The following is a 41,966-nucleotide window of genomic DNA, read 5'->3' on the forward strand; positions in this document are numbered from 1 at the left end:
GCTTTCAGTGCGTCAGACCATTTTGCAAAACATTGGTATCACGGTTTGTGTTGGCATGGCGCCGACTAAAACCCTGTCAAAATTGGCAAACCATGCCGCAAAGAAATGGCATAAGGCAGGCGGTGTGGTCGATTTAACGGATAAAACCCGACAACGAAAACTCATGGCACTTCTGCCTGTTGGCGAAGTGTGGGGGATTGGCAGTAAACTCTCAGCAAGGCTCAACAAACTTGGTATTCACACTGTCCTGGATTTGGCTGATGCCAGCCCCTCTTTTATCAAGCAGCAATGCTCTGTGGTTGAATCGCGTATCGTCGCAGAGCTTAATGGCGAGTCGTGTCTGGCGTTAGAGCAAGTGACACCCACCAAAAAACAAATTATCAGCTCCCGCGCCTTTGGCGAGCGCATCACTTCAAAAGATTTGATGCACGAAGCAATAGCCGAATACATCAGCAGAGCTTGCCAAAAGCTGCGTAAAGAAAAGCAACAAGCCAAGCAATTAACGGTGTTTATACGTACCAGTCCGTTTAGCGACCGGCAACGAGACCCATACTATGCCAATAGCATCACCACGGCCTTGACTCATCCCTCGGCTGACACGCGGGATTTTTTGTCAGTAGCAACGAAGCTGCTCGATAAAATCTGGAAAGACGGATACCGCTACGCCAAGGCCGGTGTCATGCTTGCTGATTTTTATGATGAAGGCGTATATCAGGTCGATTTATTTGAGCCTGCGCCTCCTGCCTATCAGAGCAAAGCGCTGATGACGGTGATTGATACCATCAATGTCAAAACGGGCAGCAAGGTCTGGTTTGCAAGCCAAGGCGCATCACAGGCATGGAGTATGAAGCGTGCGATGTTATCGCCGCAATACACAACGAAATGGACGGATTTACCGGTAGCCAAGTAAGTTCTATAAAATCACACATAATTGATTTAAGGCATAATTGCGCATAGTATTTCGGTTGAGGGTCCTGGCATATCACTGCAACCTGCAGACCACCAGGAACATGGGAATGGCCGGTCGATTTGATTGGCCTTTTTCTTTATCAAACTATGCCTACCGAGCTAATCAAAGCAAGACGCTTGTTCTTTTTTTACATAAGGGATGCCATGAGTTATACCGTTGAAATTACCAAGGACAACCTTATCCCAATTCCTGATACGCTCTGTGCTGAGCTAGGATTTACCGTTGGGGATATACTGGTTTGTGCGATGGATAAAGATCGTGCTGAAATCAGCATGAAAAAGCATAGCGACCAAACACTAACTGACGAACAGATCTCTGCTGCAGGAAATTTAACGCGTTTGGTAAGCATTGAAGCTGCCAAGTGATTGCGGATGCAAGGCACTCCCTGTGAGTATTATTAGGTAACTAGATGACAATCAACACAGCTATAAAAAACGATCAAGAATATGAAGCTGCATTAGAAGCCATTGAGCAACTGCTTGAAGCTGAGCCTGGAACGCCTAATGGTGAAAAGTTTGAGGAGTTGGCCAAAATGATCACAGAGTATGATGATATTCATCACAAGCTCAACGAGTAATCCAGTGCCAAGTTGCTCTTTGAATCGTCACTAAGTGCCATTAAGAGACATTCACTTAGCTCTTACAACAACTTTGGCCTTCTTGAATTGGTGGGCATTTCACTGTTCCATAAGAGCAGTATACACAACAATCGCCCTTCAAAGGCTTTAGGAGAACTTTGCAAGATTCACATTCATAATACCACTGGCAAGCGTTGGTTGACATTTCTTCGGTTTTACTGAAACCGCACTCAGGGCAAGTAATGGTAGAATTTAACTCTATACCTCGCATGTTTGCTCCTTCAAAGGTTTAACAATGTCCAATACGGACATTACAATCATCAAACAAATACCCGCATAGAACAAATAAGTGCTCCAGTCATATTGCCATAGTGGATAGAGGGTTAACAAAACAGCTATAGGCCCAATAACTCCAAGAGTACCTCTCGTATGATTTTGGTTTTTATACCAGTTATACAAATTTACCAACAACGCCAAAGTTGCAAATATAGGTAACAAGGTATTTACAGCAATCCCCTCAAAGTGAGAGAGAAAGCCTAATCCCAATGCTGATGCTAATGAACCGAGAGCAGGGAAACACCCCGTACAACTGAGGGCTGCAAGCCAAACACCACCTGAGCCAACTTTATCTAAAATCTTATTAATCATTTTTAACGTCTAACATTATTTGAATGACTTGAGTGTAAACTCCGTAGATAGGTACGGAGTCAATGCTATTTTAGCGAATCGATTATTGGGCAGTGAGATTGGTCGTTATTGTTGCGGCATGAATTAGTCATTTCTTTTATGACGACTTCTAAGCGTTGAAGGTCAGCTATCTTACTTTGAATTAAGCTCAGTTTCTGCAAACCTAGAGATTCAACTTTGGCACAATCGCCATCCATTGACATCAAAGACGCTACTTCCTTTAGAGTAAAGCCAAGTGCTTTAGCCTTACAAATGAATTGTAATTGCTTGGTGATTGAGTCGTCATACACACGATAACCATTTTGAGGTTTTTGAGGTTGTTTTATCAAGCCTTCTCGCTCATAAAAGCGTATAGTTTCTACGCCTAAACCAAGTTCTTTAGCCAACTTGCCTATTGTTTTCATCGTATAACCACAAAATCAGCCTACTTCATGACATTAGTATATCAATACGATGTAAAATTTCTCGAACTAATAATGACCGCTTCTCGCTCTTAGCTGACTGTTAAAGTAAGTATAATTTTTTATAACGATGTGTCAGGTCTGAGCTAGTACACTTCATATAACACCGATATTAGAAAATTGAAAAAGGCTGCCTGAGCAGCCTTTGGGGTCAGCGGGCCTTATTAGACTGCGACAACACAGATGCAGCCAAAGACTTGGTTTGCTCACTGTACTTGTCACTCTTCATAACAGAAGAAGCCTTAGACTCCATCTCCACACCGGTCTGGTGTGTAGTTTTTGTCTGACTAAGTACCGAACCGGCCAGCGACTTTTGAATCTGTGAGGCATTCTTGTCGGATAAAATAGATGATGCTTGTGAAGCTAACTTTGATGACGATTGTTTACTGTTAGTCATGATAATAATCTCGAAATATAGTGTTTAATATGCCGGGCCTCAAATAGGCCCAGCGTTTCTACTGATGTTAAACCGTTTCTATAGGCACAAGGATCGGCCAAGCCTTGAGGCCATGATTTCTCGCAAAGAGCATCTGGCCAGACTTAGGATCTTTGCGATAAGGTCTAAAAATCAGTTTCATTCCTTTCGGAATTTTCACTTTGTTTTTAGAAGCCATTTGCGCACTCCTTCTAGTTCTATAGGAGGCGATGGTTGAAAGTTTTCGAGATTTCGACTACATTAGTCGTGCTTTCAAGGAAACTTCCTGAGTCCACCTCGCTTGGTTTTGGGCAACTTTCCTGCCCAAACAGTGTTGGCGCACTGTTTGGGCAATACCATACCCGCTCACGGAAATACCATCTTCCTTACTTCATTACTTCCTATAAGTCTGTTGTAAATCCTATAATCACCTGATTCTTTTCTAAATCTTCCCGCTATAACGGCAGGACTAACCATTAATTTTTTTGCAAGATTAACTACACTCTCTGGCGTAGTGAGTAATGCAAAGTATTTGTCCCATTCAGATTTCTCAGCAAGTGCTTTTAACGCCAAATCATCAGCTTCGTCTTCGTCACTATTTTTCTCCCCATCAAGGTCATCAAAATAGACTTCTTTTGAATTTTTCAAATGAAGGGAAACGTGGGCAAGCTCATGCATCAAAACAAACCAAAAATTATCCAGTCTGTCATACCGAATTGTCATTCCTATTACCGGGTTTCCGTCAACGCCCCACATCGCAGCACCATCAAGGTATGTTCTAGGGAGGTGTTCCTGAAACACTAAATGAATACCATTATTTGCAAGTTCTTCTTTAGCTAACAACGGACCTTTTTCTAAACGAGATAGTTTTAAAATCTCTCTTAAAAACGGTAAATCAATTGAATCCAAGTCGCATTTCGGTAATTTTTTATCTAGTGTCTGATGAAGTACCTTCGCCTGCCATGCTTGTAACGCCAGACCATCCATGCGCTTATTCGTTGTATGAACTGCACTTCTTAAATGAGGTGCTCCTGCTAATGAAAATGGCGTAATCTTCACCGCTTCAAACATGTCCCTAATCAACTCTTCGGCTCTCTCTTTTGCCTCTGTAACCGATTTTATCACTTTCGGGAAAAAGCCCTTTTTAAACATGGCTGCAATTGGGTAATCTTCGTAGTTCACGTTACGCTCATCCAGCTCTCGTGTCTGGTCTTGCATCAGAACTTCATAAGAAATACCCAACCCTTCATGCAGCTTCTTAATCATCGATAAACTCAGCGGTGACTTACCGTTCATTACTTCTGAAACTCGACTCTGACTTCCCAGATACTGGATTAAATCCTTTCTTGTTAACCTCTGCTGTTCCATTCTATGTTCTATAGCAGACACAGGATCTGGCAAGCCAATATCAAAATGCACTTTCTCATAGTTGGATATAAGCAAAGCCATGACGTCAATTAAGTCATCATTCGAGTCATCACCAGACGACAACAATTCGTCTAAATAGGCCGTTGCTTTTTTATACTCTTCACTATTTCTGATTATTTTAATATTCATATATCACCCGCCAGCCCCCTGTGAGTTCCATCTCTGGTTAAACCGACAATCCAACTTCGTCAATTCGTAACATGCTTTTACTAAATATGACTTTAGCAACCACTTTAACTGCCCCACGGCCAACAACAAATGTCATATTATCAGCTCCTGAGACTTCAGCCCCCTTATAATCTTTCAAAATGTCATCTACGCAGTTCCAAGTAGCATTTTTCGCGTCATCCAGCCAGCACTGCAAGGCAGTGCGTTTCTCAGCATGCCTCTTAATGAATTCTGCTAATCTGTCCTGCCTAATGACTTGCAATACAAGCTACTCCTAAGATACATATATGCATTATTGATCCATTTTTCAGATATTCCAAATTATTTTTGAAATTATTTTCCCGTAAAACCCAAATGAGTTTGAGATGGATTATGCTCAACATGCAAACCACAGCAAGCCGGTGCTGTTACCTCATTGATACTGCAAATCCTGCGACCTAATTCTCTCCATTGACTTGTACTGGATTCAGCTCAAACTAACTGTGTACAAAAACAGTTAGAATATAGGTGATTTATCATTTTAAGGGTAATGACACGTCCGCTTTTCGCTCATAGTGAAGAACGTCACATTGTGCCAATAGCCGACATCACATACTTTTGATGGCGAAACTGGTTGTAGAAGTTATACAAACAATCATTTATTGAAATGACAATTACTTAGGGTCCCCCCCTAAAGTCGCTTAGCATGTGGAACAATCAGAACAGCCACAAGAGTAGAGGGGGTATAGGAAGTATAAACCACCTTTTTGCTCCTCATCCGAAGTATCTTACCTGAAATTCCCTCACTCGTTTACCGCTCAAGCCCCAATTTTAACTGCCGGTCCAGCCTAAACCGCTCTAATAAGGTTCGATTTGGCGGTAAAATCTCTAGCCTGATAGCTCGAGAGATACAAACTGCCCCACCGCCCCGTTTAAAAGTTGGCAGTGTTGAGCAGTGTTGGATTTGGGGTCGTCAGTCAAAGAGACGACTCTGTGATGGATCGAACAGGCTGGGAGTCAGTGGCGGCGCTCGTTCTGGTGGCAGCTCACGCTGCTTGGCGGCATTCGCCTTGGCTGTTTTCTGTTTCAGATGCTTGAGAATCTGCTCAATGACCTTCGGATCTTCGATGCTGGCAATCACTTTGACGTGACCGCCGCAGTGTTCGCAGACTTCAATATCAATATTGAAGACTCGCTTGAGGCGTTGCATCCAGGTCATGGCGCGGTGGCGCTCTGCAGGACTCTTGTCACGCCAGTTAGTATCGAGACCTTCCGATTTGTCGGGCTTCTTGCCCCGCTTGGCGGGTGTTACTTGAACTCGGTGTTTGCTGTTCGGTGCAAAGACGCCGTGGAAGCGTGTGAGGTTGACTCGCGGCTTAGGTACCAACGCAGCGAGTTTGGCGATGAAGTCCAGCGGCTCGAAGATCACATGGGTGGTGCCATTGCGGTACGGAGTTTTGAGCTCGTAACGCACCTGCCCATTGGCGGTTAATGCCAGACGTTTTTCTGAAACCGCTGGCCGACTAATGTAGCGACACAAGCGCTCAAGCTTATCCCGCTGATGCGCTTCGGCCATCACACCGGCGTGTAGCGAGAAACCAGCATGGTTGGCTACTCGACTGCTTGAGTCGGCTTTATCCTCACGCCCTGGCAAGGTTTGCAGGGTGAAGACTTTGCGCCCTTGCTGGGGGCCGACGGCAATGCGATACGTAACCGAAGCACCATGTAATTGAGTCAGCGTATCGTCTTCGCCCTCTTCCAGTGTCAACCACGTATTCTCGGCATCACGCTCCAAAATCCCACGCTTTTCCATGCAGCGAGCGATGCGATGGCTGAGGGTGTGAGCGAGCGTATTCAGCTCATCGTAAGTGGGTGCCTTGACACGATGGAAGCGTTGCTTGCCATAGTCATCTTCGGCATAGACACCATCGAGAAACAGCATGTGGTAGTGGACATTGAGATTTAGCGCGGAGCCAAAGCGTTGGATAAGAGTCACTGAGCCAGTTTGTGCAGAGGCTTTGGTGTAACCGGCTTTTTTGATCAGATGAGTTGAGAGTGTACGATAGACGATACTCAAGACCTGGCCCATCAGCTGGGGATGGCGAGCCAGCAAAAAGCGTAGCTGGAAAGGAAAGCTGAGCACCCACTGGCGAATGGGCTCCTTGGGGAAGACTTCGTCTATCAGCAGCGCCGCACTCTCGGCCATCCGGCGGGCACCGCAGCTAGGGCAAAAGCCGCGTCGTTTACAGCTGAAGGCGACCAGACGCTCGTGATGACAATCCTCGCAGCGAACCCGCATGAAACCATACTCCAGACGGCCACATTGGAGGAGGTCGTTGAATTCTTGTTGGATGTAGCGAGGCAGGTGTTGACCTTGGGCTTCGAGTGAGGCTTTGAAGGCTGGGTAGTGCTGCTCAACCAGCTGGTAGAGCAGCGTCTGGTCGGGTTGGTGGCGTTCGTAACCGTTTGTTTGAGTGGGCGATTGACTCGCCGTGGCGTTCCTTGCCAGCGACATGGGTATCCTCCGCTGATACTGTGGTTATGTACAGTATCAGCGGCTTGCGTTCAGACGTCCAGTCTGGCCCTAGACATCGCTAAATGCTTAACCCGCAATAGCCCTCACGAGTTGTTATCAGCCACTACCGGTTGAGCGAGAAGGTTTTGGGTTCAGGGTGCTATTGCTCCACCAATCACAATACTGAAGCCCCAACTGTTATCAGTTGGGGCTTTTTCTTGTCTGTTTGCGGCGGTTGCGTTTTATCGGTAGTCGTCGAGCTCTGCACCATCCCACATAAGAGCTTAACGGTGCGATCTTCAACGCCATCACACAAAACTTTCTTTTTCACGCACAGTCAACTTATTGGATGTTTTATTAACAACCCAAAAGGAGATATTTAGCGGGCGGCCGGAAGGTGAATGCTAGGCATGATCTAACCCTCGGTCTCTGGCGTCGCGACTGCGAAATTTCGCGAGGGTTTCCGAGAAGGTGATTGCGCTTCGCAGATCTCCAGGCGCGTGGGTGCGGACGTAGTCAGCGCCATTGCCGATCGCGTGAAGTTCCGCCGCAAGGCTCGCTGGACCCAGATCCTTTACAGGAAGGCCAACGGTGGCGCCCAAGAAGGATTTCCGCGACACCGAGACCAATAGCGGAAGCCCCAACGCCGACTTCAGCTTTTGAAGGTTCGACAGCACGTGCAGCGATGTTTCCGGTGCGGGGCTCAAGAAAAATCCCATCCCCGGATCGAGGATGAGCCGGTCGGCAGCGACCCCGCTCCGTCGCAAGGCGGAAACCCGCGCCTCGAAGAACCGCACAATCTCGTCGAGCGCGTCTTCGGGTCGAAGGTGACCGGTGCGGGTGGCGATGCCATCCCGCTGCGCTGAGTGCATAACCACCAGCCTGCAGTCCGCCTCAGCAATATCGGGATAGAGCGCAGGGTCAGGAAATCCTTGGATATCGTTCAGGTAGCCCACGCCGCGCTTGAGCGCATAGCGCTGGGTTTCCGGTTGGAAGCTGTCGATTGAAACACGGTGCATCTGATCGGACAGGGCGTCTAAGAGCGGCGCAATACGTCTGATCTCATCGGCCGGCGATACAGGCCTCGCGTCCGGATGGCTGGCGGCCGGTCCGACATCCACGACGTCTGATCCGACTCGCAGCATTTCGATCGCCGCGGTGACAGCGCCGGCGGGGTCTAGCCGCCGGCTCTCATCGAAGAAGGAGTCCTCGGTGAGATTCAGAATGCCGAACACCGTCACCATGGCGTCGGCCTCCGCAGCGACTTCCACGATGGGGATCGGGCGAGCAAAAAGGCAGCAATTATGAGCCCCATACCTACAAAGCCCCACGCATCAAGCTTTTGCCCATGAAGCAACCAGGCAATGGCTGTAATTATGACGACGCCGAGTCCCGACCAGACTGCATAAGCAACACCGACAGGGATGGATTTCAGAACCAGAGAAAGAAAATAAAATGCGATGCCATAACCGATTATGACAACGGCGGAAGGGGCAAGCTTAGTAAAGCCCTCGCTAGATTTTAATGCGGATGTTGCGATTACTTCGCCAACTATTGCGATAACAAGAAAAAGCCAGCCTTTCATGATATATCTCCCAATTTGTGTAGGGCTTATTATGCACGCTTAAAAATAATAAAAGCAGACTTGACCTGATAGTTTGGCTGTGAGCAATTATGTGCTTAGTGCATCTAACGCTTGAGTTAAGCCGCGCCGCGAAGCGGCGTCGGCTTGAACGAATTGTTAGACATTATTTGCCGACTACCTTGGTGATCTCGCCTTTCACGTAGTGAACAAATTCTTCCAACTGATCTGCGCGGGAGGCCAAGCGATCTTCTTCTTGTCCAAGATAAGCCTGTCTAGCTTCAAGTATGACGGGCTGATACTGGGCCGGCAGGCGCTCCATTGCCCAGTCGGCAGCGACATCCTTCGGCGCGATTTTGCCGGTTACTGCGCTGTACCAAATGCGGGACAACGTAAGCACTACATTTCGCTCATCGCCAGCCCAGTCGGGCGGCGAGTTCCATAGCGTTAAGGTTTCATTTAGCGCCTCAAATAGATCCTGTTCAGGAACCGGATCAAAGAGTTCCTCCGCCGCTGGACCTACCAAGGCAACGCTATGTTCTCTTGCTTTTGTCAGCAAGATAGCCAGATCAATGTCGATCGTGGCTGGCTCGAAGATACCTGCAAGAATGTCATTGCGCTGCCATTCTCCAAATTGCAGTTCGCGCTTAGCTGGATAACGCCACGGAATGATGTCGTCGTGCACAACAATGGTGACTTCTACAGCGCGGAGAATCTCGCTCTCTCCAGGGGAAGCCGAAGTTTCCAAAAGGTCGTTGATCAAAGCTCGCCGCGTTGTTTCATCAAGCCTTACGGTCACCGTAACCAGCAAATCAATATCACTGTGTGGCTTCAGGCCGCCATCCACTGCGGAGCCGTACAAATGTACGGCCAGCAACGTCGGTTCGAGATGGCGCTCGATGACGCCAACTACCTCTGATAGTTGAGTCGATACTTCGGCGATCACCGCTTCCCTCATGATGTTTAACTTTGTTTTAGGGCGACTGCCCTGCTGCGTAACATCGTTGCTGCTCCATAACATCAAACATCGACCCACGGCGTAACGCGCTTGCTGCTTGGATGCCCGAGGCATAGACTGTACAAAAAAACAGTCATAACAAGCCATGAAAACCGCCACTGCGCCGTTACCACCGCTGCGTTCGGTCAAGGTTCTGGACCAGTTGCGTGAGCGCATACGCTACTTGCATTACAGCTTACCAACCGAACAGGCTTATGTCCACTGGGTTCGTGCCTTCATCCGTTTCCACGGTGTGCGTCACCCGGCAACCTTGGGCAGCAGCGAAGTCGAGGCATTTCTGTCCTGGCTGGCGAACGAGCGCAAGGTTTCGGTCTCCACGCATCGTCAGGCATTGGCGGCCTTGCTGTTCTTCTACGGCAAGGTGCTGTGCACGGATCTGCCCTGGCTTCAGGAGATCGGAAGACCTCGGCCGTCGCGGCGCTTGCCGGTGGTGCTGACCCCGGATGAAGTGGTTCGCATCCTCGGTTTTCTGGAAGGCGAGCATCGTTTGTTCGCCCAGCTTCTGTATGGAACGGGCATGCGGATCAGTGAGGGTTTGCAACTGCGGGTCAAGGATCTGGATTTCGATCACGGCACGATCATCGTGCGGGAGGGCAAGGGCTCCAAGGATCGGGCCTTGATGTTACCCGAGAGCTTGGCACCCAGCCTGCGCGAGCAGCTGTCGCGTGCACGGGCATGGTGGCTGAAGGACCAGGCCGAGGGCCGCAGCGGCGTTGCGCTTCCCGACGCCCTTGAGCGGAAGTATCCGCGCGCCGGGCATTCCTGGCCGTGGTTCTGGGTTTTTGCGCAGCACACGCATTCGACCGATCCACGGAGCGGTGTCGTGCGTCGCCATCACATGTATGACCAGACCTTTCAGCGCGCCTTCAAACGTGCCGTAGAACAAGCAGGCATCACGAAGCCCGCCACACCGCACACCCTCCGCCACTCGTTCGCGACGGCCTTGCTCCGCAGCGGTTACGACATTCGAACCGTGCAGGATCTGCTCGGCCATTCCGACGTCTCTACGACGATGATTTACACGCATGTGCTGAAAGTTGGCGGTGCCGGAGTGCGCTCACCGCTTGATGCGCTGCCGCCCCTCACTAGTGAGAGGTAGGGCAGCGCAAGTCAATCCTGGCGGATTCACTACCCCTGCGCGAAGGCCATCGGTGCCGCATCGAACGGCCGGTTGCGGAAAGTCCTCCCTGCGTCCGCTGATGGCCGGCAGCAGCCCGTCGTTGCCTGATGGATCCAACCCCTCCGCTGCTATAGTGCAGTCGGCTTCTGACGTTCAGTGCAGCCGTCTTCTGAAAACGACACTAAAACACTTGCTTAAGCGACCAGAAACCCGTACAACAATCTATGAACAGATTAGGTACCATTTCTTATGATAATTGGCTATGCCAGAGTTAGTACTCAGGACCAAAATTCAGATTTACAACTTGACGCCCTAAATGCGGCAGGTTGTGAGGAAGTATTCCATGAGTCCTTCACGGGAAAGCATCGTGATCGACCCATATTGTCGCAATGCCTGCGTACACTTCGTGCAGGCGATGTGTTAGTGGTATGGAAGCTTGACCGTTTAGCAAGGTCCCTAAAGGATTTGGTCGAGATTATCCATGATCTTCAGAAACGCAGTATTGGATTCAAATCCCTAACGGAATCAATCGATACAACCAATTCTGCCGGGAAACTTATCTTCCATATTTTTGGCGCCTTAGCCGAGTTTGAGCATTCACTTATCGTGGAAAGAACCAAAGCGGGTCTTGCCGCTGCCAGAGCCCGGGGTAGAAAAGGCGGTAGAACGCTATCGCTTAATGAGAATGATGTGAAAAAAGCGGCGGCCATGTTATCAGATCCGATGATTACAAAAGCGGAGGTGGCAAAGCACTTTAAAGTCAGTCGAACGACCTTAAATGCTGCGTTAAACAGAAACGGTTTTAAAATATGAAGTAAATCCGAAGGTACCGGGAGTTTTTGTCAATTTGCCTAGGTTGAAGTTTTAGGTGTTCAAGAAGTAGAAAAATTTAAAATTCATTTTGAGTTGCTATCGAGGTGTCAAGTTGAAGACCGATGTACTGAATAAATTGGCGATGTTTACTGAACAGTTAAATCTCATGCTTGAAGATCATGACTTAAAAGACACCAGTCGTAGAGAGTTTTACCTTGGTTTATTAGCTCATTGTGCCAGATTGTTTAGAATCATTCAGCTTAATCAGTCAGCTAAGGAATTAAATAAAATACTTAAGATTAATTCGGTAAGTATAAACCTTGGTGTGACTAATGATGATGCTGGAAAATCATTAAAAAAATGTTGGATGGAAACTTCTGCCGCTATAAAAGAATATATGGAAGTAAACCTACAGTAATTTTTCATCCTTGTTTACTGACCAGCAAGTTATTGAACACATAATGGTGCGACATTTCGATTGAATGCGAGTAAAGTGTAATTGGTTGATTGGTCACTTTTGTAAAGAATTTTCTTGGTTATTAAGGAGAACTTTACAAAAATCTTTACTTAAACCAGATTTTTTTTGCTAATGTATTGTATTTAATATATAAAAAACCAATCGCTTGCTTCAAGGTAAGCGGAACCATTTTAAGGTTGTAGACTGATTGTTGACTAAGCCCCTGCTACGGGGCTTTTTTCTGCTTGCTATTCAACACCGTCAGTGTCTATAGTCAGAGTAGTGCTCAGCAGGAAGCGCCACTATGCCACAGCATTCACATCATCATTCTCACTCACATTCGCAGCACCCGCACTCGCGGCATCAGCACGGTCATGGGTCTCATCGGCATGGCCATGGTTTAGCATCGACAGAGGATAGCGGTAGCCGGCTCGGTTGGGCGTTTTTTCTGAATCTGGGATTTACCATTATTGAGTTTATCGGCGGCTGGCTGACTAATAGCACAGCCATTATGGCTGATGCGATTCATGATCTTGGCGACAGTCTGGCGCTGGGCAGTGGCTGGCTGTTGTATAAGTTGGGTAAAAAAGCGCCCACTGCACATTACACCTACGGTTATCGCCGGCTTAGTTTATTTGGCGCCTTGTTAAATTGTTTAATTCTGATTGGTGGTTCAGTCTGGATCCTGGCAGAAGCCATTCCGCGACTCAGTGAGCCGGTGATGCCGCTGACTGAGGGCATGATGGCGCTGGCCGTGCTCGGCATAACCGTGAACGGTTTCGCCGCCTATAAACTCAGTGGCGGTAAAACCCTGAATGAGCGGGTACTGAACTGGCATTTACTGGAAGATGTGCTGGGCTGGGTTGCGGTGCTGCTGGCGGCGTTGGTGATGCAGTTTGTCGATTGGCCAATTATTGACCCGCTGTTATCGATCGCCTTTACCTTGTTTATTCTGTTTAATGTGCTGCGCAATTTACGCAGCACGGCGCGGCTGTTTTTTCAGGCGGTACCGGATACCGCCTTACTGGCGCAGATCGAACAACGTTTACTCACCCAGCCGCAGGTGCGTGAAGTGCATCATTTACATCTATGGTCGCTGGATGGTGAGCAGCATGTGCTCAGTGCGCATCTGGTAGTAGAGCTGGAAGAACTGAGCCAGTATCAGCAGTTAAAAAGCCAGGTTGAGCAGCTACTCAGCGAGTTTTCACTACTGAATACCACGATAGAAATTGAGCTGGCCACTGAAGCTTGCCGTGATCGACGGCATTAGTGTGCCCGCACTCCAACTCCCTGTTGCTGTGCCAGTAACTGGCGGAAGGTTTCGGCGGGTACCGGTTTACTAAAATAGTAACCCTGATAGTAGTTACAGCTCATTTGTTGTAGCATCGCCAGTTGCTCAGCGGTTTCAACACCTTCTGCCAGCACTTCAAACCGCAGCGTATGCCCTAACTCAATAATCGCCTTGGTAATTTGCTGATTATCCGGGTTGGTGGTCATATTGCAGATAAAACGCCGGTCTACTTTCAGGATATCCAGCGGCAGGCGCTGCAAATATGCGAGGGAGGAATAGCCGGTACCGAAATCGTCAATTGCCAATCTGACGCCGGTGGCCCGTAACTGTTGCATAGTTTCGATAACCTTGTCCTCGTCCTGCATCAGGGCGCTTTCGGTCACCTCCAGCTCCAGGAACTTAGCCGGAAAGCCGGTCTCCGCTAACAAGGTTCTAACTTGTTGTCCCAGTTCGCCGCGGCTAAATTGGTGAGCAGACACATTGACCGCCAGGCTTATGGCGGGCAGACCTTCGTCCAGCCAGGCTTTGCCTTGCACGCAGGCTTGCTGCAATACCTGGATCCCCAGAGCATGAATAAGGCCCGAGCTTTCAGCCAGTGGAATAAAAATTTCCGGGCTGACAAAGCCCAGTTCAGGATCACGCCAGCGTAGCAACAGCTCTGCACCTATTATCCTGCCTGTTGCCACCTCCAGTTGCGGCTGATAATAACAATGTAATTGCCCGGTTTTAACGGCGTTACGTAACCGGCCTTCCAAAACCAGTCGCTGTCTGGCTTGGGCGGTTAGCTGGTCACTATAATAATAATAAGTATTACGGCCTTCAGCCTTGGCTTTATAAAGAGCCGCGTCGGCACCCTGTAGCAGGGCTTCGACGTTGTCGTGATGTTGCGGAAACAGGCTGATACCAATTGAGGCAGCCGCACTAAGCTCCAAATCCGGCGGTAACATCAGGGTTTGCTGCATGGTGCGCAGCAGTTCCTGTGCAAAACGGGCGGCATCTTCCGGTTGCTCCAGATGTTCGATCAAAATAGCAAACTCATCACCGCCCAGACGGGCCAGGGTATCGGTATCGCGGCAGCAAATCCTAAGCTTCTCAGCAACTTGCTTCAGTAGCTGATCACCAACATTATGGCCGTAAGAGTCGTTGATATTCTTGAAGTTATCCAGATCCAGAATCAGTACCGCCAGTTGTAACTGCTCACGGCGAGCGACTTTCAATGCCTGTTCCAATTGATTGGCAAAGAAGTGCCGGTTCGGCAGGTGGGTCAGCGGGTCATATTGCGCCAGAAACGCCAGCTGGGCTTCCTGCTGTTTATAGGTGGTCAGGTCAATGTCGATACAGTAGATTTGCGGCTTTTTATCCGGCAAGATCACCACTGCATGCGAGGAATACACTGTGACCGGGCTGCCATCCTTGCGTTTTAATACCAGCTCTTCAGCATGGCGGGCCTCGCCGCTGCTGGCCATCTGGCTTACTGCCTCCCTGACACCTTCCTGCATTTTTTCCGGAATAATCAGATCCAGCAAATTACGGCCGATGGCTTCCTGGCTGCTGTAGCCGTACACCAGCTCACTGCCTTTATTCCAGAACAAGGTAGTACCATCTTCATCATAGCCCTGCACCGAGATCGTCGGCATGCTATCGAGCAGGGTACGAAAGCGCAGCTCACTCTCTTCCAGTTTTAGCTGCGCCAACTTCACATCCGAAATATCCTGAATAACAGACACAAAAAAAGTGTCGGAGATATCGGTGGCGGCAATTAATGACACGGACAATCTGGCCCAGATCACCTGGCCGTCCTTACGCAAATAGCGTTTTTCTAATGAGTAATGCTGACGCAGGCCACTCAAAGTTTCTTCAACCAGTGCCTGGTCACGGGCTAAATCCATCGGGTGCGTCAGCTGCTGGAAGCTCAGTTCACGTAGTTCTGCCATGCTGTAACCGAGCAGGCGACACAATTCCTGATTAACACGCAAGAACTGACCGCTTGGGCTGACATGGGCAATACCGGCGGCGGCTTTTTCAATGGTCTGGTCCAGAATATATTCGGACTTGGTAAGAGAGCGCGAAAAATGCAGGCGTTGCCTTAACAGTACCCATGCCAGTGCTGCGGTTAGCACAATATAAAAATAGCCTTTATAGCTTTGATAGCGGGACAGGGTTTGTGGATCCACAGCCAAAGACAGGAGTAATTGGTCGCTAAAGGTGATCCATAGCGCACCAAATAACAAGTAGATCAAGGCACCGAACAGAGGGTAATAGCGGAGCTTTTTGAGTTTAGCGTCCAATTGCTTCATAGCGTGTGGCGTTGTCCAGAAAGATATAGCGAACTCTTTTCTATCAAGCATAGCTGAATTTTACTAACTGTATGGAGCTCGTCACAAAAAACGGGCGTGATGCCCGTTTTAACCTCGCCGCAGACTACGACAGCATTAGAACGAATACACCAGTGTTAAAGAGGTTTGGGTATCAGTGCGCTTTTTATCAACCGGTACATCAGAGTCATTTTGTACCAAAAAGGCGGCTTTCATCTGCATGGCACCGTTGATCCGCGCGCTCAGCGCCGTTTCGGCAATGGTACGGGTATTATCATCACCGTACTCGACACTCAGCGTTTGGGTAAAGGTCGCTGATTCACTCAGCGTCCATTTATAGGATGCAGCAGCACGGGCCAATAAACCGTTCTCGGTTTCATCATTGGCACGTTTAGCGGTGTAATAACAGGGACCGATCTCAACATCCAGAGATTGCTGTTCCAGATTTAACAACCGGGTACCATAACCGGCGGCCAGTGTGGTGTAGCGGGTGTAGGCACCAAACTTGTCATCGGTGTAAGAACCCAATACAAACAGGTTATCGTGTTCTTCGGTTAGCTTGTACGCACCTTTGGCCGATACCAGGTAACGTTCGGCAGAGCGCTCTTTAACCCTGTTGCCATCGGCATCGGTTTTCTGATCTTCCTTAAAAAATGCACTCAGAATATACTGGTTGCTCCATTTACGCAGATCTTGCTTAGCATCCAGTTTACCGGTGATCGAGGTACCCTCGGTATTACCGGTAGTAGTAATAGCGCCAAGCTCTGCCGAGGTGGTCCAGACTTTCTTATCGGCAGCCTGCGCCTGAGTGGTTGCGGCCAGCGCGGCCAGCATTGCAAGAGTTAATACTTTCATACAGCTTCCTTTACGTCTTTCTTGATATGTACGTCCATTTGCGGGAATGGAATACCAATACCTTGCTCGTCGAAGGTTAATTTCACTTTTTCCAGCGTGTCCCAGTACACGCCCCAGTAGTCTTCGGTTTTTACCCAGGGCCGGACAATAATATTGACCGAGGAGTCCGCCAGCTCTGAGACCCGGATATTTGGCGCCGGTTCCGGCAATACCCGCGGATCGTCCTGAATAATCTGCTGTAGAATAGTTTTGGCTTTGCGTAAGTCCGAGTCGTAACTGATCCCGATCACCAGATCGACACGCCGGGTGCTTTCGGCAGAGAAATTGGTAATATGGCCGCCGGTAATCTTCGCATTCGGCACTATTACCCTTTTGTTGTCCGGCGTTTTCATAATGGTCTGAAAGATTTCGATCTTATCGACGGTGCCAGTAATGCCGCCGGCATCAATAAAGTCGCCTGATTTAAATGGCCGGAACAGAATAATCAGTACGCCGGAAGCAAAGTTCGCCAGCGAGCCTTGTAGCGCCAAACCAACGGCCAGACCGGCGGCACCTAAAATGGCAATAAAGGACGTGGTTTGTACCCCAATCTGTGACAGTGCCATCAAGGCTGTGGCGATCATCAGGATCGCATACAGGATACTGGACAGGAAGGAGACAACGGCTTTATCTATTTTGCGGGATAACAAGCCTTTTTCCATCAACCCAGACACACTACGGGCGATGATGCGGCCGACATAGAAAATCACAATAGCTGCGATAAGTTGTAGCAAATATCCCAGCAGTACTTCGTGGTTTTGCTGAAATAACTCGGTAATTTGCTCCATAGGTTCACTCCTGTGAAAGTGGTTCGAACCGGCATAGTATCATAAAATCTCGCCAATTTTGGCTGGCAAGTGAGCATTTGCGGCTATACTGGGGCGAGCTGCTGAAAAAAGCACTTGGTAGCCAGTGTGCTTTTTGGTTAAAATGCCGCGTCTCAGAGGTGACTGTAGCTCAGTTGGTAGAGCCCCGGATTGTGATTCCGGTTGTCGTGGGTTCGAGCCCCATCAGTCACCCCACTTTTCTGCCTGCAACCTCGCTGCGCCCCCTGCTATACTTGACTAACATTTAGTCTGTTCCTGGCAAACCATGGACTTAACTTCGTTACAGCAACAATTACAGCAACCCAAACTGGCTCCGGTTGAGCAATGGGATCCGCCTTTTTGTGGCGATTTGCCGCTTCGTATTGATAGCCAGGGCCGCTGGTGGTACCAGGATGGCGAAATTACCCGTCCGGGCCTGATTAAACTCTTTGCGTCAGTGTTAATCCGCCAGGGTGATGATTATTTTTTACAGACGCCGGCTGAGAAAGTGCGGATCCAGGTGGAGGATGCGCCCTTTATCGCAGTGAGTAGCGACTGGCAAGCCGGCCCTACTGGCCCGGAGCTGTGGCTAACCACTAATCTGCAAGACAAAGTTCCGGTCTGTGCTGACTACCCGCTGTTGTTACAGCAGCATGGCGGACAGCAACTACCTTACCTGATGCTATGGCGCGGCCTGTCGGCCCGTTTACACCGTAATCTGTACTATCAGTTGCTGGATCAGGCGCAGCTACAACAGGATGGCGCTGGTAGTCGTGCAGTACTCTACAGTGGTGGGCAACCTTATCTGCTGGCATCTTCGGATGAGCTGCCCGGGTAGCGGTTCAATGCTGTGACAGTGCGGCTTATCGCAAATTCTGGTCAGATATCGCAAGCCAATTGCGGGGCAGCCTGTCGCGTTTGATAGTGAAGCAACACTTGCCACAGGATAATAATAATGAAAACGTCACTCTCCGTGCTAACCCTTGCCTGTTTAACCGCGTTCAGCTTGGCTGATGCCGCCGCCACGACCTATATTCATGCCGGCCGCCTGATTACCGCTGAGCATACCCAACCGCTGACCGAGCACACCATCATTGTTGATGGCAATAAAATTGTTGGCGTCGAGCGTGGCTACCAAACGCCAACAGCGGGTGCCACTTTGATTGACTTACGCCAGCATACAGTGATGCCGGGGCTTATGGATATGCATACCCATTTTTCGACTCAGATGAGTGCCACCTCCTACGGTGAGGGCCAGCGCCTGAATGAGGCTGATTTTGCATTACGCGGAGCCGTGTTCGCTGAGCGTACTCTGCTGTCTGGCTTTACCACAGTACGTGAGCTTGGCGACAGTCATCAGGTGAGTGTGGCGCTACGCAAAGCCATTGCTCAGGGCTATGTCAGTGGACCGCGGATCTTCGCGGCAGGTAAATCTCTAGCCACCACCGGAGGTCATGCCGATCCGACAAATGGCCTGGCTTACTTACTGCAGGGCGATCCGGGTCCGAAGGACGGGGTAATTAATGGTGCGGACGAGGCCCGTAAAGCGGTGCGGCAGCGCTACAAAGAAGGTGCGGATCTGATCAAGGTGACGGCCACTGGCGGGGTACTGAGCGTTGCGAAGAGCGGCATGAATCCGCAATTCACCGACGAGGAGCTGGTGGCTATTGTCAGCACCGCACGCGACTACGGTTTTAAAGTGGCGGTGCATGCGCACGGCAAAGAAGGGATGCAGCGCGCCATTAAAGCCGGCGTCGATTCGATTGAGCACGGCACCTTTATGGATAAAGAAACCATGGCGCTGATGAAAAAGCATGGTACCTACTATGTGCCGACGATCAGTGCTGGCAAATGGGTGCAGCAAAAAGCAGAAATAGACGGCTTTTTCCCGGATTTGGTCCGCCCGAAAGCCGCGACTATCGGGCCCCTGATCCAGCAAACCTTTAGTGAAGCCTATAAAGCAGGTGTAAAAATTGCCTTTGGCACCGATGCCGGCGTTGGGGCGCATGGTGATAACTGGCGCGAATTTGTGTATATGACCGAAGCCGGCATGCCGGCCATGGCAGCAATTCAGTCTGCTACTATTGAAGGCGCGCGTTTACTGGGCATGGAGCAGGAGCTGGGCTCAATTAAGGTGGGTAAACTGGCCGATATTATTGCGGTGCCTGGCAATCCGTTACAGGATATTCAGCTGATGGGCCAGGTGAGTTTTGTGATGAAGGATGGTCAGATTTACAAGCAATAACGCCATTGCAGCAGGCACTAGGCCTGCTGAAACCGTGCCAGAATCAGTCGCAAATCGTCTTCGATTTGTGCTTTCAGATCTTTCTCGGCAGTCAGACGAACTTTATCCTGCTGCCGGGTCAGTTTTTTGTCCTGATCCTTGCGGGCCTGATGGGTTGGCATATCTTTAACCGTCAGATACATCTGATATATCCCGGGGTAACTGCTTACAGCATCGGGCTTATCAGCGGCCGGCCAGTGGTCCAGTAACACCCATAGCCTTAAGGCACCCTCCGAGAATTCACATTGTTGTTCCAGCATGGCGCGGCTGATCAGTACTATGCTCTCCTGCAGGTACGCTCTCTTTTCCTGCTGTTGCTGGCGGGCCTTTTGCTCAGCCAGCTGCTGCTGTTGTTTCTGTTGCTGCAGTAACCACAGCAGCTTGCCGGCATAAAATGCCAGGCCCGCGACAATCAACACTGCTGTAATCAGCAGTAATACTAACCACCAGGTCACGCCGGATCCTCATCACCTAACAAATCTTTACGCCAGTCAGTACGCTCGAAGCGACTCAGCGGATCCTCATCCTGCTCTGAAGTTGGTGTGTCTGGTTGCTCATCATCCAGCCCTAACAGCGCTAACAGTTCGCTGATGCGGGCGGTCTGGCGGTTAAAATACTTGGCATCTTTACCGGTTAACAGCTCATCGCGTTCTACCCGCTCCAGTAAGAGTTGCAGCTTAGGATCGTTTTCCAGTTGCAGCAGCTCCTGCTCAGGGCTTAGCGGTTCAGCCTTCGCCGGCTTCAGCTGTACCTTGGGTAACGGGGCTGGCGCTGTTGATGCAGGTAACAATTCCAGACTGGTTTCTGGTAGCAATGCGATAGGTTTTTTACTGCCTAAGCGCGGATCTTTCTTCTGCTTACTGCCAGCACTATCCTGACCGGTCTTGGCTTGCTGCATGCTGTTGCGGTTACCTGATTTCAGACCGGCGCCTTTTTTCTTGCTTTCATCCTTGTGCTCACGGATCTTACGGATTTCGCTGGCCGGCAAATGGCGTTGTCCGTTGTCGTTGGCCTTACGGGATTTTTTTTGACGCGTCATAGTGATCTGGATACCTGTAAAAAAGGGCGCACATTTTAACCAGCTTTGCGTAAGATCACCACATCCTTTGCAGGAAAACTTAGACTTAACTGATCGCGACGGGCTAAAAAGTTAAAGGTATCCGGGTGGAAAAAGCGGATATGGGTAGGATCCCGTTTATAGTGCCAGTTGGCAAATTGGCTAACGGCCGGATAGTGGCTGGTCATAATGGCCAGTACGCCACCGGGTTGCAGTAACCTTAACCAGCATTGCCATTCCTGCGCCGGATTGACAAAGTGCTCAATAGCCTCACTACAGCTAATAAAGTCATAGCGCCGCGTCAGCACCTCAGGGTTATTGGCAAAGAACGGGTCCCACAGCTGCATCTGATGACCGGCTTCCTGCAGCATCTGGGCTAATAACGGGCCGGGGCCACAACCAAAATCCAGCCCCTGCAGCCGGCCGGCGGGTAAAGCGGCCAATAAAGGCCCGGCCAGATGGCTTAAGAACTGTCGGTAGCCGGCATCGCTGACATCATTATTATGCAACTGATAATGTTGTTGTTCTTGTTCTGCAGTTAACAACTGGGCGCTGGGGACAAAAACAAGTGCGCATTGCTGACATTGCCGGTACTGACGCTGCGGGTCCTGGCTAAACAGGCTACTGTCCGGGTGCAGACAGAGTGGACATGGTTCCATCTAACTTTCCTAAAAAACAAAGGGCGATAAGAATAACTTATCGCCCTGTTTATTTGTGCCTAGTGGTGGACACTTCTCTCGAATCGCTCAAATCATCCTGAAGCGCAGCCAACATCGTGTTGCCAGTTATCCGTATATTGTTGTTTGCTGTCCGTGCGCGCTCTTTTCTTATTCACGACCTTCCTGGTAACTTTCGTAATCATCCTTGTGCGCCTTAGCGCCTGACACCATCCGGGCATCTTAAAACACAGCGCACCCAAGGGTGCTGATAGCTTCCTTTACCGCATGTCCCTGTTGTTGTATCGCTTTTAGCGAACGGTTTAAATTTACTCTGTTCTGCGCAGATGGCAAGTCTTTGCTGCTAAAAAATACAAAAAAAATTCGACTTTAGTCTAGGCTTTTAATATTTTCAGTAACTTATACTGTATAAAATATAGCAAAAAAGTTCCTGAAAATTGAAAATCAGGTTGATATCGTACAGTGCCTGTGAGAGATCTCGCACAGCGGAAATAAAAAACCGGCCTGACAGCCGGTTTTTTATTCAGACTTTGTTCAGCTTAGTGTAAGCCACCCAGGTATTGCGACAGTACCCGAATATCTTCATCGGTCAGCTTTTTCGCTACTTCGCGCATCATACCGTTCATATCGTTAGCGCGGGTACCGGCGCGGAATTCTTCCAGCGTGGTTTTCAGGTAATCGGCATTCTGGAAACCGATACGTGGGAAGCCCGCCAAGCTGGTACCGGCACCACGCGGACCGTGACAGGCGATACAGGCTGCAATACCGCGCTCGGCATCGCCGCCACGATATAGTTTTTGGCCGGCTTCAATCACATCTTCCGGTGTCGTACCCGGTGTCATGCGCTGTGACGAGAAATAGGCGGCCAGATCTTTCATATCCTGATCAGACAGTGCGGCTACCATACCAAACATGATGGCATTCGAACGACCTTCTTTACCACCTGAAGTCATACCCAGTTTGTAGTCGGTCAGTTGCTTATACAGGTACTCAGCATGCTGGCCGGCAATTTTGGGGTAGATGGCTAACGGACTGTTACCATCCGGGCCATGACAGGCGGCACAGGTTGCAGATTTTGCTTTGCCAGCCTCGGCATCACCATCGAAAGCGTTTGCTGCACCGATTAAACCGAATAACAGCGTCAGAGGTAGTACGAGTTTTTTCATTTTTGATCCGTCTCAGTCCGCATTCAAACGCCAGTGAGCTGGCTATAATGAATAATATTAAGGTGTTTTTTCGCCTATTTTACACGAAACTGCTCAAAGTAAAATCCCATCCTTTAGTCAAAAGCTTCTTCCGATCCTCCAGATCCGTTACAATAACCCTAATTTAACTGCCGGAGCAGCTTGTGTCACAACCTAAGTTCAATTTTCAGCAGGTCAGTTTTCTGACCAGTGCCCCTGATATCAGGGCCTTGCCAGCCGATACCGGTATCGAAGTCGCCTTTGCCGGCCGCTCCAATGCGGGTAAGTCGAGTGCGCTGAATACCCTGACCCGGCAAAATAATCTGGCCCGAACCAGTAAAACGCCTGGCCGAACCCAGCTAATTAATACCTTTACGCTGGCGCCGGAAAAAAGATTAATTGATTTACCCGGCTATGGTTTTGCCAAGGTACCGCTGGCGGTAAAAGAAAAATGGCAGAAATCGTTATCTGAGTACCTGCAGCAGCGGCAAAGCCTGAAAGGTTTGGTGGTGTTGATGGATATTCGCCACCCGCTGAAAGATCTGGATCAGCAGTTGATCTTCTGGGCAGTGGAGAGCCAGTTACCGGTGCTGATCCTGTTGACCAAAGCAGACAAGTTGGGGCCCGGCGCCCGAAAAAAGGTGTTGCTGGAAGTGCGCGAAGCCGTACTGGCTTTTATGGGCGACGTGCAGGTGCAGGTATTCAGTTCGCTGAGTAAGCTTGGCTTACCTGAGTTTGAGCAGGTATTAAACGGCTGGTTTAGCGACGAGTCGATAGCAGACGTCGACGCGCCCTAAGTAAACCCTTCAGGATCCCCAAAAAAAAACCGACCCAGCAGGGTCGGTCATAGCAATCGGGGAGAAGCTATATAAAAATCAAATCAACAGGGTGTCTTATCGCTAAGACGGCCACAGTATAGCACTAATTTTGTGCTGTTTAAAGTATTTGCTCTAAAAAGTGTTGTTCAGTTACGTGAACTGCAACTGGCTGCTGCGCCATTGGCTTGTGATCAGAAAAACGGGCATAAAAAAACGCCCCGCTGCAAGCAGCGGGGCGGCTAAATAAAGCCTACTTTCAGAATCCGGGGTGCAACACCCTGGTTGAAAGATAGAATATCTTACCTCTGTACCCTACGACTCAAATTCTAGTCATTTTCTGAGCGATTGCAAGAATTTTTTGTAATAAAACTACATAAAAGTCTAAATGGTGCATTTTTAAGACTTTTTATGTAATTAAATTACCACGCCCTAGTGGGCTTCATCCCAGTTGTCGCCATAACCCACTTCGGCCAGTAAGGGTACATCCAGCTTAGCGGCACTGGCCATCAGCTGCTTTAACTCGGTCGCTAACCAACTGACATCGGCGGTGGTCACTTCGAACACCAATTCATCGTGTACCTGCATAATCATCGCTGCTTTGTCTGCGGCATGTTGCTGCAACCAAGCCTGTACCTTAATCATCGCCAGTTTAATAATATCGGCTGCCGTACCTTGCATCGGCGCATTAATTGCCGCCCGCTCGGCGGCCTTTTGCCGGCCGATATTTTTGGTATTAATATCGGGCAGGTATAAACGCCGGCCAAACAGTGTCTCGACATAGCCCTGCTCATGAGCGTGTTTCCGGGTGCGCTCCATATAATCAAGCACACCGGGGAAGCGCTCAAAATAGCGATCTACATAATGCTGTGCTTCGCCCCGACCGATGCCGAGTTGTTTGGCCAGACCAAAGGCTGACATGCCATAAATTAATCCGAAGTTCACGGCCTTGGCACGGCGCCGCTGCTCACTGCTAACTTGATCCAGACTTACCCCAAATACCTCAGCCGCGGTTGCCCGGTGTACGTCCAGGCCTTTGGCAAAGGCGTCCAGTAGGGCTTTATCCTGCGACAGATGCGCCATAATCCGCAGTTCAATCTGCGAGTAATCGATGGCCATAATCAGCTTACCTGGCGGTGCAATAAAAGCCTGGCGGATCCGCCGCCCTTCTTCGGTGCGGATCGGAATATTCTGCAGGTTGGGTTCAGTGGAACTCAGGCGGCCGGTAGCGGCGACTGCCTGATGATAAGAGGTATGCACCCTGCCAGTTGCCGGATTTATCATCTTCGGCAGTTTTTCGGTATAGGTGGAACGCAGTTTGCTCAGGCCACGGTGTTCCGTGATCAGTTTGGGAAATTCATATTCCAGCGCTAATTCTGCCAGTACCTCTTCCGCTGTAGAGGGCGTGCCGCTCGGGGTCTTTTTCAGTACCGGCAACTTCATCTGCTCGAACAGAATTTCTTGTAACTGTTTCGGGGAGGCCAGATTAAACTCTTTGCCGGCTTGTTGATAAGCCAGTTGCTCCAGTTCGGCAATCCGCTGAGTTAACTGCTTGCTTTGCTCGGCCAGTAACTGGCTATCAATCAGCACGCCGTGCCGCTCGATATCGGACAGAATAGCAATCAGCGGCAGTTCAATCTCATTGAATACTTTGACCAGGCCGGGGCTTTGCTGCAACTGTGGCCACAATGTCTGATGCAGTCGCAAGGTGACATCGGCATCTTCGGCAGCGTACTCGGCCGCTTTTTCCAGTTCAATCTGGTTAAACGTCAGCTGCTTGGCGCCCTTGCCGGCCAAATCTTCAAAGCTGATGGTGCTATGCCCGAGATATTTCAGCGCCAGGCTGTCCATATCATGGCGGCCGGCCACCGAATTCAGCACATAGGACTCCAGCATGGTGTCAAACTTAACGCCCTTAAGTGCAATATCGTAACGTGCCAGCACACTTTGGTCGTACTTCAGATTCTGACCCACCTTGGCTTTGGCTGGATTTTCCAGCCAGGGTGTTAAGCGTTGCAGACAGTCCTTACGATCCAGTTGTGCCGGTGCGCCCAGATAGTCATGTGCCAGCGGCAGGTACCAGGCTTTACCCGGCGCGGTTGCGAAGGACATCCCGACCAGTTCCGCCTGCATATAATCCAGGCTGGTGGTTTCGGTATCAAAAGCCGTCAGTTCAGCTTGTTCCAGCTCGGCCAGTAAGGCAGTCAAATCTGCTGAGGTCAGAATGGTCTGATACTGCTGGCGATCAATCACTTGTCTGACTTGCTCAGTGCTTTCTGTTGTTGGACTGTCTGCCAGCTCGGTCTTCGCTATTCCTGCCGCCGGCTCACTGTTGGCCAGGACTTCCGCCAGCCAGCGTTTAAACTCGCACTCCCGGTACAGCTCTGCCAGTTGTGCCCGGTCGGCAGGCTGGATCGTTAACTCGTCCAGTGTGCAGGGAAGCTCTACGTCACACTTAATGGTTGCCAGCTCGTATGATAGCTTCAGCTGGGCTTCAAACTCCTGCAGTTTCACGGCCATGGTTTTCGCACCACGGAAACTTAGGCCTGCGACCTGATCCAACTGCTGATAAATCTGTTCAATTGAGCCCAGCCCCTGCAGCAGAGCCGCTGCCGTTTTTTCACCTACCCCCGGCAGGCCCGGGATGTTATCCACTTTATCGCCCATCAGCGCCAGATAATCGATAATCAACTCCGGACCAATACCAAATTTTTCCAGCACTGCAGGAGGATCGAGCAGCGTATTGGTCATGGTATTGATCAGCGTGACATGCTCATCAACCAGCTGCGCCATATCTTTATCACCGGTTGAAATCAGCGTATGGCGGCCAGCGGCACTGGCCTGGCGGGCCAGGGTACCTATTACATCGTCAGCTTCAACGCCGCTGATGCATAATAACGGCAAACCCATAGCACGAATAATCTTATGCAGCGGCTCAATCTGGCTGCGTAGATCGTCTGGCATCGGTGGCCGGTGCGCTTTGTACTCAGCATACATTTCGTTGCGAAAGGTCGGTCCCTTGGCATCGAATACTACCGCCATCTGGGTTGGCTGATACTGTTTCAGCAAACTTTTCAGCATATTGACGACGCCATAAATGGCACCGGTCGCTTCGCCGCGGGAGTTAGTCAGATGCGGTGGCGCATGATAGGCGCGAAATAAATAAGAAGAACCGTCAACCAATATTAACGGATTTGTCGGGATATAAACCATGATGCTGTTCCTGCGCGGACTTGATGCTATAGCATGCCATAGCAGACCAGATCAGGCTAGCTGAACAAGTTTCCGGGATAGAGACTTATTCAGGCATAAGCTGTGGATAACTTTGTGCAAAACAATAGCAGATACACACGCTATTCGTACATAGCATGGTCGCTTTTGGTTTTTAAGTGTTTGTTTTTGTTAAGAAAGGTGCGAAACTGCAAGTGCCCTTGTTCTTATTTTTTTAGCATTGCGTAATGTGGAAAACGCTTTAGCTTTCGCCCGGAGTCCATTCTCGACAGCAGCCTGCAACTCCGCGCAGGTGGAACAGACTATCACAACTGTCAGTTTTGCCCAGCGCTAATTTTAAAAAATTTTGCTTCTAAAAACATGTTGTCCTGCTCAAAAAAGCATAAAGCAGATTTGACGCGCCTTTTAGCAGATTAGCATCGCGATTTGATCTTGGGTTATTGTTGTGCAAAGGCTGAACAGGGACTCTTCCGTTCTGCGGCAAAGGCAGGCTATAATGCCAGAAAATCAGTATGGCTTTTAGGATGGGATCATCACTATGAAGAAATTATCACTTGCAGTGGCATTACTGCTGACCACGCTAGGTATCAATGCCAGCACTGACCAGGAAAAAGATGCCATTGCCAAGCGTATCGCCCCAGTGGGCCAGGTTTACGTTGCTGGCGCAGCTGCCGCAACTGCTGCCGTTGCCTCGGGGCCTCGTAGCGGTGAGCAAGTATATCAGGCTGCTTGTTTTGCCTGTCACGGTACGGGTGCCCTGGATGCCCCTAAACCAAATTCAGCAGACTGGAAGCCGCGTATGGCGCAGGGTTTTGATGTGTTGTTAAAGCACTCGATCGAAGGTTTTAACAACATGCCTGCGATGGGTACCTGTATGAATTGTTCGGAAGATGAAATTGCTGCCGCAATTCGTTTTATGACCGATGGTGTTTAACTAGTTACCGCTGTATCTTGAAAGGCCGCGCAATAGCGCGGCTTTTTGTTTTCGCATTGTTTTAAAGCCGACTAGACGAATTCCGTTTTATTTCTTTACTCACTCTTCCATGTGTCTAAACTTTATGCATAATAACACTTTGTTATTATTGCTCTGACCAGTTTTTTTGCGCAACGGAATGGCGGATTTGAATAAGTTCTCGACACTTCAGCATCAACTCAATAAAGCTAATACCCGACTGCGTCGACTATTAGCTTTAGTTGCGCGCTATAAAGAAGCCTATACTATTCAGGGCGCTCTGTTGAAGCTGTCGGAACTGGCGAGCAGTATTAGCGACATGGCAGAGTTTTATCCGGCGATCCATAAGATGGTGTCGGAGCTGCTGCATGCGGAAAACTTCTATGTGGTGCTATATGACAGTGAGACCGCGCAATATAGCCTGCAGTATTTTTCTGACGAAAAAGATCAGCAACTGATCGTGTCAGTGCCTTCCAGTGCTTTTTCCAGCGGCTTAACCGGTTATGTTGTGCGTACACAACAACCCTTACTTTGTGATGAGGCGCAGTTTGATGCGCTAGTCAGCAGTGGTGAAATCCAGTCTCAGGGTTCACCGTCAGCGCACTGGATGGGGATCCCATTACTGCGCGAAGACAAAGTTATCGGTGTGATGGCTATTCAGTCCTATGATCCGGCGTACCGTTATAACGAGCATGATCTGAAACTATTTAATAGCATTGGCAGTAATACGGTTATTGCGCTGGATCGGGTAAAAAGCCGTGAGTTACTGGAAACGACAGTACGACAACGCACCTTGCAACTGCGGCAAACTAACGAGTCGCTGCAAAAAGAAATCAAAGAGCGGATCCATGCGGAGAAGTTACAAGCCGCCCTGTATGAAATTTCTGAACTGACAGCCAGTAGCCAGGATATGCATACCTTTTACCGGGCCATGCATAAAGTTTTATGTGGCTTAATGGCGGCAGATAACTGTTATATTGCACTTATCGATCAGGATGGTACTAAGCTGACGTTTCCGTTTTATCTGGATCAATATAGCCCGGCAGCCAGTGACCGGCCCTTGGGTAAAGGCTTTACCGAATATGTGATCCGCTGTGCTGAGGCGCGCTTGATCAATAGCGAAGAAGCGGCGCAGCTGGTAGAGCGAGGCGAGATCCGCCGTGGTATTGGTAGTTTAAATCAGCCGCATCGTAACTCCAGCAGTTGGTTGGGGGCACCGTTAAAAGTGGATCAGCGGGTACTGGGTGTAATAGCGGTACAGTCATACGAAGCCGGTTATCAGTATACAGAGCAGGAATTAACCATTCTGCGTTTTGTCTCACAGCATATCGCTGTTGCCATACAGCGCAAACTAGCCTCAGAGCGGCAACGTCAGCATCAGGAAGAATTAGAACGTAAGGTGTTTGAGAGCACTCGCGAGCTGCGTCAAACCAATTTATTTTTACGCTTACAGGTAGAAGAGCGCAAGAAGGCCGAACAGAAACTATTTTATGATGCTAATCATGACGTATTGACGGGGCTGGCGAATCGTCAAATGTTCCTGCAGCAGTTAAAACAACAGTTTGCGTTAAGTAAACGTCAGGCTCATCCGGGCATGGCATTGTTGTTCCTTGATCTGGACCGCTTTAAGTTAATTAACGATACCCTCGGCCATCATATTGGTGATGCCTTTCTGATTGAAAGTAGTAAACGTCTGTTAAGTGCTATTCGCGAGCATGATTTGGCCGCGCGCTTTGGTGGTGATGAGTTTGTGGTGATGCTGGTTAACCTACAGAATGCGCAGGATGCAGAAGAGGTGGCGCAGCGGATTATTGACAAGTTTCGACAACCTTATCAATTAGATGGCAATAAAACCCAGTCTGGTGTCAGTATTGGTATCGCACCCTTTGCTCCAGAATATCACCATGCTGATGCCTTGCTGCGCGATGCCGATGCGGCAATGTACCATGCTAAAGCACTGGGCCGTGGTCGCTATGCGGTATTCCAGCCTGAAATGCGCGATCAAATGTTAAAGGCGCTGAGTAATTAAGCGCCGACCCACCGGATGTTGTTTATCCTTTATTCAACAATTGCCGTAAGCGCGCAATATTCGCCGCGGCAGTTTGCTGGCGCTGTTCGGCCGTTTTCGGCTGATCCGGCTTTTGCCACTCCAAGTCATCCTGCGGTAATTCCTGCAAGAAACGGCTGGGTTCAGGTCTGATGGTTTCGCCAAATTGCCGACGTTCGCGGGCATAGGTAAAGATCAGTTCGCGCTGAGCCCGGGTAATGCCAACATAGGCCAGCCGGCGCTCTTCCTCGACATTGTCTTCGTCGATACTGGTTTGGTGCGGCAAAATACCCTCTTCCATCCCAACCATAAACACATACGGAAACTCCAGACCTTTTGAAGCATGCAGGGTTAATAATTGCACCTGATCGGCCTGATCTTCCTGCTCCTGCCGCTCTAACATATCGCGCAGACAAAGTTTACTGACCACTTCATTGATCGTCATGGCTGGCTCGTCATCTTTGCCTTCCAGCATTTCGACAATCCAACGGTACAGCTCGTTGACATTTTTCAGCGCCATTTCCGCTGCTTTCGGGCTATTACTGGTTTCAAATAACCAGGCTTCGTAATGGCTTTGCCGGATCAGGTCACGTATGGCTTCGCTGGCCTCAGCGCGCTGGGCATTATCTGCCAGCTGATTAATCCAGTCAGCAAATTGCGTTACCGCCTGCAGACTGCGCGCCGGTAATACCTGTGCCAGCTCTGGGTGGCAACAGGCAGCGAACAGGCTGATATGCAGTTGATTGGCCAGGTTGCCGATTTTTTCCAGCGTGGCATGGCCGATTTCCCGCCGCGGCACATTAATAATCCGCAATAGCGCGTTATCGTCATCCTGATTCACCAGCAAGCGCAAATAGGCCATCACATCCTTGATTTCGCTGCGGGCAAAAAAGGAGGTGCCGCCGGAAATACGATACGGAATACGGTTAGTCATCAGCGCCTTTTCAAATACCCGCGCCTGATGGTTGCCGCGATAGAGGATGGCATAATCCCGGTATTGGCTGCGGTTACTAAAGCGGTGCGAGATTATTTCGGCTACTACCTTGTCGGCTTCGTCTTCTTCGTGTTTGCACGGCAAGACTTTTAGCGGCACACCATAGCCGTTGACGCTAAACAGCTTTTTCTCAAACTCATGCGGGTTATTGGCGATTAGAATATTCGCCGCTTTTAAGATCCGCTCCGCCGAACGATAGTTCTGCTCCAGCTTAATCACCTGCAGCTCGGGAAAGTCTTTTTTCAGCAGTACCAGATTTTGCGGCCGGGCACCACGCCAGGAATAAATTGATTGGTCGTCATCACCAACCACGGTAAAGCGTCGCCGCTCGCCGACCAGCCATTTCACCAGTTCATACTGGCTGGTGTTGGTATCCTGATATTCGTCGACCAGCAGATAGCGGATCTTTTGCTGCCAGCGTTCGCGGGTTTCGGTCTGATGTTGAAATAACAGGGTTGGCAGCAGAATAAGATCGTCAAAATCAAAGGCATTACACGCTTTTAGCATCTTGCTGTACTGCAGATAGTAATTCGCCAGGCTGATCGTCTCTGCATCCAGCGTTTGTTGCAGTGCCAGCTCAGGTAGCGTCAGGTCATTTTTCCAGCTGCTGATCCGGTTTTGCAGCTTACGGATCAGTTCTTTATCACCGTTATACTCGCCATCGGTCAGTTCTTTTAACAGCGAAAAGCTGTCCTGATCGTCAAACAAACTGAAGTTAGCTTTGTAACCAAGCTGGCGAAATTCTTTTTTCAGAATTTCCAGTCCCAGCGTATGGAAGGTCGAGATGGTCAGGCCACGGGTGGCGCTTTTGGGTAACTGGGCGTTAATCCGCTCCCGCATTTCTCGCGCTGCTTTATTGGTAAAGGTCACCGCCGCGATATGCCGCGCCGGTAACTCGCATTCCTGAATTAAGTACGCGATTTTATTGATGATGACCCGGGTTTTGCCACTGCCGGCACCTGCCAGCACCAGACAGGGGCCGCCAATAAATTTAACCGCTGCGTCTTGCTGTGGATTTAACTTCATCTGACCTGCCTTTTGTTCCGGGGTGGCATTGTAAGGCCTGACGGCAGAAATTTCATTCGCGTTCTGCCATTTAGGCCGTAGAATAGAGTAGAGCAATCGAAAACACCGGAGAAGATGATGCTGGATCCGAAAAAAATTGAAGAGATCGCCCGCCAGATCGGCGCTGTGATCCCACCGCAGCTAAAGCAATTTGCCGATGAGTTGGAAAGCAAGGTTAAGCAGGTACTGCAAGCGAAGCTGGCCGATCTGGACTTTGTTAGTCGGGAAGAATTTGACGTCCAGCGTCAGGTACTACTGCGGACCAGGGAGAAAGTTGAGGCGATGGAGCAACAACTGGCAGCCTTACTGGCTGAGAAAACCCAGGATTTTCGCCAGAACGAGTTACCCAGCTCAGATCAGCAGTAATGCAACCCTAAAAGCTGCGCCGGTGTTGGCCGGCGCAGTTAATTGTTTATTTTTGTACGGATTTCAGAATTTCTGTTAAACCTGCAACCGCACCACCGATATTCGCCAGCTCGGCCGGCACTATCATCGTATTATTGGCTTTAGCCAGATTACCGAATTCTTTTACATATTGCTCGGCAACCCGCAAGCTAACGGCTTCCTGACCACCAGGTTGGTTAATGGCCTCGGCGATTTTACGCAACCCCTCAGCGGTAGCGATGGCAATCAGCTCGATTTCACGCGCCCGACCTTCGGCTTCGTTAATCTGCCGCTGTTTGTCCGCTTCCGACAGATTAATCACTTCCTGCTTCTGACCTTCAGACACGTTAATCATCGCCTGACGCTCACCTTCCGACTTGGCAATGGCTGCCCGCCGTTCCCGCTCGGCCCGCATTTGTTGCTCCAGTGCATCTTTAATACTAACCGGCAGCTCAATATCGGCAATTTCATAACGTAACACTTTAACGCCCCAAGGACCGGCCGCTTCGTCCAGTGCCCGTACTACCTCTTCATTGATTTTTGCACGCTCTTCAAAGGTTTTATCCAGATCGGTCTGACCAATCACTGAGCGCATAGTAGTCTGGGCCAGCTGTGCTGCGGCATAGCGGTAATCGATAATACCGTAGCTGGCCTTCATTGGGTCAATTACCTGCAAATACAGAATGCCATCAATGCCGACCTGGATGTTGTCTTTGGTAACACAGGTTTGGCGTTTAACGTCGATCACTTCTTCTTTCAGCGTTTGGATATAGGCCACTTTATCAATAAAAGGGATCAAAAGATGGAAGCCGGAGTCCAGTGTGCGCGAATATTTGCCTAAGCGCTCAATTACATAATTACTCCGCTGTGGCACGATCCGTGCCGATTTGAAAATGGTAATTACTACTGCCAGCGCAAAACCAAAGGTTAAAACGGTTTGAATATCCAGTTGTTCCAATTTGCTAGTCTCCTTTTAAGTCAATCATTTACTCGGGATACGGTTAGGTGAATACCTTCATTTTTGACAACTTTCGCTAGCTCACCCGCCTTCAAATTGTCTGTCGAATGAGCATCCCAGTGTACGCCGTTTAATACCACGCGACCCCGTCCATGCTGGAAATCGTCAATTACGGTCACGGTATCACCAATATCTTCTGTAAAGCTGCTGGGGTGCTCGCCTTTGTCAGCAGTAAAGCCGACAAACCAACGTTTAAAGCGGCCGCGCGCAGTGAACAGTAGCAGTAGACTGACGATACCAAAAATACTGTACTGCGCACTCGCTGACTCGATCCAACCCAACTGCAGCAGTACGCCAACAACAATAGCGGCCAACCCCAGAAATACAGCGACAATACTGGTAGCGAGTAATTCACTTAGAATGAGTATTACGCCGACCAGGATCCAAATCATTGCAGTGCTCAAGCTATTCTCCTTCAATAGCGCGATCTAGTGCTCAGTGTAGCGCTAAATCTGCAAGTTACTAACTGTAAATTTACAACTAATTGTAAGCGGGTATGTCACACTAAACTATTGCTTGCTACAAAGATCAATAGCTTTATGCCGAGAACAATTTTCCGTATAGCACTCTGGTTCGGAATAGCCTGGTTACTTTGGTATAGTTTCGATACCTGGGAAAAGCGCCCCACTACTTCGTTATCAGCTAATGAGCAGCTGTGTCGGGCACCTATTGGTTGGCGTTTGGCAGTTTTGGACCCAGCGTTCCAGCTATCAGAAACTCAGGCTTTGGCCCTGATCACTGAAGCGGCTGAGCAGTGGAATAAGGGTACCGGGCAACAGCTTTTTGTCTATGATGCAATTGATGGATTTCCGATCTATTTTCAATTCGATGAGCGACAGCAGCAACTGGCACAGCGTTTGCTGCTCCAACGCAATGTAAGACGCTACGACGAACACCTTGAGGTGCTGCAGCGTCAGTACCAGCGCCAGTTAGCGCAGGTGCAGCAACAGCATGTACGGGTAGAGCAATTACAGCAGGAATATCAACAACAACTACTCAGGCTAGAGCAACAGCGCGCAGGCGTTATGCCGGCAGCTGTGCAGCAACAATGGCGGATCCTGGAAGAGGAACAAAGGGTGTTGGCAGTGCAGGCGGAGGCTTTAACGGCTGAGCAGCGACGTTTGCAGCAAATGGTGGCGCAACGTAATAGCTTATTACCGGAACAGCAAGCGATAGGGAGCCATGAACTGGGTGTGATGAGCATTCGGCAGGCGCAGCGCCAGATGGTGATCTACGCTTTCGCCGACCAGCAAGATTTACTGGTCACGCTGCAACATGAGTTTGGTCATGCCCTGGGATTGCCACACAGTGACGATCCCAAAGCAATAATGCATGCCCAATTGCATGCTGGTCAGCAGTGGTTAACCGCAACCGACTTTCAGTTATGGCAGCAATACTGTGTTAATTAGGCCACTATTTTTTGGCTAACTGATTATCCAGAACCTTTAAAAAGCTCAGTACGGTTTCCACCACCTGATGATAAAACGCGACATCGACTTTATCGGCGGTGTCCCGAGGGGTGTGGTAATCGGCATGATCGGCCACGCCAAAGTAGATAAAGGGCACGCCCTGCTGATGAAAGACGCCATGATCAGAACTGAGCGTCCAGTCCTGACTGTGGCCGGCTTTGTACCAGGGGCGATCGTGGGCGGCGATTAACTTAACAGCGCTCTGTTGTTGCAACTGTTCCAGTAATGGCAGTAACCAGGGATGATGATAACTGCCAACGGCAAACAGCTGCTGTTCGGTATCGCGGCTTAACATATCAATATTGATATTAAACCTTAGCTGCTCGGCACTGAGCAGGCCGGTACGAAATAGTGCTACCGCACCCTGCAAGCCTTTTTCCTCACTGTCCAGTGCGGCAAACAGTACCGGATGGCGCAGCGGATGCTTGGTAAGGTAGCGTGCCAGTTCTAACATGGCGGCGACGCCGGAGGCATTATCGTCGGCGCCATAGAAGATGGTATCGCCGTGCATGCCGAGGTGATCATAATGAGCGGTAATAATCAGTGGCTTTAAACCCGGCTCAGTACCCGGCAATAACCCGAGCACATTGGCTGCATCTTCCACTCCAGGAATAACGGCATTTTTGCGTCGAAGCCAGCGATTAAATGAAAAATGTTCCGTTACGCTATAGGGGTGCAGGTAACCCTCGCTGCCGGCGGGGGTTAAACCGATAGCGGCAAATTGTTCGGCAATCCATAATCTGGCAGCGATGCCGCCCGGCGTACCCGGGGCGCGCCCTTGCCGCTCTGCCGCGGCCAGCCAGCTAAGGTCGGCCATCATCCGCTCCGCATCAAGACGTTGCTGTGGTGCTGCCGGCACGGCCTGTTGTTTTAGCGCAGTAATTCTGGCGCTTTCCTGCTGGGTTAGCTGCGTTAACCAGTAAGGTTTCAGACCATAGTAAGCCAAGAGCGCTATGACTACGATAGCCAGGGGCCAACGTAATTTTTTCAGTAATAACATCTGAACGTCCAGTTATCGATAAGTTTCTGCAAGGCAGCAATTCGCGCTGCCAACTACGTTTATGCAGTTATCATACTGATAATGTCCGGCAAAGTAGTGTTTTTTCGACTAGTTCTTACTGCGCTGCGACCACTTTTATTTCGATCTTCCAGTGCGGATCGGCCAGTTTAGCGGCCACGGTAGTGCGTGCCGGTGCTGCGCCTTCAACCAACCAGGCATCCCATACCTGGTTCATCGCGGCATAATCGGCCATATCAGCCAGAAAAATCGTGACGTCGACCAGCTTGCGTTTATGACTAAAGCAACGCTCCAGCAGGGCGTCAATCTGAGACAGCACATTTTCGGTTTGGCTTTTAATATCGGTTGCCGAGGTATCCGGCACCATGCCAGCGCAAAAGATCAGGCCATTGGTAATAACGGCTTCTGAATAACGGACTGTAGGATCAATATGTTGGATGCTCATCTTTATTGCTACCTTAGCCGGGAAAAGAGTAATGATAGGCTAACGCGCTTTATTGAAAACTGCCAGTTGCGGGCATAAAAAAGGGCGTACTGTCATGCGAAGCAGTACGCCAAGCCGTGGTTAGGAAATTGAACTCGTTGCTTAGTTTTTAGCGGTTTTTACATTATTAAATAAGTCGTAGGCAGCCATGGCCGGCAGACGTTGCTGGATTTGGCTTTCCAGTTGATCCAACTGCTGCACTTGCTGGCACATGGCTTCACCACGCTGCTCCAGCACACTGGCTTTGGCTTGCATATTTTGCTCTAACTGTTCGCCAAACTTTTCCATGCGCTGGCCAAAGGCTTCCATCCGCTGCTCGAAAGTGCCCTGGCCGCTGACCATGGCTTTGCCAATTTGCAGCATAATATTGCCCATGCTTTCTTCGACCAGGTTTTCAATTGCTGCATCAAATTCCGGACCAAAAGCCTGATCCAGTGTCGACATCTGGCTGCCACGTAACTCCAGCGTATCGCCATTACGGATAATAATATTGTCGGTACTGAGCTGAATTTTTGCCATCACCTGCTGCAGCGCCGGATGGTCTTGCAATGATTTTCCGGTCAGTTCAGTTAATACCTGCCCTACCGCAGTACTCGCCAACAGCATGGCATCTGTCACTAACTCCACCGTAGAGTTAGCTTGCTGGCGAATGCCAGCCTGATATTGCTGTAATAGCACCCGGCTTTCGGCATCCGTTGTTTGCTCTTTGTCTGCTAACCAAAGCCGGCCTTGTGGGTCAATACGCCACAGAGGCTGCTGTTGTTGTTGCAAAACCAGTTGGGTGGGTGAGATCAGTAAATCGTGTTCAAGTTGAAACTGGCAGCTTTGCTCAGCTACAGCCGGGTTAGCGAGGACAACGGTGGCGGTTAATACTAAGGCTTTCATTATTTTATCCTTCTTGCTGATTTGACTACTGTTAGTAGAGCAAAGTGAATGCCAACTATTAATGCGCTGATTTTAAACAATAAAATTATTTATTCAGTGACGGGCTTAGGAAGTTTATTGTTGGATTAGCTAAAAAGTGGTGAGTTTGGCTAAGTGGTTGTCGCTGTCTTTAGAAAGAACTTATTCAGGCCGCCTGAGTTTTTAATTCCTTTCTGGAATAACCAAGAGAGATCCATTCTTTTACCAGTAGTCATCTGGATGGCTAAAATGTGGGTAATTCATTTAAGCAGGGTTTGTTATGCTGTTATCGTCACTGGTCGCTCAGGCCAGCCCGCTGTCTGAACAGCAGGTAAAACAATTACAGGGGCTGGTAAGCCAGCTTAATCCGATCCAGCAAGCCTGGGTTAGTGGCTATCTGGCGGCCAGTGCCCAATTGGCCGGTCAGAGTGTGGCAGTGGCTCCTTCCGCAGTAACGGCACCTGCCGCGACTTTAACAGTGCTCTATGGTTCACAAACCGGCAATGCCAAGCATGTTGCGGAAGATTTGGGCAAGGCAGCCAGTGGCAAAGGCTTTACGGTTAAGGTGCAGGATCTGGCCGAATATAAGGCGGCTAATCTGAAAAATGAGCGCTTTTTAGTGATTGTTACCTCGACCTATGGCGAGGGAGAACCGCCGGAAAATGCCATCAGCTTTTATAACTTCCTGTTTAGTAAAAAAGCGCCACAGCTGCCAGAGCTACGTTATGCGGTATTGGGCTTGGGCGATACCAGCTATGAATTTTTCTGCAAAACCGCACAGGATTTTGATCAGCGCCTCGCCGAATTAGGCGGCAAAGCTATTATTGCCCGGGCGGACCTGGATGTCGACTACGGCACTGCCGCCGCAAACTGGCAGCAGCAGCTAATCACTACCTTAGAGCCGGAATTTGCGCAGGCGCCGGCGGCAACGGCTGATGTTATTAGCTGGCCGGGTGTCAGCCAAACGGCGGCGGCACAGAGCAGTTACAGTAAACAACAGCCGTTTAGCGCTGAGCTGTATACCAATCAGAAGATCACTGGCCGTGATTCGAGCAAAGATGTGCGGCATATTGAGATTTCGCTGGCGGGCTCCGGGCTGCGTTATCAGCCGGGTGATGCGCTGGGTGTCTATTTCAGTAATGACCCACAGCTGGTAAAAGAACTCTTACTGCTCACTGGTATTGCCGCCAATACCCCGGTGTTACTGGGCACAGAGCGACTGACTATTAGTGATGCCCTGACTGAACAGCTGGAGCTGACCCAGTCCTATCCCGCCTTCGTCGATAAATATGCCAAAGCCAGCGGCAGCGCCGCGTTACAAGCTTTAGCCGCCGATAAAACCGCGCTACGCAGCTACCTGAGCGAGCGGCAGATTATTGATGTCGTGCGTGAACATCCGGCGCTGATTAGCGCGCAGCAACTGGTGGATGCGCTACGTAAGCAACAGCCACGCTTATATTCTATTGCGTCCTCACAGGCTGAGGTGGAAGACGAGGTGCATTTAACGGTGGGTGTCGTGCGTTATGAGGCCTATGGCAAACCGCATCTGGGTGGCGCTTCCGGCTTTTTAGCCGAGCGGTTAGCAGAGGGTGGCAGCATTAAGGTGTTTGTTGAAACCAATAACAACTTCCGCTTGCCAGAAAATGATGACACACCGGTAATTATGATTGGCCCGGGCACCGGCATTGCGCCTTTCCGCGCCTTTTTACAGGAGCGGGATGCCCGTGCCGCCAGCGGTAAAAACTGGCTATTCTTTGGCAACCCACACTTTACGCAGGACTTCCTGTATCAGTTGGAGCTACAGAATTACTTAAAGCAAGGCTTGCTGACCCGGCTCGACGTTGCCTTTAGCCGCGATACGGCAGAAAAGGTCTATGTGCAGCATAAACTGCTGAAACATGGCGCTGAGGTCTGGCAATGGTTAGAGCAGGGCGCACACCTGTATATCTGCGGTGATGGCGCCCGGATGGCGAAAGACGTGCATCAGGCGTTGCTGACGATAGTGCAGCAGCAAGGCGGTAAAGATGAAAAGGCCGCGCAACAGTATTTAGATCAGTTACGGATAGCCAAACGCTATCAGAAGGATGTGTATTAATGAGTCAGTATCCTGTTAATCCTGAATTTGTCGCGCCGGGCAAGTTGTCGGACAACGAGCGCTTAAAGGCCGAAAGCGACCATTTACGTGGCACTATCACCAGCGACTTGCAAAATGAGATTACCGGTGGCTTTACCGGCGATAACTTTATGTTGATCCGTTTTCACGGTATGTATCAGCAGGATGACCGTGATATCCGCGCCGAGCGCGCGGCGCAAAAGCTGGAGCCGCTGCACAATGTGATGTTGCGGGCGCGGATGCCCGGCGGCATTATTTCACCAGCGCAATGGCTGGCCATTGATAAGTTCGCGGCCGAGCACACCTTATATGGCAGTATCCGCCTGACCACTCGCCAGACTTTCCAGTTTCATGGCGTGTTAAAGCCGAATATTAAACCGATGCATCAGTTCTTAAATAGTATTGGCATCGATTCGATTGCCACCGCCGGTGATGTTAACCGTAACGTGCTGTGTACCTCTAATCCGGTCGAGAGCGAGTTACATCAACAGGCGTATCAGTGGGCGATAAAGATCAGCGAACATTTGCTGCCGAAAACCCGCGCCTATGCCGAGATCTGGCTGGATGAGGAAAAAGTTGAAACCACCGAGACCGAGCCGGTGCTGGGTGATACCTACCTGCCACGTAAGTTTAAAACCACAGTAGTAATCCCGCCACACAATGATGTTGATGTGCATGCCAACGATCTGAACTTTGTTGCCATTGCCGAACACGGCAAGCTGATTGGCTTTAACGTGCTGGTAGGTGGCGGCCTGGCGATGACCTTTGGCGATACCTCGACTTATCCGCGCCGGGCGGAAGAGCTGGGCTTTATCAGCCTGGAGCATGTACTAAAAGTGGCCGAGCATGTGGTTACCGTGCAGCGCGATTATGGTGATCGGGTGAATCGTAAAAACGCCAAAACCAAGTACACCATCGATCGCATCGGCGTCGACAATTTCCGAAGCGAAGTGGAAAAGCGCGTCGGTGTCGCCTTTGAACCGGTGCGCCCTTATGAGTTTACCAGCCGCGGCGATCGCTTTGGCTGGGTTGAGGGCATTGATGGCAAGCATCACCTGACGCTGTTTATCGAAAATGGCCGGGTGCTGGACTTCCCTGGCAAACCATTAAAAACCGGTTTAGCGGAAATCGCGAAGATCCATCAGGGCGATTTGCGGATGACTGCAAACCAGAACCTGATTATTGCCGGCGTGCCGCTCGAGCAAAAAGCGCAAATCGAACAACTGGCACGTCAATACGGTTTGCTGGATGACAGCCACAGTGAGCAGCGTAAAAACTCGATGGCCTGTGTATCGTTCCCGACCTGCCCGCTGGCGATGGCGGAAGCGGAGCGTTACCTGCCTGAACTGGTGACGAAAGTTGAAGGCTTGCTTAGCAAAAACGGCGTTGCCGATGATCATATCGTGCTGCGGGTTACCGGCTGTCCGAATGGCTGTGGCCGCGCCATGCTGGCCGAGGTCGGCTTAGTTGGCCGGGCGCCGGGTAAATACAATGTCTATCTGGGGGGTAACAAAGTCGGTACCCGCATTCCGAAACTGTTTTTAGATAACGTTGCAGAAACAGAGATTTTAGCTCAGCTTGACCAGCTTATCGGGCGTTGGGCCACCGAACGGCAGGCCGGCGAAGACTTTGGTGACTTTGTGATCCGTAGCGGTGTGGTCGCGGAAGTCAAAGTGTCAAAAACCGATTTTCACGCCTGAGCCGGAGTAAACAGCATGGGGCAAGTACTGAATGATTACCGGCAGATCCTGCAGCAGAGCACCGAAGTGCAGCAAATATGGCTGACGGAAATTAACTCGCTGTTGGCACCTCTGTCGGCAGCTGAGCGGGTGGCCTGGGCGCTGCGTCATTTACCAGAGCAACCGATGCTCAGCTCCAGTTTTGGTATTCAGGCCGCGGTGATGTTGCATCTGGTCAGTGTGCAAAAACCGGATATTCCGGTGGTGCTGACCGACACCGGTTATTTATTTCCGGAAACCTATCAGTTTATTGATCAGCTGACTGAGCGACTGGGACTGAACTTGCAGGTTTATCGCGCTGCACTGAGCCCACAGTGGCAGGAAGCCCGCTATGGCCAGCTCTGGTTAAGTGCTGAGGGTATCAAGCAATATAATCAGCTTAATAAGGTCGAGCCCATGCAGCGAGCGCTACGCGAGCTCAATGTGGGCACCTGGTTTACCGGCTTGCGCCGCAGCCAGAGCAGCACCCGCGCCGATAAAGCCATAGTGGAAATCAGTCGGGGGGTGGTTAAGGTGCAGCCTATTATCGACTGGAGCAATAAGGACGTCTTTTACTACTTAAAACAGCATAACCTGCCTTATCATCCGCTGTGGGAACAAGGCTATTTATCGGTCGGCGATACCCATTCCACCGCAAAGTTTGAACCGGGAATGAGTGAAGAAGATACCCGCTTTAACGGCTTTGGCCGCGAATGTGGCTTGCATATCGATGGTGATGGTATTTAGTTCGCTAGTATAGCATCAGCCTTTAATACAGTGGCACTGCCGGCACCAACCCATTTTACATTCTGACATGGATGTAATTGCCCGAACTCTTAGAAATATCTCTCTAAGAGCTCCTGGAGCCTAGGTAAGCGTTTAGCATGCGTTACAGATTGTAGCTTCTGATTTGGAATTGATTGGTAGCGTATGCGCTTGGGATTAGCGCATTGTTATCATTCTCTACCAGGGCCTCTCGTACATACTCATCAGAGATCATTCTCTTAATTTCTGCTGTGGCGTTGTATTCACACAGTATTGCATCAACCGCAGCTAC

42 protein-coding genes and 1 tRNA gene are annotated in these 41,966 nt (G+C 49.9%); 18 read left to right on the plus strand and 25 right to left on the minus strand.

Annotation, left to right across the window (positions count from 1 at the left end; translation table 11 throughout):
- From AJE_RS08225 to AJE_RS18535, 3 genes are all read left to right on the plus strand, one after another.
- Positions 1–910, plus strand: a 910-nt coding sequence (locus tag AJE_RS08225; RefSeq protein WP_008950462.1) for a DinB/UmuC family translesion DNA polymerase, incomplete at its 5' end; no start/stop codon positions are given.
- 203 nt (positions 911–1,113) lie between these two features.
- On the plus strand, positions 1,114–1,335 hold the full coding sequence (locus AJE_RS08230; protein WP_138984218.1) for a hypothetical protein: 222 nt from the start codon (positions 1,114–1,116) through the stop codon (positions 1,333–1,335).
- Positions 1,336–1,379: 44 nt separating this feature from the next.
- Positions 1,380–1,547, plus strand: a complete 168-nt coding sequence (locus AJE_RS18535) for a hypothetical protein (RefSeq protein ID WP_008950464.1) — start codon at positions 1,380–1,382, stop codon at positions 1,545–1,547.
- Between the two features lie 55 nt (positions 1,548–1,602).
- Here the strand turns inward: AJE_RS18535 and AJE_RS18765 are convergent, their stop codons facing one another.
- The 11 genes from AJE_RS18765 to aadA1 form a co-directional block, all read right to left on the minus strand.
- On the minus strand, positions 1,603–1,818 hold the full coding sequence (locus AJE_RS18765) for a GDCCVxC domain-containing (seleno)protein (RefSeq protein WP_072243337.1): 216 nt from the start codon (positions 1,816–1,818) through the stop codon (positions 1,603–1,605).
- Entirely contained in the window at positions 1,806–2,195 is a 390-nt protein-coding gene (gene merC, locus AJE_RS18145) for an organomercurial transporter MerC (RefSeq protein ID WP_008950465.1), read from the minus strand. Before merC ends, AJE_RS18765 begins: the two co-directional genes overlap by 13 nt.
- Before the next feature lie 65 nt (positions 2,196–2,260).
- A complete protein-coding gene (locus AJE_RS08235) occupies positions 2,261–2,638 on the minus strand; it encodes a MerR family transcriptional regulator (RefSeq protein ID WP_008950466.1) in 378 nt (125 codons plus the stop codon).
- A gap of 208 nt (positions 2,639–2,846) precedes the next feature.
- Positions 2,847–3,092 (minus strand): hypothetical protein, encoded by a 246-nt coding sequence (locus AJE_RS18150; RefSeq protein ID WP_083835103.1) that lies wholly within the window; start codon positions 3,090–3,092, stop codon positions 2,847–2,849.
- 67 nt (positions 3,093–3,159) lie between these two features.
- Positions 3,160–3,309, minus strand: coding sequence for a hypothetical protein (locus AJE_RS18540; RefSeq protein WP_157999932.1), 150 nt, complete (start codon positions 3,307–3,309; stop codon positions 3,160–3,162).
- Between the two features lie 167 nt (positions 3,310–3,476).
- Positions 3,477–4,667, minus strand: a complete 1,191-nt coding sequence (locus AJE_RS08240) for a helix-turn-helix domain-containing protein (RefSeq protein WP_008950467.1) — start codon at positions 4,665–4,667, stop codon at positions 3,477–3,479.
- A 37-nt stretch (positions 4,668–4,704) separates the two neighbouring features.
- Positions 4,705–4,968: a type II toxin-antitoxin system HigB family toxin gene (locus tag AJE_RS08245; RefSeq protein ID WP_008950468.1), complete on the minus strand. Its 264-nt coding sequence runs from the start codon at positions 4,966–4,968 to the stop codon at positions 4,705–4,707.
- A 690-nt stretch (positions 4,969–5,658) separates the two neighbouring features.
- The gene (locus tag AJE_RS08250) at positions 5,659–7,200 is read right to left on the minus strand and encodes an IS91-like element ISCR1 family transposase (RefSeq protein ID WP_000050481.1); all 1,542 of its coding nucleotides are present in this window, start codon (positions 7,198–7,200) and stop codon (positions 5,659–5,661) included.
- A gap of 404 nt (positions 7,201–7,604) precedes the next feature.
- The gene (sul1, locus tag AJE_RS08255; RefSeq protein WP_000259031.1) at positions 7,605–8,444 is read right to left on the minus strand and encodes a sulfonamide-resistant dihydropteroate synthase Sul1; all 840 of its coding nucleotides are present in this window, start codon (positions 8,442–8,444) and stop codon (positions 7,605–7,607) included.
- The gene (locus AJE_RS08260) at positions 8,438–8,785 is read right to left on the minus strand and encodes a quaternary ammonium compound efflux SMR transporter QacE delta 1 (RefSeq protein WP_000679427.1); all 348 of its coding nucleotides are present in this window, start codon (positions 8,783–8,785) and stop codon (positions 8,438–8,440) included. Before AJE_RS08260 ends, sul1 begins: the two co-directional genes overlap by 7 nt.
- Positions 8,786–8,948: 163 nt before the next feature.
- Complete coding sequence (aadA1, locus tag AJE_RS08265) at positions 8,949–9,740, minus strand: ANT(3'')-Ia family aminoglycoside nucleotidyltransferase AadA1 (protein ID WP_001206316.1); 792 nt, start codon at positions 9,738–9,740, stop codon at positions 8,949–8,951.
- Positions 9,741–9,885: 145 nt separating this feature from the next.
- Between aadA1 and intI1 the strand changes: the two genes are divergently transcribed.
- From intI1 to AJE_RS08285, 4 genes are all read left to right on the plus strand, one after another.
- On the plus strand, positions 9,886–10,899 hold the full coding sequence (gene intI1 / locus AJE_RS08270; RefSeq protein WP_000845039.1) for a class 1 integron integrase IntI1: 1,014 nt from the start codon (positions 9,886–9,888) through the stop codon (positions 10,897–10,899).
- 270 nt (positions 10,900–11,169) lie between these two features.
- Complete coding sequence (locus tag AJE_RS08275; RefSeq protein WP_008950469.1) at positions 11,170–11,733, plus strand: recombinase family protein; 564 nt, start codon at positions 11,170–11,172, stop codon at positions 11,731–11,733.
- A gap of 112 nt (positions 11,734–11,845) precedes the next feature.
- Positions 11,846–12,151: a hypothetical protein gene (locus tag AJE_RS08280; RefSeq protein WP_008950470.1), complete on the plus strand. Its 306-nt coding sequence runs from the start codon at positions 11,846–11,848 to the stop codon at positions 12,149–12,151.
- Positions 12,152–12,494: 343 nt separating this feature from the next.
- Positions 12,495–13,460 (plus strand): cation diffusion facilitator family transporter, encoded by a 966-nt coding sequence (locus tag AJE_RS08285; protein ID WP_008950471.1) that lies wholly within the window; start codon positions 12,495–12,497, stop codon positions 13,458–13,460.
- On the opposite strand, the gene AJE_RS08290 is transcribed toward AJE_RS08285, so the two are convergent.
- From AJE_RS08290 to AJE_RS08300, 3 genes are all read right to left on the minus strand, one after another.
- Positions 13,457–15,778, minus strand: coding sequence for a putative bifunctional diguanylate cyclase/phosphodiesterase (locus tag AJE_RS08290; protein ID WP_008950472.1), 2,322 nt, complete (start codon positions 15,776–15,778; stop codon positions 13,457–13,459). The two genes, AJE_RS08285 and AJE_RS08290, sit on opposite strands and share 4 nt — an antisense overlap.
- Positions 15,779–15,913: 135 nt before the next feature.
- Positions 15,914–16,651: a DUF481 domain-containing protein gene (locus AJE_RS08295; RefSeq protein ID WP_008950473.1), complete on the minus strand. Its 738-nt coding sequence runs from the start codon at positions 16,649–16,651 to the stop codon at positions 15,914–15,916.
- Positions 16,648–17,478, minus strand: a complete 831-nt coding sequence (locus AJE_RS08300) for a mechanosensitive ion channel domain-containing protein (RefSeq protein ID WP_008950474.1) — start codon at positions 17,476–17,478, stop codon at positions 16,648–16,650. The genes AJE_RS08295 and AJE_RS08300 overlap by 4 nt, the downstream gene beginning before the upstream one ends.
- Positions 17,479–17,636: 158 nt before the next feature.
- Between AJE_RS08300 and AJE_RS08305 the strand changes: the two genes are divergently transcribed.
- From AJE_RS08305 to AJE_RS08315, 3 genes are all read left to right on the plus strand, one after another.
- Positions 17,637–17,712 (plus strand) — tRNA-His (locus AJE_RS08305).
- Between the two features lie 70 nt (positions 17,713–17,782).
- Positions 17,783–18,334 carry a DUF1285 domain-containing protein gene (locus AJE_RS08310; protein ID WP_008950475.1) on the plus strand — a complete coding sequence of 184 codons (552 nt, stop codon included), beginning with the start codon at positions 17,783–17,785 and terminating at the stop codon, positions 18,332–18,334.
- Between the two features lie 117 nt (positions 18,335–18,451).
- On the plus strand, positions 18,452–19,741 hold the full coding sequence (locus AJE_RS08315; RefSeq protein ID WP_008950476.1) for a metal-dependent hydrolase family protein: 1,290 nt from the start codon (positions 18,452–18,454) through the stop codon (positions 19,739–19,741).
- Between the two features lie 17 nt (positions 19,742–19,758).
- Here the strand turns inward: AJE_RS08315 and AJE_RS08320 are convergent, their stop codons facing one another.
- The 4 genes from AJE_RS08320 to AJE_RS08335 form a co-directional block, all read right to left on the minus strand.
- A complete protein-coding gene (locus AJE_RS08320; RefSeq protein WP_008950477.1) occupies positions 19,759–20,235 on the minus strand; it encodes a DUF2489 domain-containing protein in 477 nt (158 codons plus the stop codon).
- Positions 20,232–20,819, minus strand: coding sequence for a Der GTPase-activating protein YihI (gene yihI, locus AJE_RS08325; protein WP_008950478.1), 588 nt, complete (start codon positions 20,817–20,819; stop codon positions 20,232–20,234). Before yihI ends, AJE_RS08320 begins: the two co-directional genes overlap by 4 nt.
- A 35-nt stretch (positions 20,820–20,854) precedes the next feature.
- Positions 20,855–21,496 (minus strand): class I SAM-dependent methyltransferase, encoded by a 642-nt coding sequence (locus AJE_RS08330; protein WP_008950479.1) that lies wholly within the window; start codon positions 21,494–21,496, stop codon positions 20,855–20,857.
- A gap of 557 nt (positions 21,497–22,053) precedes the next feature.
- A complete protein-coding gene (locus AJE_RS08335) occupies positions 22,054–22,680 on the minus strand; it encodes a c-type cytochrome (protein ID WP_008606369.1) in 627 nt (208 codons plus the stop codon).
- Positions 22,681–22,862: 182 nt separating this feature from the next.
- On the opposite strand from AJE_RS08335, the gene yihA reads away from it, so the two are divergent.
- Positions 22,863–23,495 (plus strand): ribosome biogenesis GTP-binding protein YihA/YsxC, encoded by a 633-nt coding sequence (yihA, locus tag AJE_RS08340; RefSeq protein WP_008950480.1) that lies wholly within the window; start codon positions 22,863–22,865, stop codon positions 23,493–23,495.
- A 450-nt stretch (positions 23,496–23,945) separates the two neighbouring features.
- Here the strand turns inward: yihA and polA are convergent, their stop codons facing one another.
- Positions 23,946–26,726 (minus strand): DNA polymerase I, encoded by a 2,781-nt coding sequence (gene polA / locus AJE_RS08345; RefSeq protein WP_008950481.1) that lies wholly within the window; start codon positions 26,724–26,726, stop codon positions 23,946–23,948.
- Positions 26,727–27,282: 556 nt separating this feature from the next.
- On the opposite strand from polA, the gene AJE_RS08350 reads away from it, so the two are divergent.
- Entirely contained in the window at positions 27,283–27,678 is a 396-nt protein-coding gene (locus AJE_RS08350) for a c-type cytochrome (RefSeq protein ID WP_008606375.1), read from the plus strand.
- A gap of 178 nt (positions 27,679–27,856) precedes the next feature.
- A complete protein-coding gene (locus tag AJE_RS08355; RefSeq protein ID WP_008950482.1) occupies positions 27,857–29,725 on the plus strand; it encodes a sensor domain-containing diguanylate cyclase in 1,869 nt (622 codons plus the stop codon).
- A gap of 22 nt (positions 29,726–29,747) precedes the next feature.
- Here the strand turns inward: AJE_RS08355 and rep are convergent, their stop codons facing one another.
- Complete coding sequence (gene rep, locus AJE_RS08360; protein WP_008950483.1) at positions 29,748–31,763, minus strand: DNA helicase Rep; 2,016 nt, start codon at positions 31,761–31,763, stop codon at positions 29,748–29,750.
- A 117-nt stretch (positions 31,764–31,880) separates the two neighbouring features.
- Here rep and ubiK point away from each other — a divergent pair, with 117 nt between their 5' ends.
- Positions 31,881–32,168, plus strand: coding sequence for a ubiquinone biosynthesis accessory factor UbiK (ubiK, locus tag AJE_RS08365; RefSeq protein WP_008606378.1), 288 nt, complete (start codon positions 31,881–31,883; stop codon positions 32,166–32,168).
- Positions 32,169–32,214: 46 nt separating this feature from the next.
- Here the strand turns inward: ubiK and AJE_RS08370 are convergent, their stop codons facing one another.
- Together AJE_RS08370 and AJE_RS08375 are read right to left on the minus strand one after the other, a co-directional pair.
- Positions 32,215–33,144 carry an SPFH domain-containing protein gene (locus tag AJE_RS08370; protein ID WP_008950484.1) on the minus strand — a complete coding sequence of 310 codons (930 nt, stop codon included), beginning with the start codon at positions 33,142–33,144 and terminating at the stop codon, positions 32,215–32,217.
- Positions 33,145–33,164: 20 nt separating this feature from the next.
- Positions 33,165–33,608, minus strand: coding sequence for an NfeD family protein (locus tag AJE_RS08375; RefSeq protein WP_039928329.1), 444 nt, complete (start codon positions 33,606–33,608; stop codon positions 33,165–33,167).
- A gap of 135 nt (positions 33,609–33,743) precedes the next feature.
- Between AJE_RS08375 and AJE_RS08380 the strand changes: the two genes are divergently transcribed.
- A complete protein-coding gene (locus AJE_RS08380; RefSeq protein ID WP_237709329.1) occupies positions 33,744–34,613 on the plus strand; it encodes a matrixin family metalloprotease in 870 nt (289 codons plus the stop codon).
- 4 nt (positions 34,614–34,617) lie between these two features.
- On the opposite strand, the gene AJE_RS08385 is transcribed toward AJE_RS08380, so the two are convergent.
- The 3 genes from AJE_RS08385 to AJE_RS08395 all read right to left on the minus strand — a co-directional run bounded on the left by AJE_RS08385 (position 34,618) and on the right by AJE_RS08395 (position 37,060).
- Positions 34,618–35,673, minus strand: coding sequence for a M20/M25/M40 family metallo-hydrolase (locus AJE_RS08385; protein ID WP_008950487.1), 1,056 nt, complete (start codon positions 35,671–35,673; stop codon positions 34,618–34,620).
- Positions 35,674–35,788: 115 nt separating this feature from the next.
- Complete coding sequence (locus AJE_RS08390) at positions 35,789–36,136, minus strand: RidA family protein (protein ID WP_008950488.1); 348 nt, start codon at positions 36,134–36,136, stop codon at positions 35,789–35,791.
- Positions 36,137–36,277: 141 nt separating this feature from the next.
- Entirely contained in the window at positions 36,278–37,060 is a 783-nt protein-coding gene (locus AJE_RS08395; protein WP_008950489.1) for a DUF2884 family protein, read from the minus strand.
- 298 nt (positions 37,061–37,358) lie between these two features.
- Between AJE_RS08395 and AJE_RS08400 the strand changes: the two genes are divergently transcribed.
- The 3 genes from AJE_RS08400 to AJE_RS08410 are packed head-to-tail and all read left to right on the plus strand — an operon-like array spanning position 37,359 to position 41,656.
- Complete coding sequence (locus AJE_RS08400; protein WP_008950490.1) at positions 37,359–39,173, plus strand: assimilatory sulfite reductase (NADPH) flavoprotein subunit; 1,815 nt, start codon at positions 37,359–37,361, stop codon at positions 39,171–39,173.
- Positions 39,173–40,891, plus strand: a complete 1,719-nt coding sequence (cysI, locus tag AJE_RS08405) for an assimilatory sulfite reductase (NADPH) hemoprotein subunit (protein ID WP_008950491.1) — start codon at positions 39,173–39,175, stop codon at positions 40,889–40,891. Before AJE_RS08400 ends, cysI begins: the two co-directional genes overlap by 1 nt.
- 15 nt (positions 40,892–40,906) lie before the next feature.
- Positions 40,907–41,656: a phosphoadenylyl-sulfate reductase gene (locus AJE_RS08410; RefSeq protein ID WP_008950492.1), complete on the plus strand. Its 750-nt coding sequence runs from the start codon at positions 40,907–40,909 to the stop codon at positions 41,654–41,656.
- Positions 41,657–41,966: the final 310 nt, after the last annotated feature.

This window comes from Alishewanella jeotgali KCTC 22429 (assembly GCF_000245735.1).
GTDB classification, from domain to species: domain Bacteria; phylum Pseudomonadota; class Gammaproteobacteria; order Enterobacterales; family Alteromonadaceae; genus Alishewanella; species Alishewanella jeotgali.

Excerpts from the sequence above, each read along its gene's own strand:
- AJE_RS08230 (WP_138984218.1), top strand. The coding sequence starts at position 1,114 with ATGAGTTATACCGTTGAAATTACCAAGGACAACCTTATCCCAATTCCT.
- AJE_RS18535 (WP_008950464.1), top strand. The coding sequence starts at position 1,380 with ATGACAATCAACACAGCTATAAAAAACGATCAAGAATATGAAGCTGCA.
- AJE_RS18765 (WP_072243337.1), bottom strand. The coding sequence starts at position 1,818 with ATGCGAGGTATAGAGTTAAATTCTACCATTACTTGCCCTGAGTGCGGT.
- merC (WP_008950465.1), bottom strand. The coding sequence starts at position 2,195 with ATGATTAATAAGATTTTAGATAAAGTTGGCTCAGGTGGTGTTTGGCTT.
- AJE_RS08235 (WP_008950466.1), bottom strand. The coding sequence starts at position 2,638 with ATGAAAACAATAGGCAAGTTGGCTAAAGAACTTGGTTTAGGCGTAGAA.
- AJE_RS18150 (WP_083835103.1), bottom strand. The coding sequence starts at position 3,092 with ATGACTAACAGTAAACAATCGTCATCAAAGTTAGCTTCACAAGCATCA.
- AJE_RS18540 (WP_157999932.1), bottom strand. The coding sequence starts at position 3,309 with ATGGCTTCTAAAAACAAAGTGAAAATTCCGAAAGGAATGAAACTGATT.
- AJE_RS08240 (WP_008950467.1), bottom strand. The coding sequence starts at position 4,667 with ATGAATATTAAAATAATCAGAAATAGTGAAGAGTATAAAAAAGCAACG.
- AJE_RS08250 (WP_000050481.1), bottom strand. The coding sequence starts at position 7,200 with ATGTCGCTGGCAAGGAACGCCACGGCGAGTCAATCGCCCACTCAAACA.
- sul1 (WP_000259031.1), bottom strand. The coding sequence starts at position 8,444 with ATGGTGACGGTGTTCGGCATTCTGAATCTCACCGAGGACTCCTTCTTC.
- AJE_RS08260 (WP_000679427.1), bottom strand. The coding sequence starts at position 8,785 with ATGAAAGGCTGGCTTTTTCTTGTTATCGCAATAGTTGGCGAAGTAATC.
- aadA1 (WP_001206316.1), bottom strand. The coding sequence starts at position 9,740 with ATGAGGGAAGCGGTGATCGCCGAAGTATCGACTCAACTATCAGAGGTA.
- intI1 (WP_000845039.1), top strand. The coding sequence starts at position 9,886 with ATGAAAACCGCCACTGCGCCGTTACCACCGCTGCGTTCGGTCAAGGTT.
- AJE_RS08275 (WP_008950469.1), top strand. The coding sequence starts at position 11,170 with ATGATAATTGGCTATGCCAGAGTTAGTACTCAGGACCAAAATTCAGAT.
- AJE_RS08285 (WP_008950471.1), top strand. The coding sequence starts at position 12,495 with ATGCCACAGCATTCACATCATCATTCTCACTCACATTCGCAGCACCCG.
- AJE_RS08290 (WP_008950472.1), bottom strand. The coding sequence starts at position 15,778 with ATGAAGCAATTGGACGCTAAACTCAAAAAGCTCCGCTATTACCCTCTG.
- AJE_RS08295 (WP_008950473.1), bottom strand. The coding sequence starts at position 16,651 with ATGAAAGTATTAACTCTTGCAATGCTGGCCGCGCTGGCCGCAACCACT.
- AJE_RS08300 (WP_008950474.1), bottom strand. The coding sequence starts at position 17,478 with ATGGAGCAAATTACCGAGTTATTTCAGCAAAACCACGAAGTACTGCTG.
- AJE_RS08310 (WP_008950475.1), top strand. The coding sequence starts at position 17,783 with ATGGACTTAACTTCGTTACAGCAACAATTACAGCAACCCAAACTGGCT.
- AJE_RS08315 (WP_008950476.1), top strand. The coding sequence starts at position 18,452 with ATGAAAACGTCACTCTCCGTGCTAACCCTTGCCTGTTTAACCGCGTTC.
- yihI (WP_008950478.1), bottom strand. The coding sequence starts at position 20,819 with ATGACGCGTCAAAAAAAATCCCGTAAGGCCAACGACAACGGACAACGC.
- AJE_RS08330 (WP_008950479.1), bottom strand. The coding sequence starts at position 21,496 with ATGGAACCATGTCCACTCTGTCTGCACCCGGACAGTAGCCTGTTTAGC.
- AJE_RS08335 (WP_008606369.1), bottom strand. The coding sequence starts at position 22,680 with ATGAAAAAACTCGTACTACCTCTGACGCTGTTATTCGGTTTAATCGGT.
- polA (WP_008950481.1), bottom strand. The coding sequence starts at position 26,726 with ATGGTTTATATCCCGACAAATCCGTTAATATTGGTTGACGGTTCTTCT.
- AJE_RS08350 (WP_008606375.1), top strand. The coding sequence starts at position 27,283 with ATGAAGAAATTATCACTTGCAGTGGCATTACTGCTGACCACGCTAGGT.
- AJE_RS08355 (WP_008950482.1), top strand. The coding sequence starts at position 27,857 with ATGGCGGATTTGAATAAGTTCTCGACACTTCAGCATCAACTCAATAAA.
- rep (WP_008950483.1), bottom strand. The coding sequence starts at position 31,763 with ATGAAGTTAAATCCACAGCAAGACGCAGCGGTTAAATTTATTGGCGGC.
- ubiK (WP_008606378.1), top strand. The coding sequence starts at position 31,881 with ATGCTGGATCCGAAAAAAATTGAAGAGATCGCCCGCCAGATCGGCGCT.
- AJE_RS08380 (WP_237709329.1), top strand. The coding sequence starts at position 33,744 with ATGCCGAGAACAATTTTCCGTATAGCACTCTGGTTCGGAATAGCCTGG.
- AJE_RS08385 (WP_008950487.1), bottom strand. The coding sequence starts at position 35,673 with ATGTTATTACTGAAAAAATTACGTTGGCCCCTGGCTATCGTAGTCATA.
- AJE_RS08390 (WP_008950488.1), bottom strand. The coding sequence starts at position 36,136 with ATGAGCATCCAACATATTGATCCTACAGTCCGTTATTCAGAAGCCGTT.
- AJE_RS08395 (WP_008950489.1), bottom strand. The coding sequence starts at position 37,060 with ATGAAAGCCTTAGTATTAACCGCCACCGTTGTCCTCGCTAACCCGGCT.
- AJE_RS08400 (WP_008950490.1), top strand. The coding sequence starts at position 37,359 with ATGCTGTTATCGTCACTGGTCGCTCAGGCCAGCCCGCTGTCTGAACAG.
- cysI (WP_008950491.1), top strand. The coding sequence starts at position 39,173 with ATGAGTCAGTATCCTGTTAATCCTGAATTTGTCGCGCCGGGCAAGTTG.
- AJE_RS08410 (WP_008950492.1), top strand. The coding sequence starts at position 40,907 with ATGGGGCAAGTACTGAATGATTACCGGCAGATCCTGCAGCAGAGCACC.